Consider the following 52,811-nt stretch of genomic DNA (forward strand, 5'->3'; position numbering starts at 1 on the left):
CGTCGACCAGAGCGTGACCCGCGGCGAAGTTCTCCCTCAGCCCCTCGACGCGGGCGAGCTGGGTCAGCACCTCCGCCCGCTCGTCATCGGTCTCCACGTTGCCCAGGAACGCGCGGAACCTCGCCTCGGTGCCGTCCAGGTCGGCGAAGTCCCACAGCTCTCGCAGCCGGTCTTCCATTCGTGCAGGGTAAGGCTCCGGTCGCCCGTTCGGGGCGTGACGTGACGGGCTAGGGTTTGTATCGAAGTCTGGTTCGATGAGAGCCGCGCTTGAGGTGGTTCCTGGTGGTGCGGCCGGACGGCCTGCATACCGGTGTTGTATGTGGGTTGTCCGGCCGCACCACCAGGGGCCGCCTCGGGCCCGGCTGTCGCGGATCAGACTTCGATACAGACCCTAAGCTTGAGCCCCCGATTCTCATTCCCCCGATGGAGTTCCCCTTGCCCGCCGATCGCATCGAGACCGTTGTCAGCCTCTGCAAGCGCAGGGGGTTCGTCTACCCGTGCGGGGAGATCTACGGCGGTACCCGCTCGGCATGGGACTACGGACCTCTCGGGGTCGAGCTCAAGGACAACATCAAGCGGCAGTGGTGGAACTTCATGGTCCGCGGCCGCGAGGACGTCGTCGGCCTGGACTCGTCGGTGATCCTGCCGCGTGACGTGTGGGTCGCCTCCGGTCACGTCGAGGCGTTCGTCGACCCGCTCGTCGAGTGCGAGTCGTGCCACAAGCGGTTCCGCGCGGACACGCTGTCCGAGGAGTACGCGGAGCGCACCGGCAAGGAGGTCGCCGAGGGCGACGTCTCCGACGTGCCGTGCCCCAACTGCGGCGTGCGCGGCACCTACACCGAGCCGAAGATGTTCAACGGCCTGCTCAAGACGCACCTCGGTCCGATCGAGACCGAGGAGGGCCTGCACTACCTGCGCCCCGAGACCGCGCAGGGCATCTTCACGAACTTCCTGAACGTGCAGACGACGTCGCGCAAGAAGCCGCCGTTCGGCATCGGTCAGATCGGCAAGTCGTTCCGCAACGAGATCACGCCGGGCAACTTCATCTTCCGCACCCGCGAGTTCGAGCAGATGGAGATGGAGTTCTTCGTCGAGCCCGGGACGGACGAGGAATGGCACCAGTACTGGATCGACGAGCGCACCCGCTGGTACACGGACCTGGGCATCTCCAAGGAGAACCTGCGTCACTACGAGCACCCGAAGGAAAAGCTGTCGCACTACTCGAAGCGGACGGTCGACGTCGAGTACCGCTTCCAGTTCGGCGGCCAGGAGTGGGGTGAGCTCGAGGGCATCGCGAACCGCACCGACTTCGACCTCACCACGCACTCGAACCACTCGGGTGTCGACCTGTCGTACTTCGACCAGGCCACGAACTCGCGCTTCAGGCCGTTCGTCATCGAACCGGCCGCTGGTGTCGGCCGCCCGATGATGGCGTTCCTGCTGGAGGCCTACTCCGAGGACGAGGCCCCGAACGCCAAGGGCGGCGTGGACAAGCGCGTCGTGCTGAAGCTCGACCGCCGCCTCGCGCCGGTCAAGGTCGCGGTGCTGCCGTTGTCGCGCAACGCCGACCTGTCGCCCAAGGCCCGCGACCTCGCGACGGCCCTGCGCCGCAACTGGAACGTCGACTTCGACGACGCCGGCGCCATCGGCCGCCGCTACCGCCGCCAGGACGAGATCGGCACGCCGTTCTGCGTGACGGTCGACTTCGACACGCTCACCGACCTCGCCGTGACGGTGCGGGAGCGCGACACGATGTCGCAGGAGCGTGTGGCGATGGACCAGCTGGAGTCGTACCTCGCGGCACGCCTCGTCGGCTGCTAGTGCCACACCACTAGCCTTCACCGGGTCTTCCGGCGCTCAGCAGGGCGCCTCGCGGCACCGTGTCCAGTACCCGGGACGCGGGGACGGCACCACGATGCACCCGTGTGACCGGCGAAATACCAGGTAAAGGCTAGTGGCCACCGCACTTGTCCGGCCTGTTTTCGGGCCCGGTGGCTTTCAGCGGGCCCGATTTCGTCTCCGGCCGCGAGCAACATCCTGAGGCGTCCGCGCGTGTAAAAGGGCATGACGGGGGAGCGCGGGCAGGCTGCGGCGGGGGTGGTGCTCCTCGCCTGGGTGGTGGTGTTCGCGGCGTTGACCGAGGTGGGGAACCCGCAGGTGCTCCTGGCCACGGCCGTGAGCGGCGGGCTGGTGTGCCTGTGCGCGGTGGCGGGTGGCGTGGTGGCGATGCGGATCACCGACGCGGAGTCGGCGGCTCGGTTGCGGCACGTGTTCGTGGTGCTGGAAGGCACCGCGATGGCGATCTTCTACCTGTTCTACGGGTTCGCGTTCAGCGCCGAGCCCGTGGGGAGGCCGGGGGACTTCGCGGTCGTGGTCCTGCTGGCGCTCTCGGTGCCGGCACTGGGTGCGCTCGCGTTGGTCGTGTGGCGGAGCTACGCCGTGCACAAGGTCGTCGTCGAGGCCTTCGGGCCGCTCGTGCCGGATTCCCGCGCAGGCGGTGGGTTGCAGCGCATCAGGGTGCTCGCGACCGTGCTCGTCACAGTGGGACTCGTTTTGGCGGTGTCCGCGATGACGGTGGCGCTCGTGACGCCGCTGTACCGGCCGGTGCTGCTGGTCGTCGGATTGCTGGTGACGCTCACGCCCGTGGTACTCGGGGTGAGTCTGGCGCGGGTGACGGACGTCTACTCCGCACGGCGCCGCAACGTCGGCAACTACGTCATCGTCCTCGCCGCTTCGGGGTTCGCCGTCTCCGAGTTCTCCTCCGGCGCGGGCGTCGCGGGGGCGTTGTTCGGCGCGCTGGTCTTCGGCGCGGTCGTGCTGCTCGTGATCGCGATCCTCGTGGTGCGCGAGTTCACCGGCGAGTGGGACCGGCCGTGGCGGGAGCGCCAGGACCGGAGGGTCAGCCGTTGACACCCAGCTTCGCGAGGACGGCCGACGCGACGGCGTTGATCGACTGCCTGGCCGTCGTCCAGGATCCCGTCGGGCTCGTGGTGAGCACGGCGACGGCGTAGCGGCCGTCGAGCACGCCCGCGCTGTGCAGGTAGACGTCGCTCGGCAGGTAGTACATCCAGCCCTGCTTGGCGTAGACGCCGGTGACGCCGAGCAGACCGAATGCCTGGTCGAAGCCGTCGGCGGCGGTGGCCGGCGCGGACGACAGCGCCGCGACGATCGCGTCGCGCGCCGGTGAGCCGAGGATGTAGTGGTAGAGCCGCACCATGTCGTTCGCGGTGATGACGACCTCTCCCCACTGTGAGGGGTCGTCCGGCGCATGCGTGCCGGTGAGGCCCGCTTCGGCGGCGACGCGGCCGATGGCGTCCATGCCGTCGAACCTCGTCCACAGCACGTCCATGGCGTTGTCGTCGCTCGCGCTCAACGCGCGGTGGATCAGGTCCTGGTCCTCGTCGGACAACTGCTGTTGCAACGCGTCCACGGCGAGGATCAGTTTCGACAACGACGCCGAGTAGAACGGCCTGTCGCCCTGTTCCGAGACCACCTGGTCGGTCTGGAGGTCGAGCACCGCGACGCCGACGTCGGACGCACTGCCCGCAGCGGCGATATCCAATATATCAGCCGCTGATATATTGGATATCGCCGAAGAGTCAGTATCCGATATATCAGCGTCGCCGGGATCCGGCGAACCGTCGCCGATGTCCAGCACGTCCGGGCCGCGCGATATATCGGCGGCAGGCTTGCCGTGCGCCAGGCACGGCGACGTCTCGGGGACGACGAACACGGCCGCCGCGAAGAAGAGGATCAGGGCCCAGCGCACACTTCAAAGGTCCGCTTCACAGGAGCCGGGTGTCGAGCTTTTCCTCCTGTGCGGTTCCTGAAGAATCCTCCCTGACCACCACGTATGCGCCGGAGCCCGGACGTTCTGTCACCGCCTCGACGAGTTCCGTGCCGCGGTAGAGCAGGCCGGCGCCGTCGTCGGTGCAGTAGGTCGTCGGCAGCACTCCGGCGGCCACCGCGGCGTGGATCTTCGGGCGGCGCTGCTCCTCCGAGTCGTAGTGCACACCGTTGCCGTAGGGCAGGAAGCCCAGGCCGTTCGTGACGATCCGGAGGTCCGGGCCGAACGAGTCCGTGGCGCCGCCCGCGTGCCAGCAGATCGAGCCCGCCGACACGCCGCTGAGCACCACGCCGGCCTCCCACGCCTTGCGGAAGACCGCGCCGAGCCCGTGCACCTCCCACACCGCGAGCAGGTTCGCCACCGAGCCGCCGCCCACCCAGACGACGTCGTGGGACAGCACGTAGTCCTCGAGGTCGTCGGTCGGCGGCATCGTGAAGAGGTTCAGCACCGACACGTCGACGCCTGCGACCCGGCCCGCCTCCGCCATGTTCGCGTTCATCGCCCGCTGGTCGCCCCCGGCGGTGCCGACGTGGCACAGGCGCGGTGTGCGGCCGTCCACGCCGGACAGGTCGAGAGCGAAGTGGATCAAGCTGTTGAACTCGACGAAGGTCCGGCTCCCGGAGCGCAGACCTCCGGACGTCGCGAGGATGGTGGGCTGCTCGGCAGGCATGTCGATGATCCTTGCAGGGGCGTCAACGCGACACCTGCGCGGTCTGGAAGCATGCGTGGTGTGCGGACCACGCCCCTGAAACCACTCGCCAGGATTCGCCGAGTCGTGTTGCGCCTCTTTTTCGGGGCGTTGGTCATCGGCATGCTCGTGGGCGGTGGCACGGCGTTCCGCGTCTGGCAGGTCGCGCGCGTGGACGACTGGACGAAGGCCGACATGGCGATCGTCCTCGGCGCCGCGCAGTACAACGGCGTCCCGTCCGACGTGCTCGCGGCACGCCTGGAGCACGCGCTCGGCCTCTACGAGGAGGGCGTGGTCGGCTACATCGCCACGACCGGCGGCCGCCAGCCCGGTGACAACTTCACCGAGGGCCAGGTCGGCAAGTTGTGGCTGGTCAAGCGCGGTGTGCCGGAGGACAGGGTGCTGCAGGTCGGCGAGGGCGCGGACACGCTCGGGTCGCTGCGGGCCGTCGCGTCCGTCGCGAGGGAACGCGACCTGAAGACAGCCGTGATCGTCAGCGACCCGTGGCACTCGCTGCGCGCCCGCACGATGGCGGAGGACGCCGGTCTGCAGGCGTGGACGTCCCCGACCCGAAGCGGCCCGAACGTGCAGACACGCGGGACGCAGTGGTTCTACATCAAGCGCGAGACTGGAGCCTTGCTCTACTACCGCCTGATGAAGGCGCACGCCGGCGTGTTCGACGAGCTCAAGCTCCCTAAAATCGGCTGATGGGATACACCGGCCACGACACGGAGCGCCTGCTCCCCGAAGAGCCCAAGAGCGCCGCGCTGCCGGGTGCCCGCACCGACACGCGCACGCCGTTCTCCCGTGACCGGGCCCGTGTGCTGCATTCCGCGGCGTTGCGCAGGCTCGCCGGCAAGACCCAGGTCGTCGGTCCCGGCGAGGGCTCCGAGGTCACCGGTGTGCCGCGCACGCGCCTCACGCACTCGCTGGAGGTCGCGCAGATCGGCCGCGGCATCGGTGAGGAACTGGGCTGCGACCCCGACATCGTCGACACGGCCGGCCTCGCGCACGACATCGGGCATCCGCCGTTCGGGCACAACGGCGAGCGGGCGTTGAACGAACTCGCGGGCCCGTGCGGTGGCTTCGAGGGCAACGCGCAGACGTTCCGCATCCTCGCGCGCCTCGAACCGAAGACCGCGCACGGCCTGAACCTCACGCGCGCGGTGCTCGACGCGTCGACGAAGTACCCGTGGACGCGCACGCCGGGCACGGTGAAGTTCGGCGTCTACGACGACGATCTCGAAGTGTTCGAGTGGATGCGTGCGGGTGCACCGGATCGTGAGCGGTGCATCGAGGCACAGGTGATGGACTGGTCCGACGACGTGGCCTACTCGGTGCACGACGTCGAGGACGGCGTGCTGGCCCACCGCATCAGCCTCGGCGCGCTGGCCCGTCCCGACGAACGCGGCGCCATCGCGTCGCTCGCCGCGAAGACGTTCTCCGACGAGTCCGTCGCGACGCTCGAGGCCACCGCCGAGGAACTGCTGAAGCTGCCGGTGATCGCGTACTGGACCGACCGCGAGTACGACGGCTCGCTCGGCGCGCAGGTGGCGTTGAAGAACCTCACCAGCGAACTGGTCGGCCGCTTCGCCTCCGCCGCCGTCACCGCGACCCGTGCTGTGCACGGCGACGGGACGCTGACGAGGTACAACGCTTCGCTGGAGGTCCCGACGCAGGTCGCGGCGGAGGTGGCGCTGCTCAAGGCGATGGCCGTCCGGTACGTGATGAGCGATCCGGCGCGCCTGGCCATGCAGGCGAAGCAACGCGACCTGATCACCGACCTAGCCGGCCGCCTGATGGAGCGCCCGACGTTGCTCGACCCCGCGTTCCGCCCGGTGTTCGCGGCCGCTTCCTCTTACGCCGCACGGCTTCGCGTCGTCATCGACCAGGTCGCGCTGCTCACCGACGCGCAGGCCGTGGCCTGGCACCGCGCATCGGCGTAGGTTCGGGGGCGTGGCGGACGAACCGGGACCGCCGGACCGGCCGTGGCGGAGACCGGGCAGGGGATTGACGACGATCCGGCCGGTCACTGCCAGCCGTTAGGGGAGTGTTTCCGTGACCGATCAGGCCGACTTCGCCCTGAACCTGCACCGCGTCGCAGTACCGGATCCCTCCTCGAACGCGTGCTGGTCGCCCTTCTCGGTGGCCAGCGCGCTCGCGTTGGCCCGTGAGGCCGCGCGCGGCGAGACCCGCGCCGAACTCGACGGCCTGCTCCAGGACTTCGACGCCTCCGCCGCGCTCGACGTGCCCGAACTGGCCGTCGCGAACACGTTGTGGGCCGACGACGACCTGACGATCGACCCCGGCTTCTCGCTCGCCGGTTCGGTGCGGCGCACCGCGTTCTCCGACCCCGCGACGGTCCGCAAGCTCGTCAACACGGACGTCGCCGAGACCACCCGCGGCCTCATCCCCGAACTGCTGACGGACCCGCCGCCGCCGGACGCCGCCGCGATCATCGTGAACGCCCTGTACCTCAAGGTCGGCTGGCTCAACGCGTTCTCCGCCTGGGAGACCGCCGCGAAACCGTTCCACGCGCCCGGCGGCGACGTGGACGTGCCGACGATGAAGGTCACCGAGAAGTTCCGTTACGCCCGCCACGACGGCTGGCAGACGATCGTGCTGCCCGCCGACTCCGGCGTCGAGGCCGTGGTCCTGCTGCCGGACGAGTCGCTCGACCAGCCGCTGAGCCCGTCCGTGCTCACCGCGCAGAACTTCACGCGGCTCGAACTCTCACTGCCCAAAGTGGACGTACGGGCGAAGTTCAACCTCAAGGCGACGTTGCGGCAGCTGGGAGTCGAGCGCATGTTCGCGCGTGACGCCGACTTCTCCGGACTCTCGCCGGACGAGCGGATGTTCGTCGACGACGTCGTGCACGAGGCCGTGCTGCGCCTGGACGAAGAGGGCCTCGAAGGCGCGGCGGCCACCGCCGTCACGTTCCGCACGGTGTCGATGGAGATCCCGGTGGACCCGATCGTCGTGACGGTCGACCGGCCGTTCCTCGTCGTGGTCCGGCACGCCCACTCGAAGGCGATCTACTTCCTCGCGCAGGTAGCCACTCCGTAACCGGATTCCGGCAGCATTCGCCCTGTAGAGCGGGCGTTTCGCGCGGCGAGATCATGATCATGGCTTTACCGTTCCACCATGACCCAGCACGGTGCAGGTGAGCAACTCGTCGTGCTCGCCGCAGCGGGCGCCACCCAGATCACCTGCTTCAGCGGCGTCACCATTCCCGTCCTGCTCAGAACCGAGTGCTACGCGAAGGCGCTGGCCAGCGCTCTGGGTTTCGCGCCGTCGCCGGAGCTGCAACGTGACGGCGTGCTGCCGCGGTGCGTGTTCTTCATCCACGAGTACGCGCTGCGCACCGTCGTCGGTGACAACCGGCTGATGGAGGACCAGGTCCTGCACCTGCTGTTCCACGCGCCGTCGATCCGGATCGTGCCGGCCAGCGCGGGCGGGGCTGGGGCGGTCGGGCTCGACTACGCGCTCGTCCAGTACGAGCACGAGCCGCCGCTGGTCTACCTCGCGAACTGGACGCTCGCCAGCGACGCGGCGACCGTCGAACGGGCCGTGGCCATCTTTCAGCGCATGCACGCCGTCGCGCTGGACAACGAGAAGTCGCGCGACGTGCTCATGGAATATGTGGCCGTGTACGACCGCTAGGGCGTGTTGCGGCGCAGGAACAGGCGCATGCCGTCCTCACCGGGCAGCGCGCACAGCAGCAGCTTGACGTTCTGGTGTCGCACCGGAACCGCACACGAGTCGCCTGCCAGCAGCGTTCCCGCCAGCAGGCCGGCCGACTCGTGATCGATGTCCAGCACGAAGTCGTTGCTCATGCAGGGACCCTATGAGTAGACCGGCTCGCGCCCCAGTCACCCAAAGGTGTCACGTTCTGGCGGGCTGTCTCGTCCACCGGGCATGACGAGGATCAAGGGAGTCCCCAAGAAGGACGCGGGTCTGCTGCTCAAGGCCGTGTACTGGTTCGCGCGGCGGGAGTTCGGCGCGGTGCCGGAACCGGTCACGGTGATGGCGCACCACCCGAAGCTGCTGATGGCGGGCGGGCGGCACGAGCTGGCGATCAAGAAGGCGATCCACGGGCCGTTGTTCGAGCTGTGCGTCTACCGCACGGCGGTGAAGCTCGGCTGTTCGTGGTGCGTCGACTTCGGCGCCATGCTGATGAAGCACGGGGGCCTCGACATCGAGCGCCTCAAGCACATCGACTCCTACGCCACGTCGCCGCTGTTCACCGACCTCGAACGCAAGGCGCTCGCCTACGCCGACGCGATGACCGACACGCCCGTCGCCGTCACCGACGAGCAGGTCGCGGAGCTGGAGGAACTGCTGGGACGCAAGGAACTCGTCGCGCTGACCTACCAGGTCGCGCTGGAGAACCAGCGGGCCCGGTTCAACAGCGCGTTCGACATCAGGGACCAGGGGTTCACCAGTGGTGACGCCTGCCGCGTGCCGACAAACTAGCGCCGTGGAGAAAATCACCCTGACAGGGGCGCAGGAGACCATGCTCGCCACGCTGTACGGCCGGGCGCTCGACAGCGAGCGCCCCGCGTCGGTGCTGCGCGACACCGAGGCGAAGCGCGCCGTCGACCGCATCGACTACGACTTCGCCAAGACCGGGATGAACACGACCACCGCGGTCGGCGTCGCCATCCGCGGCAGGGTGCTCGACGACTGGACGCGCGAGTTCCTGGGGCGCAACCCGTCCTGTACGGTGCTGCATCTGGCGTGTGGGCTGGACACTCGCGTGCATCGGATCGAACGGCCGGACACCGTGCGGTGGGTCGACGTCGACATGCCGGACGTCGTTGCGTTGAGGCACAAGCTCTTGCCCGTACCGCAAGGTGACTATCGGCTCGTGGCGTCGTCGGTCACCGAGGACGCGTGGCTCGCCGAGGTGCCCGCGGATCGTCCGGTCGTGGCGGTGTTCGAGGGACTGTCGATGTACCTCACGCAGGCGGAGGGCCATGCGTTGATCAGCCGGATCACCAGCCGGTTCTCCAGCGGTGAGCTGCTGTTCGACGTCTACGGCCCGTGGGGGATCAAGCTGCAGAAGCTCGTGCCGGCCGTGCGCAACGCCGGCGCGACCCTGCACTGGGGCGTCGACGATCCGCGCGAGATCGAGGCACTGCGCCCCGGACTGACCACTGTGGACTCCTGGCGCAGCGTGGACCTGCCGCACCTGGACGCGTTGCCCAGGTCCGGCAGGATCCAGCTGAAGGTCGTCAGCGCGATCCCGAAGCTCCGTGACGTCGGGAAGCTGCTGCGCCTGCGTTGGTGAATTTCGGGTTGGTAGGTCAGACGTTCAGAACGAAGTCGAACTTGGCGGTGTAGCGGTTGCCGACGAGCGGGCCGAGTTCGACCTCGCACTCGCGGTTGAGGTAGGCGTCGCGCCGGTTCAGGTAGGGCACGTTCATCCCGTACGCCCTGAGGTTGTCCGGGAAGAACAGCTGCGAGGTGAGGATCCGGCCGCCGCGAGGCTGGGCCTTGACATGGATGTGGGGTGTGCGGCCCGGATAGTCCTTGGGCACGATCGTCTCCAGCACGTACGCGCCGGAGGCGTTGCTGAACTGGTGGCCGCGCATCTTGTACGTGCGGTTGTCGTACACGCCCCGGTCGTCCGCCTGCCAGAAGTCCAGCAGTGCGTTGGCGATCGGCTGGCACTTCATGTTGTAGACGAACCCGGTGAGGCTGAGCACGATCCCGGTGACGCCGGGCGTGCGCAGGTTCGTGCGCTGCGGGGAGTTCCGCTTGAAGTAGGGACCTTCGATGACCGACGGGGTGTCGTCGTCCTCGACGCAGGTCGGGGTCAGGGGTAGGGGCGCGCTGCGTGCCGTGGTGGTGCCGGCGGCGGTCAGTGCGACCACGGCGGCCGCACCGGTCGCCAGGAACGCACGGCGTGAGGGGATGTCGTGTTCGGGCATGTTCGGACTCCGGTGGTTGCAACCCGCGGCAGGGGGCTTGGGCTGGACCAGCGGGCCGAACGTTAGCCACGGAACGATCCCGGTTCCAGTTGTGGTCCAGACCAAAACCCGTCAGAACGCCACGTGCGTCAGCTTGTCCGGGTTCGCGATGTCGTAGATGGCCTTGACCTTGCCCTCGTGCACGGTGAACGCCGTCACGCGTGCCGCCACCTCGCCGTACGCGGGCATGAGCACGCCCAGTTCGCCGTTGACGAACATCGGCCGGTGCTCCTCCGGGTAGCCGTACTTGCGCATCAGGCCGAGGAAGAAGCGAGCGACCTTGTCCGCTCCGGAGACCGTGCGGACCGCCGTGCGCACCTTGCCGCCGCCGTCGCCGATCATCACCGCGTCGGGGTGCAGCAGTTCGAGCACGCCGTCGATGTCCCCGCTCGCCATGGCCCGCAGGAACTTCTCCAGCACCTCCTGCTGCTCGGCCAGCGCCGCACGGGGCGGTGGGTCGGCGTCCGCGACGGCCTTGCGGGCGCGGGAGGCGTGCTTGCGAGCGGCGGCCTCCGAGACCTGCAGCACGTCGGCGATCTCGTTGAACGGCAAGGAGAACGCGTCGTGCAGCACGAACGCGACGCGCTGGTCCGGCGTGAGCCTGTCGAGCACCACCAGCGCGGCCATCCGCACGCCGTCGGACTGCACCACGCTCGCCAGCGGGTCGTCCTCGCCGGTCGTGAGCAGCGGCTCGGGCAACCACGAGCCCACGTACGTCTCGCGGCGCACGGCGGCGGAGCGCAGCCGGTCGAGGCAGATGCGGCTGACGACGGTCGTGAGCCAGGCGCGCGCGTCCTGCACGCCCTCGGCCTTCGCGAACCGTGGCCACGCCTCCTGCACGGCGTCCTCGGCGTCGGCGAAACTGCCGGTCAGCCGGTAGGCGACGCCGATCAGGTGCGTCCGGTGGAGTCCGAAGACGTCGGCGGTGGTCACGGTTGGCAAGTTTGCCAGGGGATTAGACTCGGACGCGTGGCAGGACGCATCAGGGAGAGCGACATCGCATTGGTGCGTGAGCGCAGCCGTATCGACGAGGTCGTCGGTGACCAGGTTTCGCTGAAGCGGGCCGGCGGCGGAGCACTCAAGGGGTTGTGCCCGTTCCACGACGAGAAGTCGCCGTCGTTCAACGTGCGTCCGTCGCACGGCACGTTCCACTGCTTCGGCTGCGGCGAGGGCGGCGACGTGATCGCCTTCGTGATGAAGGTCGAGCACCTGTCGTTCGTGGAGGCCGTCGAGCGGCTCGCGGACCGGGTGGGCATCCAGCTGACCTACGAGGGCGGCGGCGCCACGATCCAGCGCGACCGCGGCACCCGCGGCAGGCTCATCGAGGCGCACAAGGCGGCTGCCGAGTACTACGCGGAGCAGCTCGCGACGCCCGACGCGCAGGCGGCGCGCGAGTTCCTGGCCGAGCGCGGGTTCGACGAGGCCGCGGCACGCCAGTTCGGCTGCGGGTTCGCGCCCGGCGGCTGGGACAAGCTGACGAAGCACCTGCTCGGCCGCGGGTTCGAGCTGCAGGAGCTGATCAAGTCGCAGCTCACCAAGGAGGGCCGCCAGGGGCCGATCGACCGGTTCCACCGGCGGTTGCTGTGGCCCATCAAGGAGATCAGCGGGGACGTCGTCGGGTTCGGCGCGCGGCGGATCTTCGACGACGACCCGATCCAGGCGAAGTACCTCAACACCAGCGAGTCGATGATCTACAAGAAGTCGCAGGTGCTGTTCGGGCTCGACCAGGCCAAGCGCGAGATCGCCAAGCGCAAGCAGGCCGTCATCGTCGAGGGCTACACCGACGTGATGGCGATGCACCTGGCCGGCGTGCCGACGGCGGTCGCCTCCTGCGGCACGGCGTTCGGCACGGACCACATGAACGTGCTGCGCAGGCTGCTGATCGACGACGACGTCAACGGCGAGGTCATCTTCACCTTCGACGGCGACGAGGCGGGCCAGAAGGCCGCGCTCAAGGCGTTCGACGGGGAGCAGCACTTCTCCGCGCAGACCTACATCGCGGTCGCGCCGGACGGCATGGACCCGTGCGAGCTGCGGCAGGCCAAGGGCGACGTGGCGGTGCGCGACCTGGTGGCGCGGCGCATCCCGTTGATCGAGTTCGCGATCAAGGCCCAGCTCAAGGCCTACGACCTCGACTCCGTGGACGGCCGCGTCGAGGCGCTGAAGAAGATGGTGCCGTTCGTCGCGCAGATCAAGGACAGGGCCAAGCGCGACGGTTACGCGACGCGGCTGGCGTGGTGGGTGGGCTGGGACGACGAGGCGATGGTCGTGCGCCGGGTCCGTCAGGTCTCCGGCGGCAGGACGCCGGTCGCCGTTGCGCGCGCCGACCCGAACCAGATGGCGCTGGGCGTCGAGGTCGACGGCCCGGCCAGGCCGAACCCGCGCGACCCCCGGCTGGTGCCCGAACGCGAGGTGCTCAAGATCGCGCTCCGGCTGCCCGAGTACGCCGGTCCGATGTACGACTCGCTGCCGGACGAGTCCTTCACGGACCCGGCGTACGTGGCGCTGCACCGGGCGATCCGCGCGGCCGGTGGCGCGTCCTGCGGGCTCGAGGGCCCGGCGTACCTGGAGGCGATCTCGCAGGCGTGTTCGCACGCGTCGGTGCGGTCGGTGATGACCGAGCTCGCGGTGGAACCGTTGGCCGTCAAGCAGAACGACGAGTTCCGCTACGTGTCGATGGTCATCGCGCGGTTGCAGGAGGTCCAGGTCGGCAAGCAGGTCGAGGACGTGAAGTCGCGGTTGCGGCGGCTGTCCCCGATCAAGGACGCCGACGAGTACCGGGCGCTGTGGGGCGACCTGGTGGCGCTGGAGGAGTACCGCAAGGCGCTCCTGCAGCAGAGTGCTGGAGTGCTGTAGTGGGCTTGTTCCGACGGTTGTTCGGCAACGGTGCGCCGGACGGCTTCACCGGTTCGCTGGAGAACGACGAGACCGTGATCGCGTTCGCGCCCGTGCAGACGGGCGGGCACCTCGTGGTGACGTCGTTCGGGCTGTGGGTGCCGGGTGACGAGCCGCGGCGGATCGGCTGGCACCTGATCAGCAAGGTGAAGTGGGAGGGCGCGCTGCGGGTGGTGGAGGCGGTCGAGGCCTCCGTCGAAGGGCCCGTCGTGCTGCTGGAAGACCTTCCCGCGCAACGGTTCGCGCTGGACGACCCGCGGCGCGTGCTGCGGGCGATCAGCCAGCGCGTCGAGGGGTCGATTCGGGCACGGGAGCGCGTCGAGTCGCCCGGAGTGTGGATCCTGCAGCGCAAGATCCCCGGCCGTGACGGCGTGGTGTGGCAGGCGCGCGGGGATGCCGGCGTGGATCTGGAAGCCGTGCACGAGGCCGTTTCGGCGTTCGCCGCGAAGCTTGCGGGCTAGCAGTACGCGTGTACTGTTAGCCGTATGTGGGATCCGGCGCAGTACCTGGCCTTCGCCGATCACCGGGCGCGGCCGTTCTACGAACTCGTTGGGCGCGTACGGGCTTCGGAGCCTCGTCGCGTCGTCGACGTGGGCTGCGGGCCCGGCAACCTGACCTCGTCGCTGTCCGCGCGGTGGCCTTCGGCGGTGGTGGAGGCGTTCGACTCGTCTCCGGAGATGGTCGAGGCGGCGCGTGCGGCCGGTGTCGACGCTCGCGTGGACGACGTGACCACGTGGGAACCGTTGCCGGACACCGATGTCGTGGTGTCGAACGCGGTCCTCCAGTGGGTCGCGTCACATCCCTCGATCGTGTCGAAGTGGGCCGGCGCGTTGCCGCCCGGCGCGTGGCTCGCGTTCCAGGTCCCCGGCAACTACGCGGACGCGTCGCATCGCCTGATCCGCGAGGTGGCGGGAGAGGGATTGGCGCACGTCTTCCGTGCGGAGAAGCCGGTTCTGGACCCTGTCGAGTACGCGGACCTGCTCGGCGACTGCGCCGTCACGGACGTCTGGGAGACGACGTACGTGCAGCGGTTGTCCGGCCCGGACCCGGTACTCGAATGGGTGAGTGGCACGGCTTTGCGGCCCGTGCGCGCGGCACTGTCCTCAGCGGACTGGGACGCCTATGTGGCGGAACTGGCGCCGCGGCTGCGTGAGGCGTACCCGCAGCGAGCCGACGGCACCACTTGGTTCCCTTTCAGGCGGATCTTCGCGGTCGCCCAGGTGTGAAGCGCGTCACTTCCGTGGCGTCATCGGGGAAGTGGTGACCTTGCCGTCGGAGTCCTCATGGTGACGCCACGGAGCCTTCTCGGCCGCCTTCTCCGCGGCATCCGTGGCCCGATCCTTCGCCTGAACTGCGGCTTCGAACGCCTTGTCCTTGGCTTGGGTGGCCGTCTTGCGCACCGTCGGGTTGGCGGTGAAGCGGTGCCAGAGGCGCACGATCTGGTCGTAACGCTCCCGTCCGGCCTTCGCGCCGAGCACGTAGCCGATCGCCGCGCCCACCAAGATGCCCTTCATGTAGCGTCTCCTCTCGCATCGTGCCTGTTCAGAGCCTGTGATGCCGCCAAGTGGGGGGTGCTTGCAAAACCCCTTTCGCGGCTCATGTAGAGTTACCCACTGTCAGGAGGAACCAAGCCTGACACGCTAGAACAACCGAACATTCCCCCATAGCTCAATTGGCAGAGCATGCGACTGTTAATCGCAGGGTTACTGGTTCGAGTCCAGTTGGGGGAGCTTAGCCACTAGGCCCCAGTCATCCGACTGGGGCCTAGTGCTTTGCCGGGCCTTGAGCCAGCGTGGACGGATGGCCGCCCGCTTCGCGAACCTCCGCCGCATCTCCGCGCTCGACCCCGTGGCCGACCACGAGGAGATCATGAGGATCTCCGCCGGCCTGGAGTTCCCGTGGGACTACCAGAAGTCCCTCGAAATGGCGCTGTTCCGCACGTACTGCGTCCCGGCGATCTCGGGCCTGCTGGAACGCACCGGGGAGTTCGAACGGCGCCCGCAGAAGCGCTACGACGACACGGCCGTCCTGATGGCCGAACTGGTCGAGCACGGCTATGACTCCCCGCGCGGCCGTGAGGCGCTCCGCGTAGTCAACCGCCAGCACGGCCGTTACGACATCTCGAACGACGACATGCTCTACGTGCTTTCGACGTTCATCTATGACCCGATCGACTGGGTGCGCCGCTACGGCTGGCGTCCGTTGACCCGCCACGAACAACTGGCCGGATTCCACTTCTACCGCGCGGTCGGCGCCCGCATGGGCATCAAGGACATCCCGGCCGGCTACGACGAGTTTCTGGCGTTCAAAACGGCCTACGAGCAGAAGCACTTCGTGTTCGCGCCGTCGAACCGCCGCATCGGTCAGTACACGCTGGACCTGTTCTGCTCGTGGTACCCGTCCGTGGCCCGACCGGTGGTCGCGCGGGCCGTGGTCGCGATGCTGGACCCGGCGATGGTACGAGCGTTCGGGTTCGCCGCGCCGCCTTCGTGGGTCGGCGCTCTGGGACGGCGTGCGTTGCGGCTGAGGGCTTTCGTCGTGCGCCGGATGCCGGTGCGCAAGGCGCTGAAGCTCACCAGCACCCCCAACCGCACCTACCCGGGCTACCCGCGCGGCTACCGGCCGTCGGACCTGGGCGCGACCTCCAGCACGGCCCGCTGACCGTTGCGCACGAAGCCCAACGCCTTCAGGAACTCGTTGCCGGGCTTGAAGTCGTCGAGCCGCACGTGCACGCGCGTGACGTCCGGAAAGCGCTCGGCCAGGGCCTTCGCCATCTCCGTGCCGATGCCCCACCGGCGCAGATCCCGCGGCACCAGGAAGAACCCGATGCTCGCCTCGCCCTGAGCGGGGTGGCCGACCACGAGGTCCACGAACCCGATCATGCCCTGCGCCTGCGCGACCAGCAGGTGCTTCTGCTCGAACGCGGCCCCCTCCGGCAACGCGTAGAAGAGGCTCTGCACGTCACCGGGCCCGGACGGATGCCCCGTGGCGGCCTGGAACCAGTCGTCGCAGTCGGCGAACAGCGCCAGCACCTCCGGCTCGTCCGCCGGAGTGAAGTCGCGGAGGATCAAACGCACGCGTCTACCCTATGTGTCGCTCGCCACGGGGGTGCGCAAGGCCCGTTCGGGCTGATCGGTATCCTCCACCACGCGGTGTCAGCGGCTCGGGGGCGCCGCGACTGCGAGGGGGCAGTAGCTCAGTTGGTCAGAGCAGCGGACTCATAATCCGACTGGTCGTGGGTTCGAGTCCCACCTTCCGAACGGCGAAGCACCCTCTCTGATCAGCGCGTATGCCGCTGCAGGAGGGTGCTTCGTCGTTGGCGGTAAGCCCTGATTTGGGCGATGTGTACGCGCCGTGTGCGCGGAGCAACTTCGAGGCCTCGATACGGCGATGTCGCCGACGGGCACACACTGATAGCGCGAGGCCGCACCCCACGTGTCGGGGTGCGGCCTCGCATGGTGCTTACATCAGCCGAGTTGGCCGATCTTCACCGCTTGGAGAAACGCGGACCAGGCGGCCGGGCAGAGCGGCACTTCGGTGGCAGGCGCCTTGGAGTCGCGCATGCCGACCCCAAGGCCGACCTCGACGCACTGGCCGCCACCGTCGTTGCTCCTCTTAGCCTTTCGCCAGCTTGTCCCCTTCGCGGTCTCCGGGATCATGCTCGATCCCTCCCACTCTGTCAGTTGTCACGAGTTGCCATCAGACAGTATCGAGCAGGCGTAGCGACGCTTCACGTGAGAGGGCGATCCCGCTGGCCTCCGTAAACGTCTGCTCATACCCGGCCACGCGTTCCTCGTCTTCGATGAAGATCCCGTCTTTGCCGATCTCGACGTAGACCGACTGCGACCCGCGCGCCGGAGTCAAGATCGTGAACGGGCCTCGGCCGAGTGCCGGATGCTTTCCCAGCGCCGTCTCCAGCACTCGCCACTCGAAGTGGTCAAGCTCGGCGAGCTTCCTCAGGTGATCTTTCGTGGCCCGCACAACGTCAGGGCCACCGATCGGAATTCGCAGCACATGCTCTGGAATCAGCAACGAGACGCGCGGCGGATTCGGCCCAAACAACCGGGCTTGCCGGGCCATGCGCACATCAAGCAAACGTTCACGATCGGCTTTGCTCAGCGCCGAGTTTCCCGCCAGCACTGCGCTCGCGTAGATCCTCGGCTGCGCCAGCCCGTGAAGCAGTTCCGGACCGTATGACCGAATGACGCGCGCGCTCTCCTCGGACAGGAAGAACTTGTGCAGTCGCTGGGGAATGAGCTTGCCCCAACCGGTTCGCGGCCGGCGCTTCCGCGCTTCCTGGGCAAGCTGCTCGATGTCGGTGCGGTACTCGCCCTCGACCCCGAAGAAGTCCAGCATCGCCGCCAGGTCGGTTGCGTCGACAGCGACGTCGCCCCGCTCGATTGTGCCGATCTTGTCCTCGGAACAGCTCAACAGTGCCGCCAGCACATGCCGCCCATGCTTGCGTTCCTCGCGCAGCGTCCTGATCGTCTCGCCGAGCTGCTTCTTGAAGTCGGACGGGCTCAGGCGCTCCTCAGACTCTGTCACCGCATCATCCTCCGTGATCGCGATCAGTGTGCATCAGTGCACCCAGGCAGCTGCTCACCCGATTGGGCGTCTAGCGAAACCTTCACCTGAAGATTTAGCCTGAAGACGTCCAGCTGGTCTCACCTGAGTTTCCGAGTCCAGCGGGGCACCCGTCCCGCACCACTCACGAGTTGTTGCCCGGTGCGGGACGGGCCCCAGTCCCTGCTTGGAGTCATCCAATGGACCAGAGTTCGTTCGCTTCGGTGGTAGGACGCCAACTACGAGAGGCGCGCCAGCGCCACGGCAGGACCCGCAAGCAGGTTGCCGCCGAGCTGAGCGGACGCATCAGCCTGAGGTCGCTGGAGTCGTACGAGGTCGGCCAGCGTCCGGTCGACCTGCTGAAGTTTGTGCAGATCTGCCAGGTGGTGCAGGCCGATCCGACGCAGGTTCTCGGCCGCGCGATCGAGGAGCTCGGCGTCCCGGAACCGAGCAGCATCCTCGTCGATCTACGCGATGTGGCGAGAGATGACGCTGCCGACCTCACGCCTTTACGGCGGTGGGCCTCGGTCACGGCCTCGGCGCAGCCCTACGGATCACCTGTCATCTGGCGCTTCACACCCAGCGCGATCGCCGCTATGGCCCAGCTGTGCGGCATGCCACCCGTGCGCTTGCGTGACCGGCTTCGTCGGTTCGAGACGCGACTCGTCATCAACGGGGAAAACTCATGATCTTCCGGCAGCGCGATGCAGCACTCGCCGGAGCCACCCAGCGGGTGTCGAGGCGGGGCAATGCGGCCACGCCTCCACCCGTCGTGTCCACAGACCTGGCGCAGATTCCCCGAGCAGGACATGCGAGCGCGGACGTCCTGCTGCGGCCAGTACGGCGCGGCGCCCCGAGCTGTCCTCGCCGCTCGGGGCGCCGCGCTCACCAAGCAATCGCCGCCGCAGAAGTTGGACTCGCGGCGGTCTCGGTGCCGTGCGGCCGGCGCCGAGTCATGCACGTCGGCAGGTGCGCGGGTTGTCTGCGCGGCCGACGTGGTGGGCGGTACCGCGGGGTCCTTCCCTTCCTCGCGGTACCGCGCCCACGAACGTTCCCGGAAAGGAGCAGGGATGAACCCTCATCTCGTTGGCTTTGTCGCGGTCGGCGTCGTGCTGGCTGGCCTCGCGACGTTGCACCACCTCACGTGCACCTGCACGTTCTCGCGGCGCGGCCGGGCAGGACGTCGGCCGGGCGGTGCTTCCTGATGTCGGGCGATCACTGGGTGCGCTCGGGTCCGTCCGGCCTGCACCTGAGCAGCATTGGGCGCTCGACGCTCATGCGCTGCAAGGGCTGCCGCGGGATGTTCAGCCGCCCGGCGGACTCCACCAGCACATGCCCAACGTGCCCGGCGGGCACGGCCTGTACGTCGAATCTGGCGGCGACCCGATGACCGAGTTGACCGTCGCCGACGTCTTCCAGCGCCTGGGCGCAGAGTGGCCTGCCGCCGAACGGAACGCGGAGCCACGGCATCAGCTCGTTGGCGAGCTGGAGGCGTGGTGGGCGGACGCGCTCGCGCCGCGCCGGTACGTGCCGCCGGTCGAGGGCGCGGGCGGTTGGTGAGCAGCTTCGAGGAGATCGCCGCTCAAGTCACGAACTTGCGGGAGCAGCTGCTCGGCATCAGTCGCGAGGTTGACCAGATCGGCATCCAGCTTGAAAGCGAGATCCTCCCGCTGGCGACCGCGACGTTCGCCGGCGCGGAGAGCCCGGCAGCGCTGCGCGCACTCAGCGCGCTTGCCGCCGCGTACCAGAGCGGCCTTGGCTTCAGCAGCGCCGTCTTCGTCGCGGCTGACGACATGAGGACCTACCTCGTTGAGATGTGACCTAAGTGGACGAACAAAGGAAGGAAGTCGTGATGAGGACGACACCACCGCAGATGGGTGCGGGAAACCCCTGGCGTGACGACGGTAAGCCGTGGACACCGCCGACGCCGCCACCTCCGCCGCAGCCCGACACGCCGAAGTAGCCGTCAGGCCGAGATGAGCGAGCTGCCACCGGGCCAGGGCGAAGAGGAGGTGGACGTGCGCCTGCTGGTGCACTCCAGCACCGATGACGACGGCGAGCCGGTGCTGTCGCCGTGGCTGTCGCTCAAGAACGACAACCCGCCGAAGCGTTAGTTGACAGATAGTGGTCAACCCGCCCGAGACGTGTAACGCCCGATTGTTGTTGTGCGACAACCGTATTTGAACGCCGAACATCCGACCTAGGGGGATTTCCCGAATGAACCGCATCGCCGCCAGCGTGCTGACCGCCCTGCTGGTGCTCAGCGGGACGGCGTGTAGCTCGCCGTCGACCGGCACCTCGTCCTCGACCGGCAGCTCATCCGACGCCAGACCCGCCGACGCTGCGGCGCCGGTCGAGACCAAGGCCACGCCGAAGACCGCGAAGGACGTGACCGAGGCGCTCGTCGGGAAGATCCCGAGCTTGACGCTGGCGAAGGTCTTCACTGCCGAGGACGACCCGAACCGGCAGCTGGGCAGGCCGAACAGCTACACGTCGAAGACGTTTTTTACCGACAGCCGCATCGCGGCGGAGCTGCTCGAATTCGCCAAGGAGAACGACCCGCTGCGGGGCGGTAGCGTCGAGGTGTTCGAGACCGAGGCGTTGGCGACCGCCCGCAAGAACTACATCCAGGAGTTTGGCAAGACGACGCCGCTGCTGGCCGAGTACAACTACGTCGTCGGCGGGGTGCTGCTGCGGGTGTCCAAGGAGCTCACGCCTGCCCAGGCCAAGGAGTACGAGACCGCGCTCAACGAGATCCTCGGCTAGCCTTACGTGCACGACGAAAGCGGCCCCGCACACCATCACGGTGTGCGGGGCCGCTGGTCGTTCAGGGGTCAGGCAGAGGTGATCCCGATGCAGAAGTCCAGGTAGTCGACAGCGCCGGTGAGGTCGAGCGTCGCGCCGGGCGCTGCGGCGCCGTCGACGCGCACGGTGGTGCGGCGATCGGCGGGGTTGAACACCCAGCCCTCGATGTTGGTGTCGGCGAACAAAACGTTCGGACCGCTGGCGCAGGTGGAGTGAGCGGTGAGCCACACACCCGCGCCAGTCACCGCGGCGGCCGCGGTGAGCGCCACCGTGCGCCAGACCTGCGCCGAGCCGGTGGTGAGCGCGGCCGCCACATCGCCGGTCGTGCCCAGCCGCGTGAGGTCGGCCTGATAGACGCCAAACTCGACCGCGCCAGGCCCGACCGCGAGCGCCTGCAGAGGGAACTTCACACCGGCGATCACCGTGCCCGGCGGCACCGGCAGCCAGAACGCGTAGAGCCGCGACGCCGTGAGCGCGATCGTCTTGGGCTCCACATCGGACAGATCGTGCGGCAGCATCGTCATCGCGACACAGCCCCACCGGCGAGCCGGGTTGAGCATCGCCAGGCCGGGCACGGTCGGCGCGGCCGCGGTGCCCGACAGATCACCGGCAAGGCGCACCACACCATTGATGAGGGCCGTGGCGTCCGGAGTTGATCCGCCGGAGGCCTCCGGCAAATTGGCCGCAGGTACCTTGCCGTCCGCACCCAACGGCGCCACCCCGTTGACCGCGCCACGTTCGGCGCGGGCGAGGTACAGCGACGGCAGGTCCGGGTCGACCGGGTCGAGGGTGGTCTCGTCGACCAGGCAGTCGACCAGGTTCACCGGTGCGCCCGACACCGGCGCGATGAACGCCCGCGCCACCGGCGTACCGGAGATGCGGAACGTGTAGTAGCTGTCGGGTCCGGCGATCTCCGCGTTGGGCGTGAGGGTGAAGGTCACCAGGCCGGTGTCGTCGGAGTCCTCGTCGGCCTGGTCGATGATCTCGCCGGTCTCGTTGGCCAGCCACAGACCGAGGCCGGTGAGGGTGACCGTGCACCGGCGCCGCGGCACACCGGTCTGACCGGGCCCGTAGAGGTAGTGCTGGATCGCCACGGTGGACACGGTCAGCCTCCTCCCGGCTGCTGGTCACGGCGGCGCTCGAGGAACGCGGACAGGTCGCGCGCGAGCTCTCGCTGCGCGGTCTCCGGTCCCCGCACCCGCAGGGTGAGCGTCGCGTCTCGCGTCAGCTGTTCGACAGTGGCGAGCACGACCTGGCGCTCGTCCTCGGTCAGCGGCTGCTCGTCCTCGTCGGGCGCGGCTGCGGCCGGAACGATGTAGGCGACGCCGAAGGTGACGAGCACGCCGATCGCCGCGGCGACGCCCGCGGACACCTGCAGGTGCAGCAGGTCGGTGAGGACCCACAGCACGACGGTGGCGGCCGCGCCGGCGGCACCGCCGCCGGCGACTTTGGTAACCGGCAGCCACGAGCCCACGTCGCGCATCAGGGCGTGACCTCGTCAACGCCGCGGCGCAGCACGTCGACCAGGGCGACGCGGACCTCGGCCGACAGCAGCGGCAGCAGGGCCTTGGCCACCTCTGCCGGGTCGGTGCCGCCGAACGAGAGCGCGCGGACGGCGTCAAGGACCTTGGTCTCGTCGTCGGTGAGCTGACCCGTCAGCCCGAGGAGCCGGTCAAGCTTGATGCCGTTGAGGTCGACGTAGCGCAGCAGGTCCTTGCCGGTGGTGTCATAGGTGTCCGCGCCAGACCGGACCGCGCCTGTGCGGAAGAACAGTTCGTACAGGCCGCGGATGGCACTCTCCGTGTACCGGAAGTACTCCTCCAGACTCATGCGCTGGCGTTCGGTTTCCCCGTCGTTCTCGTGCGGGTACCGGGCGAACTGGTCGGTCAGTGCCATGTCGTTGTCTCCGTCCACTCCAGGCCAGACGTCGGCCACGATGCTGATGTCGTAGTGCCCCGGCGCTTTCGCGCGGCCGGTGCCTTCCGGCGCGGTGTGCTGCTTGGCCACGCAGCCCGCCGGGATGTTCTGGACGCCGTCGTACTCAGCAACCCAGAAGTGCGGCCGGGCCACACCGGCGCGATCGAACGCCGCCCGCACGAGGTGTAGGTGATTGCGGTAGTTGCAGTAGATCGTCGGGTCGATGCCGCGGCGTCGAGCCCGCTGCACCCACCCCACGCCGAGGTCGGCCGGCCAGTAGCCCTTTGGCTCGAGGTTGAGCACGACGCCGTGGTCGCGGCCCAGCGCCGTGATCGTCACCTTGGAGGCATTGGGGAACAGGCCCCACTCCTCGGCGCTCCAGGCGTACAGGCCGTCGATGTAGCCCGCGACCATCTGCGCGGTGCGGGGGATCGCCCTGGGACTCACCGAGTCGTACATTGTCCGCACTTCAGCCTCCTTGGATCGCGGTCACAACGGCGGCGATCGACACCAGGACCGCGATGACTGCGATGACCGTGGTGATGCCCCACCTGCGGCCAGCGGTGTTGTTCTGCTGCTGCAGCAATAAGGCGTCGATCTGGCGCTGCTTGTGCGCCCCCTCGACTTCGAGCTTGGTGATGCGGGTGGCGTGATCGCCGAGCTTGACGTCCAGCTTTTCGTCCAGCCTGACGAAGGAGGACTTGAGCTCGTCGAGCAGGGACATCACCCAGGCGGCTGAGACGTCGTTTTCGGACATGGCACATGGCCCCCTTGGAGTTGATTGGTTGTCCGCTGTGGACGTTCAGGCGAGGCCTTGGGCAAACACGGCCATCCAGCCGATGTTGTCGGCGTCTGCCTCCAGCTTCCCGGTGCCGGCGTCGTTGTATGCCGACAGCCCAACTGTGATCTGCCCACCGGAGGGCGTGACGTCGGAGAACACCTGGGACAAAGCCTGGAAGTCGTCGAACGCGGTGGCGGTGTGGATGCGGCGCTTACGCGCGTAGGCCTTCTTCGGGGTCGACGTGGTCACCGACGCGCCACCGGCGGCACGGATCAGGAAGAAGCCGGTGCCCACAAGCGTGTTGGTCCACCCGGCGTCGACCAGGACCCAGTAGTTGATGCCGGTGAACGCGGGCACCGTCAACGTCTGCAGCATGACCTCACTCGTCGTGAACGTCGCGCTGTCGACCGTCCACGTGGTCTGTCCGACGAGCCTGCCCAGCGCGTTGAGCCGGGCCGCGGTGGCGTGGTTGCCTGCGGCGAGTGACATCGCTGACCTCCTACAGTCCGATGTAGTTCGGTGCGGCCAGTTGCACCGGCGCTCCGGCGGCGTGGCTCTTTTCCACGCCGTTGACGCTGCGGGCCGACACCGTCGCGGTCTGCGGGCTCGACGCCCCGGACATGGCCGAGACCGTGATGACCTCGCCGCCGATCTGCAGGTCGAGCGGGTAGTCGCCGGAGTCGGTCGACCACAGCTCTTGCGTGGACACGATCGACAGGCTCAGGGCGCCGCTGGAGACGCCGACGCCCAGCGTCGAGCTGCCGCTGTCGATGCGGTCGCGTGCCGCGTCGTCGAGCACCAGGACGTCGTAGGGCGAGGCCGGTGCGCCGGTGGTCTCGATCTTGTGGTCGAACGCGCCGAGGGTCTCGGTGTAGCCGCGCGCGATCTGGTCGACGACGTCGTAGCTGTGCGAGTCGGCGACCGTGCCGGACACCGTCAGCCGGTCGCCGATGTCGAGATCGAGCGCGGCCGCGGACAGCGTCGCGTTCGCGACCACGTGCGGGCTCGCACGGTCGATCGCGATGGCCGGGTAGCGCGGCTCGTCGACCGTGCCCAGGCGCAGCAGCCAGTTGGCGAGGTCGGGCAGCTGCGCGTCAGCCTCGACGTTGACGTCCACTGTGGAGTCGTAGCGCCCGACGCCACCGGCCGAGGGGTCAAGCACCGACATGCGGCCGGTGGTCTGCACCGCGCGCGCGGTCGCCCCGTCGACCCTGCGGGCGGTGACGTCGTTGCGAGTGGCCTGATCGTCGTCGACCGGCTCGTACGGTGCCGCGACCTCGCCCGCCGCGTAGTCCAGAGAAGCTCGCGCGCCTTGGCTGTAGATCGACTCGCGGGTGCGGTAGGCGACGCCGAGCTCCCCGCACGACTCATAGAGGATGCCGGTGTCGGCGGCCTCGCACTCGCGCAGCAGCTCCAGCAGCGTGCCCACCGGCTGCGGTCCCATCCGCATGGACGAGGTACGCGTGCCGTGGATCGCGACCGAGACCGCGTTCTCGGTGCACAGCCGAACGATCCGGGCCGCGGCGGTCTCGCCGATGTAGGCGTTCAGTTCTAGGGCCAGGTCGAACAGCGTCGTGATCTGGTCCTGCACCGAGATGTGCCCGATGACGGAGTCGCCGAGGTTTCGCTGCGGTGCCATCCACACCCGCGTCGCGCGCCCGGTGGACTGCGCCGGCGCGGTGCCGCTGGTGAACGCACCCCCGACGGCCCCGACCTGCAGAGTGCTAATCAGCCAGTTGACGTCGCTGCCGCTGTCGGAGAGCTCGACGCTGACGCGCAGCAGCTTGCCCTGCGGAGCGAAGCCGATGTTGGCGGTGGAGAACGGGATCGTGACCTCGTCGCGGCAGCCCTCCAGCCGCAGCAGCCCGGCACCGCCGTAGACCAGCTGCCAGAACGTCAGGCTGCCGCTGGTGTAGACGCGGGCGATGATCGCGTCCGTCGCGACACCAGCCGCCGGCATGTGCATCAGGAACCGCAGCTGGATCTTGCCAGTGCTGGTGTAGGTCGGGACCGACGCGTCCCATGTGGACGTGCCCATCGTGGGAAGCGGTTCGCTGCACACGAAGCCGTCATCGGCCGACAGGCTCGGCGTTCCGGCGATCACCATCGGCGGTCCGTCGGGCAGCCCGGACGCGATCTGCACGGAGTCGCGGCCGTCCTCGCACGGCCAGTACGCCACCGGACTGATCGACAGGAGCGCCCGGTGCAGCGCCGAGTGCAGCACCGGCGCGCCCTGACCGAGGCGGCGCATGATGCCCCACGCCTCGATCGGCACCCACTTGTCGTTACCGGACAGGTCCCACCGTGGCGGCAGCGACGACACCTCACCGATGTAGCGCGGCGAGGACACCACGACGTCGGTGTAGGTGAACACCCACGGCAGGGCGTTGCTGTTGCTGGCGGACACGCCGGACCGGATGCCGACCCACCCGGCGCGCGCGGCCGGCAGGGTGCCGCTGACGTGCCATCCCGCCGGCTCCGCGGCCGAGGCCGCCCACACCTTCGCGCGCAGGACCGAGCCCTCCAACTGCGCGCGGACCCGCAGTGCCTGCGACGAGGTGTGCGTCAGCCCGGCGATCGTGACGGTGTCGGAGTAGTTGGTGCCGTCGACGTGCATCAGCTTCACCGTGACCGCCTCGGCGGAGGTGATCACCACCCGCACTATGTAGTAGTCCGTAGTGGACAGACCGCCGAGCACGAGGTTGCACGGCTCGACGTCGCCGCCCGTCACGTCGGACACCGCCAGCGACACCGTCGCCGCGACGTCGACCCTGCCCTGCACCAGGCCGGCCAGGTAGGTCATGCGGAAGCGGTTGGTCACGGGGACCGAGTGCGTGCCGCCGGACGGAGTCACGGCGAACTCGCCGGCCACCGTGCCGACAGATCCGTGCGTCGTCCACGGGTGGCCCGAGCTCGACGTGTCCCACCCGTTCGCGACGATGCGCGCGAAGACATCGGCGGCCAGCCGCAGCGCGAGCCGCAGCGGGGTGTTGCGGCCGAGCGTGCCGTACCACGGGCCCACCGGGTTGCGCGGCGAGAACCGGCCGTCGGAGTTGTCGAGCTGCAGCCCCACCCGAGACGGACCCGCCTGCCCGTTCTCGGAGCGGTCCCCGCGCTCGACGTCGAACGCCTCCTTCACCCGGATGTAGTCGGCGATCGACTGCCAGTCGCCACCGACGTACATGTCGGCGTCCAGCGGAAGCTGCGTGTCCGGAAAGCTCACCGTCGCCCCCTTCCCAGCACGAGCTGCACGTCGCCGCCGCGGGCGACGATCTCCTTGGACAGGACCTCGACCAGCAGCGCGCCCAGCTTCGAGCCGTCGCTGCCGATCTCCAGCCGGATCGGACGCTCACCACGTGCCGCGGCGAACCCGCCACCGGCCGCGCCGGCACCCGTCCCGCCGGCACCGCCGCCGAACTGGTCTCGGGTGCCCTCGGCGAGCTGTCGTGCCGCGGTGACCGCGACTCCGCGGCGCGAGTCGATACCCGCGCCGAACGCCGCGGCGATCGACTGGCCCGAATAGCTGACCCAGCCCTTGCCCGAGAACGGTCCCTCGATCGCAGGGCTGAAGGGGAACAGGTTGCGGATGCTGCCGAGCGCGCCGGAGATCTTGTTCTTGACGGTCTGCACCATGCTCATGAAGCCGTCGGCGAGGGACCGCAGCATCGACGCGCCGCTGTCGTAGAGCTGCCCCGGCAATCCTGACAGGACGGACATGATCTTGCCGGGCAGTTCGGTCACTCTGCTGATCAGGTTTCCCAGCCAGGTCACCGCCGCGGTGTAGGCGGAGGAGAACGCGCCGCCGATCGCCGACGCCACGCGCGGCACTGCGCCGACCAGCCAGTTGATCGCGGCGCTCAGCCTGCTGCTGATGTCGAGCGCCATCGTGCTCACCAAGCCGATCACCCACTGCATCGCCGGGGCGAGCAGACCGACCAGCCAGCCGACCAGCTGCGCCACCAGCACGATCAACGGCGTCAGCGCCGACACGATCGCGATCAGCGGCGGGAACAGGGCGGCGGTCAGGGGGACCAGCGACACCATGATGTTGACCAGCTCGTCGAGGATCGGCGCGACCGCCGACAGCGCGCCGAACAGCAGCGTGGCCAGCGCGCCCGCGAGCGAGCCGACCAGCGGCAGCAGCGGCATGATCGCGTCGAGCAGCTTGAGCAGCGCGCCCGAAACGAACTGCACGATCACGCCGAGGATCTGCGTGACGATCGGCACCAGCGCCACCAGGATCGGCGCCAGCCCCCCGACGAGCGACGCGACCACCTGAGCCAGCGTGGGAATCAGCGACATGATCGGGGTGAGCAGCGAGGCGAGCACCGGCACCAGCGGCATCACCGCGTCCACAATGGACGCGAACACCGGGGCGAGCTGCACCAGGACGGCGCCGAGCTGGGTGAAGATCTCCGCCAGCGCTCCACCGGCCGCGGCGAGCAGCCGGCCGATCGCCTCCGCCAGCGGCATGATCGCCGTCGCGACCGCCGCGAGCGCCGGACCGAGCGCGCTCAGCACAGGCCCCAGCGCGGAGACCAGCGAGCTGACGAGCGAGCTGATCACGGGCAGCAGCGCCGACAGGATCGTGCCGCCGACCGCAGCGAACGTGCCCAGCAGCGTGCCCAGGGTGGGCAGCAGCTGCGCCAAGAATCCGCCGAGCGCGGAGAACGCGGTGCCCGCACCCTCGGCGCCGGCACTGAGGTTGGCGAAGAAGCCACCCAGGCCGGTACCGAGCGAGGCCAGCAGGTTCGCCAGCCCGTCGATCGCCGGGCCGCTGGCCTTGAGGGCCGTGACGAAACCCGGCATCGCGTTGACGGCCAGGCCGGTGATGCCCTCGGTGAGGGTCAGCAGCATCGGGCCGACCGCGGCGAACGCCTGCCCGAGCATCGGGGCGATCTGGGAGAAGCTCTTGCCAAGCTCGCCCGCGATCTTGACGAACACGGGCACGAGCGGCGCGGCCGCCTTGGTGAGCTCGGCCTTGACCTTGGTGCCCAGGCTCGTGAACGCCGCGACGACCTGAGCGTTCTCCTTGAGCGCCATGGCGCCGAGCCCGGCGATCGCCAGCGGTAGCGCGGCCAGCGCGCCACCGGCTAGCAGGGCGCCACCAGCCGCGGCCGCGCCGACGCCGGCGAACACCTTGGTCAGCGTCAGCAGCGCCGAGACGTTGCGCCGGGCCATGTCGCCGGTCATCTGGCCGGCGTGGCGCAGCACGACCGCGGCCGCCATCGCGGTCGCGCTGATCCCCTTGATGATCTTGCTGACGCCGTCGCGGCCCAAGAAGTTGAACAGCAGGCTGGTGTCCGACATCGCGAGGAGTCACCTCCTCGCATCGGATCAGCCGGTCAACGCCGCTGCTGGCGTTGTTGCTCGGCGTGGTGCTTACGGATGGCGTCGACCTCGGCGAAGCACTGCCGAAGCTGCGCGACCGTCAGGCCTTGTTGCTCGGACGGCGGGATGTGGAGGTGGAGGGCGATTTCGACGGCGTATTCGTGGCGCCGCTCGGTGAGGCTTTTCCCTTGGCCGCCACGTCCTCGGGGGTGATGTGCTTGGCCAGCTCGGTGTCGATGTACGCCAGTGCCTTCTCGCGGTCCGCTGCGGGGAGCGTCGCGTTCTCGGTCTGCTTGCGCATCGACAGCAGCTCGTCGCGGTCGAGCTCGATGGTGAACGCGCGCCGCTCGAACCGGGGCAGGTCGGCGTACGCCAGCGTCGGGTGGATCAGGCGCTGCAGGTGCCACAGCAGTACCCGCCGGGCCCGCGTCTGTCCCTGCAGGATGCCGACGTGGAACTCATCGAACGTGCCGCGGTAGTGGTACTCGATCTCCTCGGCCGCGTCGTCGAAAACCTTGTTGGGATCGAAGTCGTCCCACACCTGCTCGTCGCCGTCGGACGGCTTGTACTTGATGATCATGGCGGGATCACACCTTTCGTCGGAGCCGCTTCTCGGCGGCCTTGATCACGTTGCGGGCAGCCCGCTTGTGCGCGCTGCGGTCTGCTCTCACGGTCTTGTCGAACCAGCCCGGCGCACCGACCTGGCGCACGCGCTGGCGCGGGTTGCCGATCATCGGCCGCCGGAACGACTTCTGGTTGAGGCGCTTGGGCGCGTTGCGGAACTTGCGGACGTTGGGGGTCTTCTTGGCCTTCAGCGTCGCGCCGGGGAACTTGCCGGTCGGGCGGATCTGCACCATGACCTTGGCCGCGACGCGGCTGCGCAACTTCATGCCGGCGTGGCCCTTGCTCGGCATCGCCCGGATCGCCGCGCGGGCCTTGGTCCGGGTGGGGTTCAGCGCGCCCCGGAACTCCTTGACCATGTCCTTGCGCAGCGCCTTGCCGTCCTCTTCCGACTTCATCGCGCGGGCCAGGCGCACGAGGCGCTTCTCGTCGTAGGTCATCTCGACCGGCACGCGATCACCACCTACTCGAAAGCAATTCTTCGAGTGTTGCTTTCAAGTAGGTCAGGCGACGGCGCGGGCGATCGCGCCGGAGGTCTTCCAGTCGACGTCGAACTCGTTGACGCCACCGACCTCACCGGCGATCGGCTTGTGCGAGCTGACCAGCAGGTTGCCCGAGTAGGTCGGGTTGCTCGCGCTGACCGCGGTGTTGACCGCGCGGGCCGAGAACGTGACGACGGTCCCGAAGATGCCCCACAGGATCTCGTCGAGCGCGCCGTCGGCCAGGTCGTTGATCCACTTCAACGCGAGCGCACCATCCTTGAGGCCACCCAAGCGCGTCTTCCAGCCCAGGCTGCCGAACGTCGTGACGTCCTTCTCCTCGACCTCCATGCCGAGCTCGGCCTTGGCGCAGTAAGTCGACAGGTCGTTGCCGGAGACCGTCACCAACGCGGCGGTCAACACCATGAAAGTCATTGCTACCTCACTTGATTCCGAAGGAGACGACGAACAGGAACGACGGCCCGACGCCCGTGATCGTCCACTTGGGACGCCACCAGGTATCGGTGATCGCGCCCGCAACGCGACCGGCTTCCTGCGCGCCAGTGTCGGTCGCGGCCGCGAACGACAGCCGCGTCGTCGGGCTGGCAAACGCCTCGGCGTCGTCGGACTCGATCTCGACCGTGATCGACGGCGTGGTGCCCGCGGCCGACAACACGTGCAGGCACGCGTAGAGGTGCTGGCCGGCGGCGACCGCGCCGAGCTCCAGCGCCGTGCCGGTGCCGGTGGCGGTACGTGCCGTGCCGGGCGGATGGGCGATGAGACCGCGTGCGGTGGGCCAGTCGCCCTTGGCCTCGGCCTCCCATGGCGCGACCTCACCGACCGCGCCGAGCAGCTTGTAGGTCGTGCCGAGCGCCTTGGTCAGATACGCGACGTCGCCGACCAGGGCGCCGTGCTCGGTCGCCGTCCACGCGTCGTGCGCGCCCAGTCGCGCCCACATGTGGTCGTCGACCATGGCGGCGCTGCCGGCTTCCCAGAAGCCGGATGCCGACACCGACGAGTCGAACAGCCCGCCGGTGCGCTCCTTCGCGCCGCCGCTGCCGAAGGTCGTGCGGTCCTTCTCCTCGCGGTCCAGCGCCAGCTCGACCTTGTTGCTGACGCCGGTGAGGTCGACACCGCCAGCGAACAGCCGGCAGTTGGTGAGCACGCGGAACATCAGTCACCTCTTCCGATGATGTAGACCTCGATGTCGGCGCCGAAGTGGAAGCTGCCCATCGGGTGCTCGTAGAGGCCGATACCGCCGGCCTTGCGCACGTGCACGTCGTGGCAGGCGCCGCCGAGCGCACCGGCAGCGGGTGTGCGGGTGGCTTCGAGCGCGGCCTTGATCGACGTCGACCCGGTGCGCTTGAGGTAGTTCTGCAGCTCGATCTGCCCGGACCGGTCATCCGATCTGGGCACGAGCACCCGGCAGGTGACCACCCAGGCCTCCATGCCACCGGCGAACGACTTGTCGTAGTCGATCTCCATCTCGGCGGGGAAGAAACTCGGCGGGTTCGGGGCGTCCGGCACGAACTCGAAACACCGCAGGCCGGTGATCGTCGCGGCCGCGGTCTTGAGTCCGCGGTAGACCGCAGGGATGTCCACTGTGGATGGCACCTCTCTTCCGGTGAACAGGAGGAAGCGAGGCAGGCCGGGGCGCCCTCGTTGACGTCTCGCTCGCCCTCGAGGGCGGCCCCGGCCTTGGTGTCCCGATCCGCCAGTCGGGACGTTCTGGTGCGCTGTCAGGCCAGCGCGAGCCGCCGCAGCGGCTGCAGCAGCGCCTCGACGTCGGGGTCGACGCGCGTCACCCGCACCGGGCCCCACGCGTCCGACGCGGCGACGCCCTCGGGGGAGTCCTTGCGGCGGAACCGGCGGGCGGTGAGGATGCGCGAGGCCTGCACGACCTCGGCGGGTATGGACGGCCAGCCCCACCGGGTGCTGACCCGTAGCCGTTCGTCGGCGCTCAGCGGCCAGCCGACCGTGCGCAGCAGGCTGGTCACCGGCCGACCGCGCACGATCGCGTTCTCCGGCAGGAACTCCACACTGGACGTGACGTCGGTCCACGTCGATCCCGAGCCGATCTCGACCACGATGTCGTCGGTGACGCCGATGTCGTCGACGATGAAGCTCTCCGCGCACCGCGCCGGGTCCGGACGCGAGATCCGGCCGTGCGGGGTGAAGATCCGCGTGACCGCCACGGGGTCGAGCCAGAACCGCCGGCCGCACTCGTTGTCCACCGCGCGGCACGACGAGTGGATCGCGTCGTCGAGCAGCTCGTCGTCGGTGTCGTCGCTGATGCGCATGGAGGCCTTGAGGGACTCGCGCTGGATGTAGACCGGGTCCGGCATCTCGCCCCCTCAGTGCTCGTGCGGGAACAGCTCCGTGATCAACCAGTCCTGCGCGAGCAGGTCGGCGCCGGTCGGGTGCCACACTGCGAGCGTCGAGGCCGCGAGGTCGACGACGTCGATGTGCGGCTCGTAGCTGACGGTGCGGCCGACGAGCTGCGGGGCGGCCTGGCCCACCGGGCGGTCGGCCGTCACCGCGAACGTCGACCCCGGCACGACGATGAGGAACCGTCCCTGCGGCCAACCCGACCGTGCGACGCGGACGCCCTGGAGCAGGTGCTCCAGGGCACGGCTGAAGCCGATCACCCGCGCGTCTCCGGAGTCGGCTCAGCGCGGCCGCCGCCGGCACGCGATCGCTTGGCCGCGCGCTCCGGCCGGCCCGTGGCCGTGCGCTCCTCCTGCGGCGCGGGCACGGCGCCGTCGGCGTTCTGCTCGGTTGCGGGCACGGTGGTTTCCTCCTCGGGCATTGCGGCCGCGGCGGTCTCGGACGGCGCGCCCTCGACCACGGCGTTGGTCGCCTTCTCGCCGAGCGTCGCGGCGATCGCCAGCTCGGCAGCGCGCACCGGGGCGACGCCGGCGACGAGCTCGGCCGCGAGCTCGCGCAGCTGCCCGGCGAGTTCGCCGTCGGGGTCGACCACGTTGTCGTCGACCACGGCACGCGCCTGCACCTGCAAACCCTCGAGCTCGGCCTGGCGCTGCTGCTCGGCGTCGACGAGGGCCTGGCGCACGGCGTCCTCGACGGCCTGGTCGGTCGCGGCCTGGTCGACCACGACGTCGCGCGCGAGCTCCGCGCGGTCGCCGTCGCACCACACCGCGACCTGCTCGTCGGTCATCGCGACGACATCGCCGGCCACCCACGAGAAGTCGGCCCCGGCGACCGCCTGCAAGATCCTGACGAGTGCCATCAGGAGTGCACCGCCGGAGCGACCCGCGGGTTGGCCAGGATCACCGTCGCACCGTAAACGCCACCGGTGGTCGTGCCCGCCGCGGTGACGATGGCGCGCAGGTAGCGCTTGCTGCCCGTGTAGCCGATGTCGTAGGTCTTGTTGTCGTCGGTGCTGGCGATCACCGGCTCGGTGCCGAGCAAGTAGGCGTCGGCCACCGCGGCGAAGCTGGCGTTGTCGTCGGAGTCCTGCACCTCGATGGTGTGGGTTCCGTCGGTGATCGCGCCGGTGTGCACCACGACCATCGCGTCCTGGTAGCCCAGGCCGTTGTCGTTGCGGTCCACGCCGGTGCCGTTCGCCGACGCGGTGCGCGCGACCGGCACGAGGCTGCTCTTGGCCCGCAGCGTGCTGTAGACGTCCATCAGGGGTGTCCCCTTTCGAGCATGGGTGGTGGCCCCGCACCGCGCGCAGGAACGCGGCACGGGGCCCCTTCTGTGGGGTGCAAGGAGGTGCGGCCCGGATCGGGCCCGCGATCAGGCCGCGGCGTGCTCGTAGGCGCGGATCGCCGAGGCGTCGTCGACCATGCCGTCCAGGCGCGCGAACGCCAGGAACGCCACCTGCAGCGACTCGGCGTAGCGCTCCGCGAGGCGCAGCAGCTGCACGCTGAGCACGTTGCGGACGATGTAGCCGGCGTTGATGTCACCGAACACGATCGACCGGGCCGACGCCGCCGGGACGGGCATCGAGTTGTCGATCGTGTACTCCCAGCCGTTGATGGTCGCCGGGAAGCCCCGCTCCGGAACCGGCACCCACAACGGACGGCCCTGGGTGTCCTTGAGCTTGCGGATCACCGCCAGGGTGTCGTCGTGCAGCAGGTACCGGGCGCGGCCGCGGTCGCGGTACGCGACGTCGACGGAGTGCTCCAGGTCGACCAGGTCGTCGTAGATCACCGACGTGGTCTGACCGCCCGCACCGGTCTTGCCGATCGTGATGTTCGTGGTGATGCCCTCGGGCTGGCTGACGCCCGTGCCGACCGCGAACGCGCGCGCCGAACGGCGGCCGATGCGCTCGCCGAGCTTGCGCGCCAGCCACGTCTCGACGTCGATCGCGGAGTCCTGCAAGAACGGCAGCGACGCCTTGACCATCTTCGACGAGACGATGAACGCGTCGAGCTCGCGCTGACCGATCGTGACGTCCAGCTCGGTCACCGCGGTGTTCTCGCCGAGGAACTCGCCCTCGTTGCCGGTGTCGTCGTTGGTCGGCCACGGCAGCTTGTTGCCGGTCGCCGTGTTGATCACGTTGGCCAGGCCCAGAATTCCGCCGAAGGCCTTCATGGTCTCGGTGATCGTGGCCCGGAAACCCTCCGGCACCATGAACCCGCCGGCGGTGCCGACACCTGCAGCCTGCGCCCGCTGCGCGCGGCCGCTGCCGGCGAGCAGGTCGTCGTAGGTGCTGCGCAGCAGCTGCTGCTGCTCGGGCGCCAGCGCGGCCATGCCGTCGCGCATGTAGCCGTCGAACGCCTCGGCGTAGCGGCGGTCGTGCTTGGCGCGCTCGACCGCGTCGCCGTCGACGTCCTCACCGGTGACCTGGATGATCTGGGAGCGGTCGACCTGCTCCAGCTGCGCCATGCGCTGCAGTCGCTCGATGTCGCCGGAGACCTCCGAGAGCCGCTTCTCGGCGAGGTCCCAGTTCGCCCGCTCCTCGGCGGACATGTCGCGGTCGCCGGTCTCGGCGGCGTCGCGGATGTCGAGCATCCGCTGCCAGACCTTGTTCTGCTCCTCGACCAGGCGGTCGAGCTGTGCGGTTGCCATCAGTGGTTGTCCTTCCCAGTCGGCAGGCCCAGGCGGGCCCCGTAGGCGTTGATCAGGTCGTTGGGGGACAACCGAGTGGTCTTGCCCGGCTCGGCGTCGTCCTGGCGAGTGGGCCTGCCCGGCTCGCGGTTGACGACCTCGTTGGGGTACAGCAGGTTGCGCAGCTCCGGCTTGTTGCGGCAGCTGCGTTCGATCGCCGCGTCGTCGCCGCGGTGCCGCAGTGCGGTCGCGACGGCGCGCAGGCCGGCCTCGGTGTCGGTGTAGGCCGGGAACGTGACGGAACTGACCTCGATCAGCCGCACCTCGGTGATGCGGCGCACGTCGACCTCGATCGGGTCGTCGTACCCGGCGACCTCGATCTCCTCGGTGGTCCACGTGTCCTTCACGACGTAGAACCCGAAGGACATCCCTGTGATGTTTCCGTTGCGGATGTTGGCCTTGAGGTCGTTGACGTAGGACAGATTCGTGTCCAGCGCCGAGTCGACGGTCACGCCACGCTGCTCCTCAGCCAATAGCAGCGTGCCGGCCGACACGCGCGACACCACGTAGTAGGAGTCGTGGTCGATCAGCTTGCGGGCGTCACCCTCTCCGAGCGTCTTCTTGCACGCGCCGGGCGCGATCTCCTCGTAGAAGCCCCACCGCAGCGGGTTGCCGATCGCGGTGCGGGAGTTGTAGACCACGGCCGTGCCGTGGAACCGCTCCGCGCCGTCACCATCCGCGCGGATGTTCACGCCCGCCACCGACAACGGCAGGCTGCGACGCTCTTCCTCAGTCGTCGTCAGGGTCATCGCCGTCCTCTTCGTCCTCGTCCGCAACGGACGCCTTGGTGGATGCCTTGCCCTGCTTCGGAGTGCTTCCGAGCGGCGCCATGTTCAGCGGCTGCAGGTAGGTGTCGCCGCCCTCGACCGGCGGCTCGTTCTCCTTGTGGCGGATGTCGTTCGCGCTGTACGCGCCGACCTCGCGCATGACCCGGTAGAACTCCGCGCGCGCCTGCGAGTCACCACGCAGCAGACCCTCGACGGCGTACTCGCCGTACTCGTCGCCGAACAGCAGTTCCTTGGTGATGCGCTCCTCGGTCGGTGTGAGCCACACCGGCGTGAGGTCGAACTGCACGAACCCGAGCGCCTGCTGCTCCAGCCCGGTGCCCCACGAGGTGCTCTTGCTGCTCTCCATCAGCAGGAACGGGGGGACGCCGAACATGCGGGCGATCTCGTAGATCTGAAACACCCGTGACTCGAGGAACTGCGCGTCGCGGTAGGGCATCGTCAGCGACTGGAACTTCGCGTCGGAGTCGAGCACCGCGACGTCGTAGGCGTTGTTGACGCCGGAGACCTTGGCCCGCCACTGCTCCTTGAGCTGCTTGGCCTGGTCGGGGTCGAGCCGCTGCTCGGTCTGCAGAATGCCGGAGAGCATCGCGCCCTGACCGAAGAACTTCGCGCCGGCCTTCTCCGCGGCCACCGACAGCCCGATGCACTGCGCCGCCATGCGGATCGGCGAGATACCAGTGACGCCGTCGTAGCCGAAACCGGGGATGTGCAGGATCTCCCGCGACGTCATCGGGTGCATGACGCCCCAGTCGTCGACGACCGAGAAGATCTTGCCGCTGGGCAGGTCCGTCGTGGATGGCACCTTGCCGACCTGTACCCGGTCCGGGGTGATCGGCCACAGCTCGACGACCTGGCCCGCGCGGTTGCGGACCTTCTGCGTGTAACTGTTGCCCCACAGACACCGCGAGCCGTAGCTGTGCCGCCACAGCTCGGACCGCGTCATCTCCGGGTGCGGGTCGCGCAGCAGCTTGTTCTTGACCCGCTTGCGGGTTATCTCGTCCTGATAGATCCGCAACGGCAGCGACGCCGAGACGAACGAGATCAGCGTGACCGCCCGCCACACCGCCGGCATGTGCAGCGCCGAGCGTTCCGACACCTGCACACCCGCGTCGGTGCGGGCACCACCGAGCCACTCCACCAGCGACGCGGACGTCAGCGGCACGGCCGGGTTCTCCGGGCTGGCCCGCATCGACGTCACCGTGCGCGCGACCGCGCGTCCCAACGTCACCGCGCACCACCGGCCACCGCGACGTCAGCCGCGTCCACCGGCTCGTCCTCGGGTGTCTTCGCGGCCGCGCGGAACGCCCGCCAGGCGGCCGAGACGCTCGCGCCGACGGCGGCCGCAAGGCGCATGTCCTTGCCCGGCTCGCGCGTGTTGGCCCACAGCACCAGAAGCACCGCGGCGCCGAGCAGCACCAGCGGCGCCCACACGAACCACAGAAACGCCACCGCCAGCCCGTAGCCGACGGCCTCGACGAAGTTGGTCAGCACGGCAGACCTCCGAATCAGTACAGGTTCGGCGGGCCTGCCGCCTTGACGATCTTGTCCACCCGTGCCAGGTGCGCCCACCGCGCCAGCGTCACCGCCACAAGCGGGCTGATATCGCCGTTGGAGACCTTGCGGCCCCACGCGTAGGTGTCGCCCAGGGGCCGGGAGATTGCGTTGCCCATGGCGCTGTTAAGCGCCGGTTGGTCGCGGTGCCGCAGCTTGTCGTTGCGGCAGGAGTCGGTGAAGTCACCGCACGCGGCCGCGACGTCCAGCATGGACGCGACCACGAGCTCACCCTGCCGCGGCTCGTCCGGCTTGGCCGGCGGGCGCAGGCCTGCCTTGTCCAGCTGCATCAGCAGCGTCACGCTCGGCCCGCGCGCGTCGATACCGAACGCGACCGGGTTCCACCGCTCCCGCAGCCCGAGAAGGAAGTCGACGAGCCATTCGGTGCCCTCGCGGTGCGCGATCAGCTCGACGTGCCCGAGCTCGTCGCCGCGCACGCCGTACATGGCGACCGCGGCATAGCGGCGATCCGGGGTGATGTCCACACCGAACGCCACCGGGTCACCGGCCTGCGAGTGCTCGTCCGCGAGCGCCGGCCACACCTCGGCCGGCACGTTCGGATCGGTCTTGACCTTCCGGTCACGGGTGACGTTGAGGTACGCGCGGTCGAACTCTTCCGGCTTACCCTCGCCGACGAGCTGCTCCAGCCTCGACTGGATCCGCTCCACGGTGACGGTGTGGCCCAACGCCGGCATGCACGAACCCCACGTCGTCGGGTCGTTGCGGTCGTAGACGCCACCCTCGACGGTGAAGTCGAAACACGCCGTCTTCGACGACAGGCCCGACTCGACGATCGAGTGCGCCGCCGCGCGCTTGCCGTTGACGTAGAGCGACTTCTCGGTGCCCGCGGTGGACACGACGTAGAGCTGCGGCTGCTTGCGCGTGATCATCGCCGGTTGCATCGCGTTCTCGGTGCGCGAGTCCTCCTGCGAGAACGCCTCGTCGATCGTGCCCATGTCCAGGGTCGGACCGTGACCGGCGGTCTCGGTGTTCGAGGTGATGCCCCACTTGGACCGGTTGTGGAACTTGATCGCCTCGGACCCGTTGCGCAGCACGATTTTCCGGATGCGCTTGTTGATCGACGGCGCCGCCTGCAGCGCCGGCACGTGCTCGTCTTCCCACTTCTCACGAGCGGCGTTGCGGGTCTGCGCGGCGTAGAGGATGTTCTGCTTGGGCCAGGCGCTCGCCCGCCACGCCATGATCGCGAGCTCCAGCGTCGTCTTGCCCGACTGCCGGGGCACCATCAGCAGGATCTGGTCGTACCACAGCAAACCCGTGTACGGGTCGACCTCCAAAGACACGTCTGCGACGTACCTTTGCCACGGCATGAAAGGCGTGCCGAGCGAGGCCGCGAACTTCGCTGCCTTGGACCCGTAGGTCTTGCGCGTCAGGTCGCGCGGGGTGCCCCACTTGGGAATGCAGTGCAGGCCGTAGAGCTCTTCGAGCTGGGCCCGCAGGAACTCAGTCCGGGTCTCCAGCGTCGTCAAGATCATCCTCCTCGGCGGGAGGCCTCTGCCGCGAGGACGTGAGCTCGTGCAGCGTGTGGCGCAGCTCGCGCGTCAGCGACGGCAACTTCTCCGAGCCGGTGTCGATCTCGCGGGCCAGCGCGTACGCGACCTCCACGAGCGTCGGCTCGAAGTCCTCCAGCTCGTCGAACAGCTCGACGTCCGCGCGCACCTGGTCCTGCACCGGGCCGGAATGCTTGCGCCGCTCACACGACGGGCACGGCGGCGCCTGGTCGAGACCGAGCATCGAGGCGTGCTCGCCGAGCAGCTCGGCCACCGTGGTCTTCATGGCGCGGGCGAACAGCGCGAGCTCATCGACGGTGACCTCACGCCGGCGAGCGCCATCCTTGTCGCGTCGGCCGGTCTCGATGTAGCCGACCACCGCGGCGCTCATCGCCTGCGGCGCACCGGCGTCCCAGAGCTCGACGGCGAGCTCCTCGCGAGTCATGCCCTGGCGCTTGCGGTAGTCCCTGATCGCGGCGGCTATCGCATCGCTGATCACGGTGATCCGATCACTCATCGCACCGATCACCCCCAGCCGTTCGTGATCTTCGGGGGAGAAATCTTGGGAGGGTTGGGCGCGGGGTCTCCCTGCCGACCCCTTCCGACTTCCCACACCCCCTCCCACCTGCGGAAACTGTTTCCGCAGGTCAGAGTGGGTGCGACGGGGTCAAGCGAGGGTCGACGTCACCAGCTGCGCGACGTGCCAAGCGAGGCCTGCGCGTCGGCCTGGCCGTGCGGGTCGGACCGCGCGTACCACTGACGGATCGCCTCGGTCGTGCCGCGCGGGCGACCGTCCACAGTGGCCCGTCGAAGGCACTCGGCCAGGCCCGGATCGAGCAGCCGCACCTCGGCGCCGAGCCGTCGCGCGAGGGCGTTGCGCTGTGCTTGCCGGGGCAGGCACCGCACCACGTAGGCGGTACCGGTGAAGTCACCGGCCTGCAGCCGCGCGAGCAGTGCCCGCATCCGCAGCTCGGCCAGCCGGGTCACGTACCTGCTGTGCATGTGGTTGCGGGGACTGCCGAGCTGGCGGGCGATCGCGTCCCGGTCGACCAGCAGGTCGTCGGCCTGGGCCAGCTGCAGCGCCAGCGTGGTCTTGCCCGAGCACGGTGGACCAGCGATCAGCACCACGCGCGGCGACATCACCACTCCCGCGAGGTCTTGAGGTCGGGCTTGTGTGGACGGTTTCCCTTGCTGGAGTTGCACGAGCGGTGCGCCGAGCGGGAGTTGTCCAGCGTCGCCGGGCCACCGCGCGAGAGCGGGACGACGTGGTCGACCGTGAAGCTCATCCGGTCGTTCCACGGCAGGTTGAGGTTGATCGGCTTGCCGCACAGCCAGCACCACGGCATGTGCTCACGAAGGTGGGCGACGATGCGCCGGTGTGGCCGGCCTTTGCGTCCCGCTGTCTCCGCCACGCTGTCCACCCCCGGACAGCAGGAAGCCCCGGTTCCGAGAGGCTCGGGCCGGGGCTTCGGGTGCGGTGTCCAGTGCAGACACGTCACCAACTTGGATCACGTTACGTTGCGTGCTGATCAGCGCGCAACACTAGGTCCATCTCGGCGCGTCGCGATGGCTGCACGGTAGCGGCGCAGCTGCTCGACCTGGTCCGGTGTCCAGCCGTGCCGCGCGGCTACCTCGTGCATTGCATTCGGGCCGCCGCAGACCCAATCGTGCTCGTGCTGCTCCTCGCACTCCCACCCGACGAACACGCCGTAGAGCCACGCGTCTCGGCGGTCGTGCCCCCAATCGCGTGCGTCGTGGCACATCAGCCCGTGCACGCGTTCGAGCGCCTCGGCCAGGACGTCGGCCTGCTCGGTCTTGGCGGCCTGCAGCTGGGCGCGGGTGGCCTCGACTTCGGCCAGGTCCCACAACCGTTTCCGTGGTTCGCCGTACTGGGCCCAGCGGTAGCGCGACGCCCACGAGCGCACGGTGGGCTCGGCGACGCCGTACTCGGCCGCGATGGTCTTGGTGTCGACGAGCTGCTTGCGAGGTTTGATCATGCTGGTGGCCCTGTCGGTGTTGATCCGGTTGCGCGGTCCCAGTCGTCGGCCGCCTCGATCTGTGATGCGAGGCGTCGCCAGTTCTCGCGCGGCCAGCCCTTGCCGCAGCGCGGGCAGCCGAGGTGATCGGCGTCGGGGCGGACCATGAGCAGGTAGCCGCAGCGCATCCCGTCGAGGTACTCGGGGCAGCGGCCGAGGCGGGCTTTGCCGCGGGACTCGTGCGCCACGTCGCGCAGGACCGTCGCGACGTTGGTCAGCTCCCACACCGCCAGCCCGGCGAAGTCCTGCTTGCACAGCCAGTGCCACCACCTGCGCAGGACCATGACCGAGGGCCACCTGCCCGGCGGCGGCACCGGATAGAACTGGCCGAGGTCAGCGCACACCCGGTCAGCCCAGTGGTTCACCACCATCTCGAAGTCCTCGGGCTCACCTCTGCGCGTCGCGATCGAGCGCCAGTCGAACACGGCGAGCACGGCGTCATCGGCCGGGCTCATCGATCGCGGGACCGACGACGAGCGGCCGGAGTCGCTGCCGCGCTTGAGCAACAGCGACTCCGGGTCCGTCCACAGCGCGTGGGCGATCCGCTCGATGTCGTCCAGGCCGACCATCCCCTCACGCAAGCACGGCTCGCACACCCGGAAACCGGGCAGCGCGAGACGGCCCACGCCAGGGTGAACCGCGCACGGCTGCGATTGCCGACCGAGTGGATCGAGAGTCACCAACGCGTCACCACGCGGGTGATCGCTCGGCAGAGACGGGCCAGGGCGCCGGTGTCCGCGGGCAGCTGGTTCCCGGCGGTCGTCGTGGTCAGCATCTTCGCGCGGGCGGGCGGCAGCAGCTGCTCATCGACGTCGAAGATGCGGGCCATGTCGGACACCGTGAGCGCGGTGTCGTCATGAGTGTGGGTCTCGTCGAGCACCGTGATCACGGCGGCCGGTGTGCGGGCGGGCAGCGGCAGCAGGCCGCGGGCGCGCGCGACGGCGGCGTGAGTACTGCCGCAGAAGTCAGGGTCCATCCATGGCAGCACGAGCTCGGCGCACTCGGGCAGTCGGCATTGGGCGTTGCTGGTCATCGGTTCCTCCTGCGGCGGCGGGCGGTGCCTTCGGTTCAGTGGCGGCCGTGGCGGACGACGCGCGTCCACGTGGGTCTGCCGCCTTGTGGGCAGGTCTTGCGGTGCGGGGTGTGCAGGCGTTGCCCGTGTGCGCGGGCGGCCGGGATCTGCAGGGCGTCGAGCGGGTGACAGCGCGGGCCGCGGTCGTCGACGGAGAGCACGAGGTGCCCGTCGGCGCTGGGCTCGGCGTCGATCGGGCTCTCGACGTTCTTGCGGGTGAGCGCCCACACCACCGGGGCGTGGCACCAGCCGCACGGCACCCGGTGCTCGGCGATGTCGCGGCGCACCTGCTCGACGGGCAGCAGCCGCCGGCTTGGCGGTGGCGGTGCGGACGGTTCGGGCAGTGCCGGGTGGGCGCCCTCGGGGAAGGCGGCGTCGGCGGCCGCGACGCGACGCCAGCAGCCGGGGCCGGTGCGAGGTTTGCCGTGCGGCACGTGGCACGGCTCGTCGTAGTCGGCGCCGCAGCCGTCCGGTGCCGGGCAGTCGGTGCGGTGGATCTCGTGCTCGGCACGAGGCGGGTGACGGTGCGGCTTGACGCAGTCGTGGCCAGCCGGCGCGCCGCAGCCGAGGGGCAGCGGTGGGCAGGCCACGCGGCGCAGGTGTTCCTGTTCCTGCAGCAGCTCGTAGGTGCCCTGGTCGTGTGGGTGTCTGCGGGTCATCACGGTGGGCCTTCCTGTCTGGGTGCCGCCGGAGGCGGAGTGATCGGAGTCGGGGTGAGGCGAGTGCCGCGGTGGTAGATGTCCGGGCTGCTGCTGTCGCGTGCCGGTTGGGTGTCCAGCGGTGAGGCCCGAGGAGCAGAAGAGCGCGGCTGCCCGACCCATCCCGGACCCTCCGCAGGGCCTGTTCCGCGTTGTTGGTGTTCGTGTTGTGGCTGTTCAAGGGCGTCGTTGACCGTGATGTGGTCGTTTGTCCCCGGTTGTGGATCAGGTTGTGGATCACTGTTCGAATCAGCGACGTGATCACCAGCGAGTTCGTGATCGGTTGCTGTTTCGTCGGTGATCGGTTGGTGATCGGGAAGGTCGAGCAGCACCTGCCCGCTTGCCCGCCACGCGGCCTTCTCGTCCTCGGTGGGCTCGGGCAGCAGGACCATGTCCGCTTCGGCGGGCGTGCGGTGTCCCTTGTGCTCGTTGCACCGTCCACACGCGACGACCAGGTTGATTCCGTCCGCACCCGCCACGAGATCCGGATCGACGTGGTCGTAGGTGAGGACCTTGCGGCGGTCGCGGGACCGGCCGGCCTTGGGCAGCAGCACCCCGGAGCGGCAGTAGCGGCAGCAGCCGCCGTCGCGCTCGTAGACCAGCGCCTTGAGCTTGCCGTTGCGCAGGTCGGCCTTCTGGCCCCTGTTGCGGTCGTTCTCCTTGCGGCTGGGGTTGCGCTTGAGGAACTCGTGCAGCCGGTACTCGAACCCGGCGATCCAGGTGTCACCGAGGCACTCGCACTTGTCGCCGGCCTTGTGCAGCTTCGGCGCCATGCCGAGCACAGGCATGGTCAGCAGCACTAGAACGCGCTTGCTCGTCACGGCCTGGCGCACCGCGGCGCCGGTGACGTAGCCGTCGTGACGCACCAGCGATGCCTTGGCCATCAGCCGGTGGTAGCTGGCCTGCAGCGAGTCGATCAGCGCCTGCTTGCCCTCGGCCAGAACCGTCCACTCCGGGTCGTCGGCGAACGTGTCCGTGGTCAGGTAGTACGGCATCAGCTCACCGGCCTAGAGGTTGTGCGCACGCGTGTGTCCTTTCAGGACGGTTGCCGGTGGATATGCGTGTGCGGCGGACGGCGCCTCGGGGAAGAGGGCACCGGCCGCCGCGGCGGGTGGGTGGGGTCAGTACGGGGGCTCGTCGACGAACGCGAACGCCACCAGGCTCAGCGCGGCCTCGTCACGTTCCGGCGAGTCGAACACCTCGTACTCGGCTACGTGGGCGTCAGCGCAGCCCGCGCAGTCGCAGCCGTTCGGGTGCGGCTCGCACGCCGGGCACCCGCTGTCGCTGCACGCGTAGCAGTCCGGCTCCTCCTTGGGCAGTCCGGGTTCGTCGTCCCAGTCCAGGTACTCCTCGTTGCAAGCGTGGTCCGGGTTGTCGCAGCACTCGTAGCTCATCGGAACCCGTTGTTCTTGCAGCGCTGCAGCTGCTCGTCGATCTCCAACCGGAGCGCGGCGGACATGGCGACGGTGCGGTCGATCACCTCGACGTCGTCGAGCAGCGCGATGTCGTCGAGCTGCCGGGGCGCGGACACCACGACAGTGCTGTCGATGTGCAGGCCCAGCGCCTCGACGAGCGCAGGGCCGTGCGCGAGCGAGTCGACGAGCAGCACCGTGCCGTAGCGCGGGCCCAGTCGAACGACGTTGAACGGTTCGGCCGAGTCCGCAGAGACCTGCTTCGGCAGCGTGGCCGCGACGACGTCGCAGATCTGCGCGAGGAAGTCACGGTTGAGCCTGCCGCGCATGCCGGGGTTCTGGTCCAGTGCACCGATGAGCTCGGCAAGCACAGCGTGCGCGAGGACGCTGCCGGGCTGCCACTCGTGGTGGGCGGTGTCTAGGCGGGCGGTGACGGCTGCGACGACGCGTTCGGCCAGCTCGGATGCCTCAGGCCCGGAAAAGGCCTGGGCGAACCGGATTTGCTCCTTGATCGCCTCGTAGACGCTGGCCTTCATACGCTCGGCGACCGAGCGCACCTCGACGTCGCGATCGAGGATCTTGCCACGCAGCTGGTCGGGGCTGCTGACCACGAGCGTGGTCTTGCGGTTCAGCGAGGCTGCGCGCACGGCGTGGTGCCCGCTGGGCTGGCTGTCGGCGATCAGCACGGTCGCGATGTGGGACATCACAGGTCTCCCGGTTCGATGCGTGGCCCGGCGAGCACGGCCTGGGCGGCGAGGCGGGCGAGGTTGTCGACCCGGTTGAGCGCGGAGTCGTTGACGTTGCGCAGCGGCTGGGACGGGTCGCCGTTCGGGCTGCACCTCGCCCACGTGCTGAGCACGGCCACGACCGTGGCGACCGGCGGTTCGCCGAACAGGTCGGCTACCCAGGGCGCGGGCAGCCCGACGCACGCGTTCTTCGGCAACTGGTCGGCGGCGGTGTGCGACACGGACACCTTCACGCCACCGTCGACGACAACCAGCCCACCGACCGGCCACGTAGCCGGACGGCCGGCCTGTCCCTCAGGAACGGCGGTCAGGGCGAGGTCGTAGTCCACGAGGACCTCGGCACACCAACCACAGCGCTGCCTCAGCAGCTGTCCGATCTGGACGTCGAGCCCCGCGATGTGCACGACGCCGTGCTCGAACGGGTCGCCGGTCGGTTCGATGGCGGTCAAGGGGTGTCTCCTCGGTCGTTGCGGTAACGGTTGGTGCGCTGGGCTTCGCGCTGCTGGTGGCGCTCGTGCTGGACGTCGCGCAGCACGAGCTCGCCGCGTACGGCGGGCAGTCCGAGCGCGCCGATGTCACGCTCCGGCGCGGGGTCGTCGCGCCTCTCGGCGAGTACGGCCATCACCACCAGGGCGGCGATGACCACGGCGGCGATCACGCCGACGATGAGCCAGTTCACTCGTTCTCCTTGGGGCGCAACAGGTCGGTGACAGGCATGTGCTCGGCGAGCCGCTTCGCGACGGCGTGCAGTGGGTAGTCGTCGCGGCGGTCGATCTCGATCACGCGCACGCGCAGGCGTCGGTTGGCCGCCTTGTGCAGCGCGACGAACGCCTCGCGGGACAGCCAGGACGGCGCGTCGAGCCAGCTGGTGACCCGGCCTGCGAGGATGCGGCGGGCCATGTGGGCGACATCGAGGTTGTCGACGACCACGTCGACAACGTGGCCCGGCGGGTAGAACTGCAGCCCGCGGCCGACCGCGAGCGCCAACAGTGCCCGCACCGGCCAGGTTCCGCCGAGGTCGTCCGAGCCCTTCTGATGCCAGCCGGCATCGGTGAGCGCGGCCCAGCCGACGGGGCGGCCGTTGTCTGGGCGCCGCCCGGTACCGACAGTGAGCACGTTCCCGCGGCCGCGCAGGTGCTCGGGCAGCGCTAGCTGGCCAGCCTGCACCCACAGCGACGTCTCTCCCCAGAACCGGATCACAGCCGGGGCGCCGAACACGTGCTTGACGGCGGTCACCTCGTCGACGTCGCGCACGAGCTCCCTCGCGGCCGCGAGGGCGGTGTCGCGGGTGTCGCCGCGGCCCTGAAACCGTGACCGGTTCTCGCGCAGGCACACGCAGTCCACCGACCACAGCCACGCTCCGGACACGGCGCTGCCCAGCGAGATCTGCAGTGAGTGACGGCCCGCCAGGTGCCGCACGGCGCGACGCACGGCGGCGACCGGCCGGCTAACCACGTGCACCGACGGACGGCAGCGGTCGGATCAGGCCGAGTTCGTAACCACGGCGGACGGCGTGGGTGCGGTCGCGGACGCCGAGCTTGGGGAACAACCTGGCCGCCCGCTCCTGGACGATCGCCTCGGTCACGCCCGTGTGCGGCCCGATCTCGCGGTAGGTCCGGCCCGTGGAGATGAACGCGAGCAGCAGCAGCTCGTCACTGGTCAGGTCGACCCGGTCCGTGCTGGGCGGCACCGTCAGCCAGCCGCGGTACACCGCGATCGACACGGCGTGTGAGCGGTCGCGGGCACCGATGCGGCGGTAAAGGCGGCGCATGGTCGCCCGCACGGTGTCCTCGGCGATCCCGAGCGCGTCCGCGGCCTGCAGGTAGCTCTTGCCTCGCGACATCTCGTCGAGCTGCTGCAGCTCGCGGGGCGTCGGTTCGATGGATGCCTTGCGCGGGCTCATCGCCGCTCACCCCCGGCGGGCGTGAGCAGGCCGTGCTCGAACCCGAGACGGATCGCGTGCGGCCGAGATCGGGCGCCGATCCTGCGGTACAGATCGCGTGCCAGCTTGCGGACGTAGTTCTCCGCAAGCTCCAGCCGCTCGGCGATCTGGTCGCTCGTCTTGCCGTGCGACATCAGCTCCAGCACCTGCCGCTGACGCAGGCTCGGCGTGCCCGGCAACGGGTTCACGTTCGACGGGGTGAGCAGCTGCCGCTCGAACCCGAGCCTTACCGCGTGCCCGCGGTTCTCGGCGCCGAGCCGGTCGTACATCCGCTCGACGCGCCGCCGGGCGGTGGATGAGGAGAGCGCGAGGTCGGCACTGATTTCGCGGTCGGTCAGGCCGCGTGAGATCAGGTCGAGGACCTCCTGTTCCTCGACCGGTGTGGGCGTCGAGGACGTCGACGACCGCACCGGCGTGCTCGTGGCGGTCATGGCCTCACCACTACGGCCGACGGCACCACCGCGGTGACGGGCGGCTGCGGCTGCACACCGGTCGCCGGAGCGGACGGCTCGACGGGCGAGAGCTCGTCGCAACCGGACAGCACCAGCACCACGGCGGCGACGGACGCCAGCAGCGCGAGCCGCGGAAAGCAGCCCCGCCCCTTCGTCGACTCGGAGTCGTTGGCCCACGTGTCCCCGGCGCTCATCGGCCAGCCGTCACGGTCGCCTCGGGCGGGGCGAGGAGTTCGGCCTCGTCCACCGCGCCGCCCAGCCCGCGGACCTTGTTGAGCAGGTACAGGATCGTCTCCTGCTGGCGCGTGACCTGCCGCTGCGTCGCGGCCAGATCGGCGATCGCCGCGCCGCGGTTGGTCATCGCGTCGAAACGCTGGTCGCGCAGCCGCGCGTTGTGCGCGCGCAGCTCACCGATCGTGGTCGACGCACGCCCGTAGGCCTTGTTGCGGTCGCGGAGTTCGATGCGCAGGTGGTCGCGCTCGTTGGTCAGCGAGTCGCGGTCCGTCTTGTGCTCGGCCACGGCGTCGGCGTAGAGGCCGGACAGCGTCTCCCACGCCAGCCCGACCGTGCGGATCTCGGTGACCATCGCGGCGATCAGCGGCCCGAAGACCTCGTTGTGCACGCGAGTCATGTGCCCACGCCAGAAGGGACTTCCGGCCTCACCGTCGAGCACCTGCAGCGCACGCTCGACGAGCTCGGCGTCGGCTGGCACCTCGACACCCATCGCCTCGGGCAGCGCGACCAGAGCCTGCTCGGCGGCATGCGCGTGGATCGCGTTGCGGTCGAGGGCGACCTCGGTGCCGCAGCCGCTGCACCGGTCGGGGTCGAGCAGCGAGCGGGTGCTGTGGATCTGCACCGTCACGATCAGCTTGGCGATGCGCGCCGCCCGCACGTCGGGCGTCGGCTGCTCCAGGCTGGGACGGATTTGAACGGTCATGGTCACCACATCCGGGACAGGAGGTTGGACAGGAACAGCACGAGGTCGACCAGCGCGCTGGGCACGATGAGGAGGTGGAAGCCGCCGGTCGCGGCGACGCCGATGACTGCGGCCGCGAGCAGTACGGCCAGGGGCGCGATCTGCTCGACGTCGTCGACGACCTGCGCCAGGTCAGGCTCGTGCTCGAGCGGCGTAGTCACGGGGCCCACCACCGGTGGCGGCGGTCGGCCCAGATGAGCAGGCACAGCACGATGCACATCGCCAGCGCACCGGCGACGAACCCGCCGAACGTCGGGTCGGCCTCGCGGGCGCCGAGCTCCATACCGACCAGCCACGCGACCGCGAGCGCGACCGCAGACCAGAACGCCGGCTGCAGGATCGAGCCCAGGCACTCCAGCACGTCGAGCAGGAACAGCAGCACCGCCCGCAGCACCGCGGCCGCCGACACGGTCCCGACACCGGGCCGGGTCACCGCGATCACGACGCGCCACCGGCGTGACGGTCGGTCGCTTCGGCCCTGGCGACGCCCGCCACGAGCTCGGCCCGCAGCCGCTCCAGAGTGGCCATGCATTGGTTGATGCCCTCGACCGCGACAAGCGCAGACCGCCGCGCGGACATGGCGTTGTCGTTGTCGCCATCGGAGTGCCAGTAGCCCGCGTTCATCCGAACGTGCTCGACCAGCTCGGCGACCTCGACCAACGAGGCCTGCCACAGGTCGTGCTGGCTGGTCGAGATCACCCTGAGATCGGTGACCAGCGGGCTGACGCGGTCGCCCCCGGCGGTCTCGACCCAGACCCGCGCTCCTGGTTCTTCGCCGGCGTACTCCTCGACCTCGGGCGGGTCAGCCACCACCCCGGCGCGGCCCAAGAGCGTTCCGCCGACGATCTCGACACGCGTGCCGGCGACGAGCTCGGGAGAGGCCTGCGCGGGCTCGACTACCGCGGCGTTCGCCGGAGCGTCGCCGCTGGTGGCGGCCGGTTCCGGGGTGGGCTCGACGAGGGCCTGGTCCTCGTCCTCGACGATGTCGTCGTGCTCGGCCTGGTCCTCGTCGACCTCGACGGGCGCGGCCGGGACGACGAGCTCGTCGGGGTCGATCGTCGCGGCCAGCAGCACGCCGGCGTGAGCGTCGAGCGCACGGGCGCCGTGCATGAGCAGCCGCTGCAGCAGTGGCGAGCCGGACCGCGCGGCGAACGCGCGGCACAGCTCGGCCAGGTCCTGATCAGCGGCGGCCGCGGCCGCCATCGCGCCGGCACCGCCACCGGGTGCGTGCATCACCGCGCGCAACGTCCGCTCAGCCGCCTCGGCCTGGGCGACGAGCGGCTCCTGCCACTTCGGCACGGTGACCATCAGGCACCGTCCATCAGCGCGAGCTCGCGCTGCATCGCGTCGACGACCACGTCGAGCAGGCGCGCGGTGGACTCGGCGAACTCGCGGGCCGCGCTGCCGTCGCGGTAGGACGACACCGCCGTCGCTGCGGCGTGGGACCACGCGCGGTGAGCGCGCAACCGGGCCACCGCTGCGGCGCGCTGCTCGACAGGGCCGCGTGGCGGCTGCTCGACGGCCTGACGCTCCAGCCCGGTGGCGACCAACCGGCAGCGGATGACGTTGCGCATGGCTTTGCTGCGCACGGCCCGGCTCACAGGGCACCGTCCGTACCGGTCGACGTGGTAGGGCCGTCGGTCTCGATCGCGAGCTGCTGGTCGACGCGCGACACCGACAGCACCGCGACGGCGGATTCCAGCACGGCGAGCAGCGCCACCGGCAGCGCCGCGCTGGTCGGCAGCTTGGCGTAGGCGCTGAACACGCCGGCGATCGACTCACGCTCGCTGTAGCTCAGGTGACCCTTGGCGATCCGGCGCGCTGCGGCCGCGGCGAACTCGGGGCGTACGGCGTCGCCGCGCTCGGCGGACTTCCTGGTCAGTTCGTCGCTTACGGGCTCGGCCGCTGCGTGCGACAGCGCGCCGTTCAGCTCGTCGACGACGGCGGAGAGCGTCGCGAGGTCGGCCGCCGTCGGTTTGGTCAGCGATGCCTGCATGAGCTGGTGCACGGGCGTGCCGTTGCGGTGCTTACCGCCTGGCCGCTTGGGCAACGGCACCGCGGACGGGGAAGCGACCAGGAGGCACGGCTCGAACGGCAGCTGCACGTCCGGCCGCGCGGGCTCGACGTCGGGTAGCTGGCCGGTGGTGAACCAGCGGCTCGGCCGGTTGTCGTCAGGCTGGGGGTCAGGTGAGATCATCGTCGTGGGCACGAGAGGGTCCTTCTCTCTGGTCACGGGCCGTCCGATCGCGCCGGGCCTGGCGCGCGGGCGGCCCTTCTGCTGCTGGAATCAGGCGGGTTTTGGGTCGGCTTCGAGGCCGATGAACGCGATCACGTCGTGGGTGGCAACGCGGTAGCCGTTTCCGACTCGCTTGACGGCGACCGGGTAGCGCCCGGTCTGCGCCAGGCGGTAGCCGGTCGAGCGCTTGAGGCTGAGTGCCTTGTTTGCTGCGTCGAGGGGGATCAACGCGGGCAACGCCCGGATCTCGTCGGGCGTCATTTCGAGACGCTCGCGATGGCGACGGACCCGAGGATCGCCGTCTGTGGCACCGCCAGGACTTCCGCGATGCCCTTCACGAGCTGCGGACCGGCGTTACGCCGGTCGTTTTCCACGTTGCGCAGGTGGTCCTCGTGAACCTCGATGCCGAGCTCGGCGAGCCCGCGCACCATGTCGCGAACGCTGAGGCCGGTGCGTTCGCGGATGGCGCGGATTGCGGCGCCGTTGGTGGGAGTGGAGGTCGGGGGCATGACGAGAACCATAGGACGGGATCAGGCGGGTTTCAAGTAGGAAACCTGTAAGGACGGGCTGGAATAGTGCTGGAAACCGACCATGATCCAGTATTCGCAGGTCAGATCATGCATACTTTGGCGTGAAACCCGCCTGATCCCGTCTAGACACGTGCGGCTCCATACGAGACCATCGACGTATGGACGAGGCGGGGAACGACTGGGATCGACTCGCGAGGGTCGGAACCGCTTGGCGAAGCGAGAACCTGTGGACGCAGACGCAGGTCGCCACTCGTGGTGGCTTGTCGTTGGATCGGGTGCAGGCGCTTGAAGCAGGCAAGGCGCCAGGGGCCAGGGGGGCAACGCTCACGAAGTACGAGACCGGGCTGATGTGGGCCCCTGGTTCAGCGCGGGTCGTTCTCCGTGGCGGTGACTTCACGCCGCTTCCTGATGTGCCGAGGCCGGCCGTTGCGGAGGCCGCTGACGTCGCGGCGGATGAGCAGAAAGCGGTCGACCTGTTGCGCACAGTGCGTGACCTAGTTGGGTCGGAAGCTTTCCGTCGTGCCGCTCAGCGGGTGATCAACGAAGGTTCGCCTAACCAAACGGGTCCTACGTAGCGTAGGAGGCGCGGTAGTTAGCTGCCCTAAACGGGTGCTGATTCCAGTTCGTGAGGGCTGGTCGGTAACGAGATGAGGGGATGTATCTATACGCGAATTAACTGGCCTTCCACTGGGGGAGGACTCCTAGCTTCTATTTGGAGGCGAACGGATGTCGTCAATCCGTCGTACTGCACGTGTTGTCGCCTCAGGCGCATCCATGCTGACGGTCCGGAAATCCATTCTCACTGCCGCACTCGTGCTATCAGTCATTCTTGCCGCCGATGTGCTATGCGCATTTATCGTGGGCAGGCTATGGGACGAGGGTCCGCGATGGTGGATCTACGTCACGACGGTGGCGACGTGGCTCGGTTTCTTGATCGTGCGCACTGGTGACGAGATTCAAGCGACGGCTGCAGCAGATCGACGAGTGGTACTCGCCCGCGTAGATCGCGGGGGGCGCTCGTCAGCGGACGACACCGAGTCGAGCTCAGAGCAATAGTCATTTGAAGCCATTTAGAGGCCAGCCCGATGGGTTCGCCTCAGTTGAGCGCGCTCGAAAGGGTGCAGATGAAAGAGACAATATCCAAGAGATGTGGATGCCGTGACGAAGACGGCAAGCAATTGAACAGTCAATGCCCAAAGATGGATCCACCCCGTCACGGTCTGTATCAAACTCGGTTCGAAATACCTCCTCGAAAGGACGGCACCCGTCGAGCATTCTCGCGCGGCGGATTCAAGAGCGAAGCCAAAGCCGTCGAAGTTCGCGACGACGTGCGCGCACTCCTAACCCTCGTCCGCGATGCAGACGCGGCAACGATCACCAGGCTCGCCGACCTCCTTGAGAAGGTCTCGAAGGAGAAGCTGCCCATCCCTAACCGCGACGAGATCTCACGCCGCCTTAATCTGCGGCAGCCACTCACCGAAGAGCTGACTACAGGCGACTACCTGGACCGGTGGGTGGCGCGTCGGAAGGGCAAGAGGCGCACGGGCACTCTGAAGAACAACGAGGGTCACATACGCAATCACCTCAAGCCCGCGCTCGGGCACATCCCGCTCCTGAAGCTGAACAAGTTCGACATCGAAGAGATGTTCGCCAGCATCGGCGAGCGCAACATCGAGATCGCCGAGACCAACGCGCTTAGACGAGGCCTCGTCGACACGCTCAACGACACGCGTAAGCACGCCGCGCGCAGAGCTCTCATGGCGCAGCTCGAAGCCATGCCGCCCTTCCGCCGGGTCACCGGACCAACGACACAGATCCGCATCCTTGCGACGTTGCGGAAGGCCATAGCCGACGCGATTCCGAGCCTGTTGACCGTCAATCACGCC

Annotated in this window: 73 protein-coding genes and 1 tRNA gene (2 of these 74 cut by a window edge); 19 read left to right on the forward strand and 55 right to left on the reverse strand. The window is 69.1% G+C overall.

The genetic code is table 11. The features are described 5' to 3' along the window. Positions 1–178, reverse strand: partial view of a tetratricopeptide repeat protein gene (locus tag BLR21_RS13110; protein ID WP_051768541.1) — the beginning only. Its footprint begins 500 nt before the window's first position; the window shows 178 of its 678 coding nt (coding positions 1–178); its start codon is at positions 176–178; the stop codon falls past the left edge of the window. A 257-nt stretch (positions 179–435) separates the two neighbouring features. On the opposite strand from BLR21_RS13110, the gene BLR21_RS13115 reads away from it, so the two are divergent. Together BLR21_RS13115 and BLR21_RS13120 are read left to right on the forward strand one after the other, a co-directional pair. Beyond that, positions 436–1,821, forward strand: coding sequence for a glycine--tRNA ligase (locus BLR21_RS13115; protein ID WP_030474438.1), 1,386 nt, complete (start codon positions 436–438; stop codon positions 1,819–1,821). A gap of 243 nt (positions 1,822–2,064) precedes the next feature. Then, positions 2,065–2,910 (forward strand): hypothetical protein, encoded by an 846-nt coding sequence (locus BLR21_RS13120; RefSeq protein WP_143027702.1) that lies wholly within the window; start codon positions 2,065–2,067, stop codon positions 2,908–2,910. Here BLR21_RS13120 and BLR21_RS13125 read toward each other — a convergent pair. Together BLR21_RS13125 and BLR21_RS13130 are read right to left on the reverse strand one after the other, a co-directional pair. Then, positions 2,900–3,769, reverse strand: a complete 870-nt coding sequence (locus BLR21_RS13125; RefSeq protein WP_143027703.1) for a serine hydrolase — start codon at positions 3,767–3,769, stop codon at positions 2,900–2,902. The genes BLR21_RS13120 and BLR21_RS13125 overlap by 11 nt on opposite strands. A gap of 16 nt (positions 3,770–3,785) precedes the next feature. Further along, positions 3,786–4,517: a Type 1 glutamine amidotransferase-like domain-containing protein gene (locus tag BLR21_RS13130; RefSeq protein ID WP_090006129.1), complete on the reverse strand. Its 732-nt coding sequence runs from the start codon at positions 4,515–4,517 to the stop codon at positions 3,786–3,788. A gap of 51 nt (positions 4,518–4,568) precedes the next feature. Between BLR21_RS13130 and BLR21_RS13135 the strand changes: the two genes are divergently transcribed. From BLR21_RS13135 to BLR21_RS13150, 4 genes are all read left to right on the forward strand, one after another. Beyond that, positions 4,569–5,243: a YdcF family protein gene (locus BLR21_RS13135; protein WP_090006130.1), complete on the forward strand. Its 675-nt coding sequence runs from the start codon at positions 4,569–4,571 to the stop codon at positions 5,241–5,243. After that, positions 5,243–6,481, forward strand: a complete 1,239-nt coding sequence (locus BLR21_RS13140) for a deoxyguanosinetriphosphate triphosphohydrolase (protein WP_090006131.1) — start codon at positions 5,243–5,245, stop codon at positions 6,479–6,481. Before BLR21_RS13135 ends, BLR21_RS13140 begins: the two co-directional genes overlap by 1 nt. A gap of 112 nt (positions 6,482–6,593) precedes the next feature. After that, a complete protein-coding gene (locus BLR21_RS13145; protein ID WP_090006132.1) occupies positions 6,594–7,601 on the forward strand; it encodes a serpin family protein in 1,008 nt (335 codons plus the stop codon). 78 nt (positions 7,602–7,679) lie between these two features. After that, positions 7,680–8,198 carry a Scr1 family TA system antitoxin-like transcriptional regulator gene (locus tag BLR21_RS13150; protein ID WP_090006133.1) on the forward strand — a complete coding sequence of 173 codons (519 nt, stop codon included), beginning with the start codon at positions 7,680–7,682 and terminating at the stop codon, positions 8,196–8,198. On the opposite strand, the gene BLR21_RS42450 is transcribed toward BLR21_RS13150, so the two are convergent. Then, complete coding sequence (locus BLR21_RS42450) at positions 8,195–8,371, reverse strand: hypothetical protein (RefSeq protein WP_157512840.1); 177 nt, start codon at positions 8,369–8,371, stop codon at positions 8,195–8,197. The genes BLR21_RS13150 and BLR21_RS42450 overlap by 4 nt on opposite strands. A gap of 82 nt (positions 8,372–8,453) precedes the next feature. Between BLR21_RS42450 and BLR21_RS13155 the strand changes: the two genes are divergently transcribed. Both BLR21_RS13155 and BLR21_RS13160 read left to right on the forward strand, forming a co-directional pair. Continuing rightward, a complete protein-coding gene (locus BLR21_RS13155) occupies positions 8,454–9,011 on the forward strand; it encodes a carboxymuconolactone decarboxylase family protein (RefSeq protein ID WP_030474447.1) in 558 nt (185 codons plus the stop codon). A gap of 4 nt (positions 9,012–9,015) precedes the next feature. Further along, positions 9,016–9,828, forward strand: coding sequence for a class I SAM-dependent methyltransferase (locus BLR21_RS13160; protein WP_256334660.1), 813 nt, complete (start codon positions 9,016–9,018; stop codon positions 9,826–9,828). A gap of 16 nt (positions 9,829–9,844) precedes the next feature. Here BLR21_RS13160 and BLR21_RS13165 read toward each other — a convergent pair whose 3' ends face one another. Both BLR21_RS13165 and BLR21_RS13170 read right to left on the reverse strand, forming a co-directional pair. Further along, positions 9,845–10,471, reverse strand: a complete 627-nt coding sequence (locus BLR21_RS13165; protein ID WP_090006134.1) for a dioxygenase family protein — start codon at positions 10,469–10,471, stop codon at positions 9,845–9,847. Positions 10,472–10,582: 111 nt separating this feature from the next. Continuing rightward, complete coding sequence (locus BLR21_RS13170) at positions 10,583–11,452, reverse strand: sigma-70 family RNA polymerase sigma factor (RefSeq protein ID WP_090006135.1); 870 nt, start codon at positions 11,450–11,452, stop codon at positions 10,583–10,585. Between the two features lie 27 nt (positions 11,453–11,479). On the opposite strand from BLR21_RS13170, the gene dnaG reads away from it, so the two are divergent. Genes dnaG through BLR21_RS13185 form a run of 3 tightly spaced genes read left to right on the forward strand, consistent with a single transcriptional unit; the run spans position 11,480 to position 14,631 of the window. Then, positions 11,480–13,366, forward strand: coding sequence for a DNA primase (gene dnaG, locus BLR21_RS13175; RefSeq protein ID WP_090006136.1), 1,887 nt, complete (start codon positions 11,480–11,482; stop codon positions 13,364–13,366). Beyond that, complete coding sequence (locus BLR21_RS13180; RefSeq protein WP_090006137.1) at positions 13,366–13,866, forward strand: hypothetical protein; 501 nt, start codon at positions 13,366–13,368, stop codon at positions 13,864–13,866. The genes dnaG and BLR21_RS13180 overlap by 1 nt, the downstream gene beginning before the upstream one ends. A 24-nt stretch (positions 13,867–13,890) precedes the next feature. Continuing rightward, on the forward strand, positions 13,891–14,631 hold the full coding sequence (locus tag BLR21_RS13185; protein WP_090006138.1) for a trans-aconitate 2-methyltransferase: 741 nt from the start codon (positions 13,891–13,893) through the stop codon (positions 14,629–14,631). 6 nt (positions 14,632–14,637) lie between these two features. Here the strand turns inward: BLR21_RS13185 and BLR21_RS13190 are convergent, their stop codons facing one another. Beyond that, complete coding sequence (locus BLR21_RS13190; protein ID WP_090006139.1) at positions 14,638–14,919, reverse strand: YtxH domain-containing protein; 282 nt, start codon at positions 14,917–14,919, stop codon at positions 14,638–14,640. A gap of 143 nt (positions 14,920–15,062) precedes the next feature. On the opposite strand from BLR21_RS13190, the gene BLR21_RS13195 reads away from it, so the two are divergent. Together BLR21_RS13195 and BLR21_RS13200 are read left to right on the forward strand one after the other, a co-directional pair. Next, positions 15,063–15,135, forward strand: a tRNA-Asn gene (locus BLR21_RS13195). Between the two features lie 70 nt (positions 15,136–15,205). Continuing rightward, entirely contained in the window at positions 15,206–16,066 is an 861-nt protein-coding gene (locus BLR21_RS13200; protein ID WP_090006140.1) for an oxygenase MpaB family protein, read from the forward strand. Here the strand turns inward: BLR21_RS13200 and BLR21_RS13205 are convergent. The 3 genes from BLR21_RS13205 to BLR21_RS13220 form a co-directional block, all read right to left on the reverse strand. Then, positions 16,021–16,482 carry a GNAT family N-acetyltransferase gene (locus BLR21_RS13205; protein WP_090006141.1) on the reverse strand — a complete coding sequence of 154 codons (462 nt, stop codon included), beginning with the start codon at positions 16,480–16,482 and terminating at the stop codon, positions 16,021–16,023. The genes BLR21_RS13200 and BLR21_RS13205 overlap by 46 nt on opposite strands. A gap of 390 nt (positions 16,483–16,872) precedes the next feature. Continuing rightward, positions 16,873–17,064, reverse strand: coding sequence for a DUF397 domain-containing protein (locus tag BLR21_RS13215; protein ID WP_090006142.1), 192 nt, complete (start codon positions 17,062–17,064; stop codon positions 16,873–16,875). Between the two features lie 40 nt (positions 17,065–17,104). Next, entirely contained in the window at positions 17,105–17,950 is an 846-nt protein-coding gene (locus BLR21_RS13220; protein WP_176929616.1) for a helix-turn-helix domain-containing protein, read from the reverse strand. A gap of 218 nt (positions 17,951–18,168) precedes the next feature. Between BLR21_RS13220 and BLR21_RS13225 the strand changes: the two genes are divergently transcribed. The 5 genes from BLR21_RS13225 (at position 18,169) to BLR21_RS13240 (ending at position 20,734) form a co-directional block, all read left to right on the forward strand. Next, positions 18,169–18,657, forward strand: a complete 489-nt coding sequence (locus BLR21_RS13225; RefSeq protein ID WP_090006144.1) for a helix-turn-helix domain-containing protein — start codon at positions 18,169–18,171, stop codon at positions 18,655–18,657. A 643-nt stretch (positions 18,658–19,300) separates the two neighbouring features. Then, a complete protein-coding gene (locus tag BLR21_RS13230; protein ID WP_090006145.1) occupies positions 19,301–19,528 on the forward strand; it encodes a hypothetical protein in 228 nt (75 codons plus the stop codon). After that, entirely contained in the window at positions 19,525–19,788 is a 264-nt protein-coding gene (locus tag BLR21_RS13235) for a hypothetical protein (RefSeq protein WP_090006146.1), read from the forward strand. Before BLR21_RS13230 ends, BLR21_RS13235 begins: the two co-directional genes overlap by 4 nt. Positions 19,789–19,944: 156 nt before the next feature. Beyond that, a complete protein-coding gene (locus BLR21_RS42455; protein ID WP_176929617.1) occupies positions 19,945–20,082 on the forward strand; it encodes a hypothetical protein in 138 nt (45 codons plus the stop codon). Positions 20,083–20,185: 103 nt separating this feature from the next. Next, positions 20,186–20,734: a hypothetical protein gene (locus tag BLR21_RS13240; RefSeq protein ID WP_090006147.1), complete on the forward strand. Its 549-nt coding sequence runs from the start codon at positions 20,186–20,188 to the stop codon at positions 20,732–20,734. 68 nt (positions 20,735–20,802) lie between these two features. On the opposite strand, the gene BLR21_RS13245 is transcribed toward BLR21_RS13240, so the two are convergent. From BLR21_RS13245 to BLR21_RS13465, 45 genes are all read right to left on the reverse strand, one after another. After that, positions 20,803–21,876 (reverse strand): hypothetical protein, encoded by a 1,074-nt coding sequence (locus BLR21_RS13245; protein WP_090006148.1) that lies wholly within the window; start codon positions 21,874–21,876, stop codon positions 20,803–20,805. A 2-nt stretch (positions 21,877–21,878) separates the two neighbouring features. Continuing rightward, positions 21,879–22,256: a hypothetical protein gene (locus BLR21_RS13250; RefSeq protein WP_090006149.1), complete on the reverse strand. Its 378-nt coding sequence runs from the start codon at positions 22,254–22,256 to the stop codon at positions 21,879–21,881. Further along, positions 22,256–23,158, reverse strand: coding sequence for a hypothetical protein (locus BLR21_RS13255; RefSeq protein ID WP_143027704.1), 903 nt, complete (start codon positions 23,156–23,158; stop codon positions 22,256–22,258). The genes BLR21_RS13250 and BLR21_RS13255 overlap by 1 nt, the downstream gene beginning before the upstream one ends. A 1-nt stretch (position 23,159) precedes the next feature. Beyond that, positions 23,160–23,447, reverse strand: coding sequence for a hypothetical protein (locus BLR21_RS13260; RefSeq protein WP_090006151.1), 288 nt, complete (start codon positions 23,445–23,447; stop codon positions 23,160–23,162). A 45-nt stretch (positions 23,448–23,492) separates the two neighbouring features. Further along, on the reverse strand, positions 23,493–23,960 hold the full coding sequence (locus BLR21_RS13265; RefSeq protein ID WP_090006152.1) for a hypothetical protein: 468 nt from the start codon (positions 23,958–23,960) through the stop codon (positions 23,493–23,495). Between the two features lie 10 nt (positions 23,961–23,970). Then, positions 23,971–26,694, reverse strand: a complete 2,724-nt coding sequence (locus BLR21_RS13270; protein ID WP_090006153.1) for a hypothetical protein — start codon at positions 26,692–26,694, stop codon at positions 23,971–23,973. Further along, entirely contained in the window at positions 26,691–28,781 is a 2,091-nt protein-coding gene (locus BLR21_RS13275) for a phage tail protein (RefSeq protein WP_090006154.1), read from the reverse strand. The genes BLR21_RS13270 and BLR21_RS13275 overlap by 4 nt, the downstream gene beginning before the upstream one ends. Positions 28,782–28,902: 121 nt before the next feature. After that, a complete protein-coding gene (locus tag BLR21_RS13280; RefSeq protein WP_090006155.1) occupies positions 28,903–29,382 on the reverse strand; it encodes a hypothetical protein in 480 nt (159 codons plus the stop codon). A 7-nt stretch (positions 29,383–29,389) separates the two neighbouring features. Continuing rightward, the gene (locus BLR21_RS13285; protein WP_090006156.1) at positions 29,390–29,875 is read right to left on the reverse strand and encodes a hypothetical protein; all 486 of its coding nucleotides are present in this window, start codon (positions 29,873–29,875) and stop codon (positions 29,390–29,392) included. Between the two features lie 51 nt (positions 29,876–29,926). Next, positions 29,927–30,337, reverse strand: coding sequence for a hypothetical protein (locus tag BLR21_RS13290; RefSeq protein ID WP_090006157.1), 411 nt, complete (start codon positions 30,335–30,337; stop codon positions 29,927–29,929). A gap of 7 nt (positions 30,338–30,344) precedes the next feature. After that, the gene (locus tag BLR21_RS13295) at positions 30,345–31,076 is read right to left on the reverse strand and encodes a hypothetical protein (protein WP_256334661.1); all 732 of its coding nucleotides are present in this window, start codon (positions 31,074–31,076) and stop codon (positions 30,345–30,347) included. Further along, positions 31,076–31,504, reverse strand: a complete 429-nt coding sequence (locus BLR21_RS13300) for a hypothetical protein (RefSeq protein WP_256334662.1) — start codon at positions 31,502–31,504, stop codon at positions 31,076–31,078. Before BLR21_RS13300 ends, BLR21_RS13295 begins: the two co-directional genes overlap by 1 nt. Positions 31,505–31,641: 137 nt before the next feature. Then, on the reverse strand, positions 31,642–32,247 hold the full coding sequence (locus BLR21_RS13305; RefSeq protein WP_090006159.1) for a hypothetical protein: 606 nt from the start codon (positions 32,245–32,247) through the stop codon (positions 31,642–31,644). A 9-nt stretch (positions 32,248–32,256) separates the two neighbouring features. Further along, a complete protein-coding gene (locus BLR21_RS13310; RefSeq protein WP_090006160.1) occupies positions 32,257–32,550 on the reverse strand; it encodes a Thoeris anti-defense Tad2 family protein in 294 nt (97 codons plus the stop codon). Then, positions 32,547–33,149, reverse strand: a complete 603-nt coding sequence (locus tag BLR21_RS13315; RefSeq protein ID WP_090006161.1) for a hypothetical protein — start codon at positions 33,147–33,149, stop codon at positions 32,547–32,549. The genes BLR21_RS13310 and BLR21_RS13315 overlap by 4 nt, the downstream gene beginning before the upstream one ends. Next, complete coding sequence (locus BLR21_RS13320) at positions 33,149–33,550, reverse strand: hypothetical protein (RefSeq protein ID WP_218130865.1); 402 nt, start codon at positions 33,548–33,550, stop codon at positions 33,149–33,151. The genes BLR21_RS13315 and BLR21_RS13320 overlap by 1 nt, the downstream gene beginning before the upstream one ends. Before the next feature lie 111 nt (positions 33,551–33,661). Beyond that, positions 33,662–34,939, reverse strand: a complete 1,278-nt coding sequence (locus tag BLR21_RS13325) for a phage major capsid protein (protein ID WP_090006162.1) — start codon at positions 34,937–34,939, stop codon at positions 33,662–33,664. Next, positions 34,939–35,727, reverse strand: coding sequence for an HK97 family phage prohead protease (locus BLR21_RS13330; RefSeq protein ID WP_090006163.1), 789 nt, complete (start codon positions 35,725–35,727; stop codon positions 34,939–34,941). Before BLR21_RS13330 ends, BLR21_RS13325 begins: the two co-directional genes overlap by 1 nt. Continuing rightward, a complete protein-coding gene (locus tag BLR21_RS13335; RefSeq protein ID WP_090006164.1) occupies positions 35,708–36,994 on the reverse strand; it encodes a phage portal protein in 1,287 nt (428 codons plus the stop codon). The genes BLR21_RS13330 and BLR21_RS13335 overlap by 20 nt, the downstream gene beginning before the upstream one ends. Next, positions 36,991–37,257 carry a hypothetical protein gene (locus BLR21_RS13340; RefSeq protein WP_090006165.1) on the reverse strand — a complete coding sequence of 89 codons (267 nt, stop codon included), beginning with the start codon at positions 37,255–37,257 and terminating at the stop codon, positions 36,991–36,993. Before BLR21_RS13340 ends, BLR21_RS13335 begins: the two co-directional genes overlap by 4 nt. Before the next feature lie 14 nt (positions 37,258–37,271). After that, the gene (locus BLR21_RS13345) at positions 37,272–38,804 is read right to left on the reverse strand and encodes a terminase large subunit domain-containing protein (RefSeq protein ID WP_090006166.1); all 1,533 of its coding nucleotides are present in this window, start codon (positions 38,802–38,804) and stop codon (positions 37,272–37,274) included. After that, positions 38,779–39,342: a helix-turn-helix domain-containing protein gene (locus tag BLR21_RS42460; protein WP_176929618.1), complete on the reverse strand. Its 564-nt coding sequence runs from the start codon at positions 39,340–39,342 to the stop codon at positions 38,779–38,781. Before BLR21_RS42460 ends, BLR21_RS13345 begins: the two co-directional genes overlap by 26 nt. A 167-nt stretch (positions 39,343–39,509) precedes the next feature. Beyond that, positions 39,510–39,965: an AAA family ATPase gene (locus BLR21_RS13355; RefSeq protein ID WP_143027706.1), complete on the reverse strand. Its 456-nt coding sequence runs from the start codon at positions 39,963–39,965 to the stop codon at positions 39,510–39,512. Next, complete coding sequence (locus BLR21_RS13360; RefSeq protein WP_256334664.1) at positions 39,965–40,237, reverse strand: HNH endonuclease; 273 nt, start codon at positions 40,235–40,237, stop codon at positions 39,965–39,967. The genes BLR21_RS13355 and BLR21_RS13360 overlap by 1 nt, the downstream gene beginning before the upstream one ends. A gap of 117 nt (positions 40,238–40,354) precedes the next feature. Beyond that, positions 40,355–40,822 (reverse strand): terminase gpP N-terminus-related DNA-binding protein, encoded by a 468-nt coding sequence (locus BLR21_RS13365; RefSeq protein ID WP_090006169.1) that lies wholly within the window; start codon positions 40,820–40,822, stop codon positions 40,355–40,357. Beyond that, positions 40,819–41,487 carry a hypothetical protein gene (locus BLR21_RS13370; protein WP_143027707.1) on the reverse strand — a complete coding sequence of 223 codons (669 nt, stop codon included), beginning with the start codon at positions 41,485–41,487 and terminating at the stop codon, positions 40,819–40,821. Before BLR21_RS13370 ends, BLR21_RS13365 begins: the two co-directional genes overlap by 4 nt. Before the next feature lie 50 nt (positions 41,488–41,537). Beyond that, the gene (locus tag BLR21_RS13375; protein ID WP_090006171.1) at positions 41,538–41,894 is read right to left on the reverse strand and encodes a hypothetical protein; all 357 of its coding nucleotides are present in this window, start codon (positions 41,892–41,894) and stop codon (positions 41,538–41,540) included. 35 nt (positions 41,895–41,929) lie between these two features. Next, on the reverse strand, positions 41,930–42,592 hold the full coding sequence (locus BLR21_RS13380) for a hypothetical protein (protein ID WP_090006172.1): 663 nt from the start codon (positions 42,590–42,592) through the stop codon (positions 41,930–41,932). Beyond that, positions 42,592–43,626, reverse strand: coding sequence for an HNH endonuclease (locus BLR21_RS13385; RefSeq protein WP_090006173.1), 1,035 nt, complete (start codon positions 43,624–43,626; stop codon positions 42,592–42,594). Before BLR21_RS13385 ends, BLR21_RS13380 begins: the two co-directional genes overlap by 1 nt. A gap of 126 nt (positions 43,627–43,752) precedes the next feature. Next, a complete protein-coding gene (locus BLR21_RS13390; RefSeq protein ID WP_090006174.1) occupies positions 43,753–44,025 on the reverse strand; it encodes a hypothetical protein in 273 nt (90 codons plus the stop codon). Then, positions 44,022–44,747 carry a hypothetical protein gene (locus BLR21_RS13395; RefSeq protein ID WP_090006175.1) on the reverse strand — a complete coding sequence of 242 codons (726 nt, stop codon included), beginning with the start codon at positions 44,745–44,747 and terminating at the stop codon, positions 44,022–44,024. Before BLR21_RS13395 ends, BLR21_RS13390 begins: the two co-directional genes overlap by 4 nt. Further along, complete coding sequence (locus BLR21_RS13400; RefSeq protein ID WP_090006176.1) at positions 44,747–45,238, reverse strand: hypothetical protein; 492 nt, start codon at positions 45,236–45,238, stop codon at positions 44,747–44,749. Before BLR21_RS13400 ends, BLR21_RS13395 begins: the two co-directional genes overlap by 1 nt. Next, entirely contained in the window at positions 45,235–45,468 is a 234-nt protein-coding gene (locus BLR21_RS13405) for a hypothetical protein (protein ID WP_090006177.1), read from the reverse strand. Before BLR21_RS13405 ends, BLR21_RS13400 begins: the two co-directional genes overlap by 4 nt. After that, positions 45,465–46,250, reverse strand: a complete 786-nt coding sequence (locus BLR21_RS13410; RefSeq protein ID WP_143027708.1) for a hypothetical protein — start codon at positions 46,248–46,250, stop codon at positions 45,465–45,467. Before BLR21_RS13410 ends, BLR21_RS13405 begins: the two co-directional genes overlap by 4 nt. Further along, positions 46,237–46,692: a helix-turn-helix domain-containing protein gene (locus BLR21_RS13415; protein WP_090006179.1), complete on the reverse strand. Its 456-nt coding sequence runs from the start codon at positions 46,690–46,692 to the stop codon at positions 46,237–46,239. The genes BLR21_RS13410 and BLR21_RS13415 overlap by 14 nt, the downstream gene beginning before the upstream one ends. Next, positions 46,689–47,162, reverse strand: a complete 474-nt coding sequence (locus tag BLR21_RS13420; protein ID WP_090006180.1) for a response regulator transcription factor — start codon at positions 47,160–47,162, stop codon at positions 46,689–46,691. The genes BLR21_RS13415 and BLR21_RS13420 overlap by 4 nt, the downstream gene beginning before the upstream one ends. Continuing rightward, complete coding sequence (locus tag BLR21_RS13425; RefSeq protein WP_090006181.1) at positions 47,159–47,377, reverse strand: hypothetical protein; 219 nt, start codon at positions 47,375–47,377, stop codon at positions 47,159–47,161. Before BLR21_RS13425 ends, BLR21_RS13420 begins: the two co-directional genes overlap by 4 nt. Next, a complete protein-coding gene (locus BLR21_RS13430; protein ID WP_090006182.1) occupies positions 47,374–48,120 on the reverse strand; it encodes a hypothetical protein in 747 nt (248 codons plus the stop codon). Before BLR21_RS13430 ends, BLR21_RS13425 begins: the two co-directional genes overlap by 4 nt. Before the next feature lie 2 nt (positions 48,121–48,122). Further along, positions 48,123–48,320, reverse strand: a complete 198-nt coding sequence (locus BLR21_RS13435) for a hypothetical protein (protein WP_090006183.1) — start codon at positions 48,318–48,320, stop codon at positions 48,123–48,125. After that, on the reverse strand, positions 48,317–48,601 hold the full coding sequence (locus BLR21_RS13440; protein WP_090006184.1) for a hypothetical protein: 285 nt from the start codon (positions 48,599–48,601) through the stop codon (positions 48,317–48,319). Before BLR21_RS13440 ends, BLR21_RS13435 begins: the two co-directional genes overlap by 4 nt. After that, on the reverse strand, positions 48,598–49,467 hold the full coding sequence (locus tag BLR21_RS13445; RefSeq protein ID WP_090006185.1) for a hypothetical protein: 870 nt from the start codon (positions 49,465–49,467) through the stop codon (positions 48,598–48,600). The genes BLR21_RS13440 and BLR21_RS13445 overlap by 4 nt, the downstream gene beginning before the upstream one ends. After that, complete coding sequence (locus tag BLR21_RS13450; protein ID WP_143027709.1) at positions 49,467–49,748, reverse strand: hypothetical protein; 282 nt, start codon at positions 49,746–49,748, stop codon at positions 49,467–49,469. Before BLR21_RS13450 ends, BLR21_RS13445 begins: the two co-directional genes overlap by 1 nt. An 8-nt stretch (positions 49,749–49,756) precedes the next feature. Further along, positions 49,757–50,368: a hypothetical protein gene (locus BLR21_RS13455; RefSeq protein ID WP_090006187.1), complete on the reverse strand. Its 612-nt coding sequence runs from the start codon at positions 50,366–50,368 to the stop codon at positions 49,757–49,759. A 78-nt stretch (positions 50,369–50,446) separates the two neighbouring features. Next, complete coding sequence (locus BLR21_RS13460) at positions 50,447–50,656, reverse strand: hypothetical protein (protein ID WP_090006188.1); 210 nt, start codon at positions 50,654–50,656, stop codon at positions 50,447–50,449. Beyond that, on the reverse strand, positions 50,653–50,904 hold the full coding sequence (locus tag BLR21_RS13465; RefSeq protein ID WP_143027710.1) for a helix-turn-helix domain-containing protein: 252 nt from the start codon (positions 50,902–50,904) through the stop codon (positions 50,653–50,655). The genes BLR21_RS13460 and BLR21_RS13465 overlap by 4 nt, the downstream gene beginning before the upstream one ends. Before the next feature lie 1,121 nt (positions 50,905–52,025). Between BLR21_RS13465 and BLR21_RS13470 the strand changes: the two genes are divergently transcribed. After that, a protein-coding gene (locus tag BLR21_RS13470) for a site-specific integrase (RefSeq protein WP_176929619.1) crosses the window boundary here: on the forward strand, positions 52,026–52,811 show its 5' portion. 741 nt of this gene lie beyond the right edge of the window; the window shows 786 of its 1,527 coding nt (coding positions 1–786); it begins with the start codon at positions 52,026–52,028; the stop codon falls past the right edge of the window.

The organism is Lentzea albidocapillata subsp. violacea, from assembly GCF_900100275.1.
In the GTDB taxonomy this organism is placed as follows: Bacteria; Actinomycetota; Actinomycetes; order Mycobacteriales; family Pseudonocardiaceae; genus Lentzea; species Lentzea violacea.

Excerpts from the sequence above, each read along its gene's own strand:
- BLR21_RS13120 (WP_143027702.1), top strand. The coding sequence starts at position 2,065 with ATGACGGGGGAGCGCGGGCAGGCTGCGGCGGGGGTGGTGCTCCTCGCC.
- BLR21_RS13130 (WP_090006129.1), bottom strand. The coding sequence starts at position 4,517 with ATGCCTGCCGAGCAGCCCACCATCCTCGCGACGTCCGGAGGTCTGCGC.
- BLR21_RS13135 (WP_090006130.1), top strand. The coding sequence starts at position 4,569 with ATGCGTGGTGTGCGGACCACGCCCCTGAAACCACTCGCCAGGATTCGC.
- BLR21_RS13140 (WP_090006131.1), top strand. The coding sequence starts at position 5,243 with ATGGGATACACCGGCCACGACACGGAGCGCCTGCTCCCCGAAGAGCCC.
- BLR21_RS13150 (WP_090006133.1), top strand. The coding sequence starts at position 7,680 with ATGACCCAGCACGGTGCAGGTGAGCAACTCGTCGTGCTCGCCGCAGCG.
- BLR21_RS42450 (WP_157512840.1), bottom strand. The coding sequence starts at position 8,371 with ATGAGCAACGACTTCGTGCTGGACATCGATCACGAGTCGGCCGGCCTG.
- BLR21_RS13155 (WP_030474447.1), top strand. The coding sequence starts at position 8,454 with ATGACGAGGATCAAGGGAGTCCCCAAGAAGGACGCGGGTCTGCTGCTC.
- BLR21_RS13165 (WP_090006134.1), bottom strand. The coding sequence starts at position 10,471 with ATGCCCGAACACGACATCCCCTCACGCCGTGCGTTCCTGGCGACCGGT.
- BLR21_RS13185 (WP_090006138.1), top strand. The coding sequence starts at position 13,891 with ATGTGGGATCCGGCGCAGTACCTGGCCTTCGCCGATCACCGGGCGCGG.
- BLR21_RS13190 (WP_090006139.1), bottom strand. The coding sequence starts at position 14,919 with ATGAAGGGCATCTTGGTGGGCGCGGCGATCGGCTACGTGCTCGGCGCG.
- BLR21_RS13200 (WP_090006140.1), top strand. The coding sequence starts at position 15,206 with ATGGCCGCCCGCTTCGCGAACCTCCGCCGCATCTCCGCGCTCGACCCC.
- BLR21_RS13215 (WP_090006142.1), bottom strand. The coding sequence starts at position 17,064 with ATGATCCCGGAGACCGCGAAGGGGACAAGCTGGCGAAAGGCTAAGAGG.
- BLR21_RS13225 (WP_090006144.1), top strand. The coding sequence starts at position 18,169 with ATGGACCAGAGTTCGTTCGCTTCGGTGGTAGGACGCCAACTACGAGAG.
- BLR21_RS13230 (WP_090006145.1), top strand. The coding sequence starts at position 19,301 with ATGCCCAACGTGCCCGGCGGGCACGGCCTGTACGTCGAATCTGGCGGC.
- BLR21_RS42455 (WP_176929617.1), top strand. The coding sequence starts at position 19,945 with ATGAGCGAGCTGCCACCGGGCCAGGGCGAAGAGGAGGTGGACGTGCGC.
- BLR21_RS13240 (WP_090006147.1), top strand. The coding sequence starts at position 20,186 with ATGAACCGCATCGCCGCCAGCGTGCTGACCGCCCTGCTGGTGCTCAGC.
- BLR21_RS13250 (WP_090006149.1), bottom strand. The coding sequence starts at position 22,256 with ATGCGCGACGTGGGCTCGTGGCTGCCGGTTACCAAAGTCGCCGGCGGC.
- BLR21_RS13260 (WP_090006151.1), bottom strand. The coding sequence starts at position 23,447 with ATGTCCGAAAACGACGTCTCAGCCGCCTGGGTGATGTCCCTGCTCGAC.
- BLR21_RS13265 (WP_090006152.1), bottom strand. The coding sequence starts at position 23,960 with ATGTCACTCGCCGCAGGCAACCACGCCACCGCGGCCCGGCTCAACGCG.
- BLR21_RS13275 (WP_090006154.1), bottom strand. The coding sequence starts at position 28,781 with ATGTCGGACACCAGCCTGCTGTTCAACTTCTTGGGCCGCGACGGCGTC.
- BLR21_RS13280 (WP_090006155.1), bottom strand. The coding sequence starts at position 29,382 with ATGATCATCAAGTACAAGCCGTCCGACGGCGACGAGCAGGTGTGGGAC.
- BLR21_RS13290 (WP_090006157.1), bottom strand. The coding sequence starts at position 30,337 with ATGACTTTCATGGTGTTGACCGCCGCGTTGGTGACGGTCTCCGGCAAC.
- BLR21_RS13295 (WP_256334661.1), bottom strand. The coding sequence starts at position 31,076 with ATGTTCCGCGTGCTCACCAACTGCCGGCTGTTCGCTGGCGGTGTCGAC.
- BLR21_RS13305 (WP_090006159.1), bottom strand. The coding sequence starts at position 32,247 with ATGCCGGACCCGGTCTACATCCAGCGCGAGTCCCTCAAGGCCTCCATG.
- BLR21_RS13315 (WP_090006161.1), bottom strand. The coding sequence starts at position 33,149 with ATGGCACTCGTCAGGATCTTGCAGGCGGTCGCCGGGGCCGACTTCTCG.
- BLR21_RS13320 (WP_218130865.1), bottom strand. The coding sequence starts at position 33,550 with ATGGACGTCTACAGCACGCTGCGGGCCAAGAGCAGCCTCGTGCCGGTC.
- BLR21_RS13325 (WP_090006162.1), bottom strand. The coding sequence starts at position 34,939 with ATGGCAACCGCACAGCTCGACCGCCTGGTCGAGGAGCAGAACAAGGTC.
- BLR21_RS13330 (WP_090006163.1), bottom strand. The coding sequence starts at position 35,727 with ATGACCCTGACGACGACTGAGGAAGAGCGTCGCAGCCTGCCGTTGTCG.
- BLR21_RS42460 (WP_176929618.1), bottom strand. The coding sequence starts at position 39,342 with ATGAGTGATCGGATCACCGTGATCAGCGATGCGATAGCCGCCGCGATC.
- BLR21_RS13355 (WP_143027706.1), bottom strand. The coding sequence starts at position 39,965 with ATGTCGCCGCGCGTGGTGCTGATCGCTGGTCCACCGTGCTCGGGCAAG.
- BLR21_RS13365 (WP_090006169.1), bottom strand. The coding sequence starts at position 40,822 with ATGATCAAACCTCGCAAGCAGCTCGTCGACACCAAGACCATCGCGGCC.
- BLR21_RS13375 (WP_090006171.1), bottom strand. The coding sequence starts at position 41,894 with ATGACCAGCAACGCCCAATGCCGACTGCCCGAGTGCGCCGAGCTCGTG.
- BLR21_RS13380 (WP_090006172.1), bottom strand. The coding sequence starts at position 42,592 with ATGACCCGCAGACACCCACACGACCAGGGCACCTACGAGCTGCTGCAG.
- BLR21_RS13385 (WP_090006173.1), bottom strand. The coding sequence starts at position 43,626 with ATGCCGTACTACCTGACCACGGACACGTTCGCCGACGACCCGGAGTGG.
- BLR21_RS13390 (WP_090006174.1), bottom strand. The coding sequence starts at position 44,025 with ATGAGCTACGAGTGCTGCGACAACCCGGACCACGCTTGCAACGAGGAG.
- BLR21_RS13395 (WP_090006175.1), bottom strand. The coding sequence starts at position 44,747 with ATGTCCCACATCGCGACCGTGCTGATCGCCGACAGCCAGCCCAGCGGG.
- BLR21_RS13415 (WP_090006179.1), bottom strand. The coding sequence starts at position 46,692 with ATGAGCCCGCGCAAGGCATCCATCGAACCGACGCCCCGCGAGCTGCAG.
- BLR21_RS13420 (WP_090006180.1), bottom strand. The coding sequence starts at position 47,162 with ATGACCGCCACGAGCACGCCGGTGCGGTCGTCGACGTCCTCGACGCCC.
- BLR21_RS13425 (WP_090006181.1), bottom strand. The coding sequence starts at position 47,377 with ATGAGCGCCGGGGACACGTGGGCCAACGACTCCGAGTCGACGAAGGGG.
- BLR21_RS13430 (WP_090006182.1), bottom strand. The coding sequence starts at position 48,120 with ATGACCGTTCAAATCCGTCCCAGCCTGGAGCAGCCGACGCCCGACGTG.
- BLR21_RS13445 (WP_090006185.1), bottom strand. The coding sequence starts at position 49,467 with ATGGTCACCGTGCCGAAGTGGCAGGAGCCGCTCGTCGCCCAGGCCGAG.
- BLR21_RS13460 (WP_090006188.1), bottom strand. The coding sequence starts at position 50,656 with ATGACGCCCGACGAGATCCGGGCGTTGCCCGCGTTGATCCCCCTCGAC.
- BLR21_RS13465 (WP_143027710.1), bottom strand. The coding sequence starts at position 50,904 with ATGCCCCCGACCTCCACTCCCACCAACGGCGCCGCAATCCGCGCCATC.